We start from the raw sequence: 56805 nt of genomic DNA on the forward strand, positions 1-56805 counted from the left end.
AGCCGAGCGCCATTCCCACGGTAGCCGCCAGCGCCCGTACGAGCGCTGCCAATCCCCCACGTTCTGCGGGATGCAGCCCGCGCACCACCAAGAGCAAGTAGGCGGGCAACATGGCAAACCCACACGGGTTCAGCGCGGCCACCAGCCCAGCTGCGAAGGCCAGACCAACGAGACCCTGGTCCACGACGTCAGGACGCCAGCGCGGCCACCCGGCCGGCAAGGTCTTGTTCGGACATGGCCGACGTCGGGTTGTTGACGAAGGTCGACGAGCCATCCGCGCGGTAGAACACCCACGCCGGTTGCCAGGGAACGTTGTACCGGGCCCAGATCGAGCCGTCGGCGTCATTGAGGTTGGTGAAGTTCAGGCCATACTTGGCGACGAAGCCCTGCATAGCGCCGACGTCGGAGTGCGCCGCGACGCCGACGAAAGTGACATGTGGATTGGCGGCCGCTACGTGACTGACACTGGGCGCCTCGGCATTGCAGAACGGGCACCACGGCGTCCAGAACCACAACACGGCCGGCTTACCCTGCAGGCTGGCCCCGTTGAACGGAGCGCCGCTGAGGGTAGTAGCGGTGAAATTCAGGCGATCATCAGCGGCCATCGCACGCGGCGCACCGGTAACGCCGAGCAACAGGACAACCGCAAACGCGACGGCCACAAAGCCCGCGGCGAATGCTCTGGTCAGGGACAGTAGGCGAAGAATCATGGCAGACCTCGTATTCGGACGTTGGTGCCCTGATCACGTAATACCCCGTGCCGCGGTTCATCACGCTCCAGCTACCCGCCTTCGGCGGCCAGCTGTCCGCAGGCCCGGTCCGATGCGCCCGCGCTCCAGCTACCCGCCTTCGGCGGCCAGCTGTCGGCAGGCCCGGTCCGATGCGCCCGCGCTCCAGCTACCCGCCTTCGGCGGCCAGCTGTCCGCAGGCGGCGCTGATCTCGCGGCCACGAGTGTCGCGGACCGTACACGAAACCCCTTGTGCGCGAACATGTTTGACAAAATCACGCTCCACCGACTTGGGGCTGGCATCCCAGTCACTGCCCGGAGTCGGGTTCAGCGGGATGAGGTTGACATGAACCAGCGGCCCCAGCGCGCGGTGTAGCCGCCGGCCGAGCAGGTCGGCGCGCCAGCGTTGGTCGTTGACGTCCCGAATCAATGCGTATTCCACGGACACCCGACGGCCGGTCACCTCGGCGTAGTAGCGGGCGGCACCAAGAGCCTCGTCGACTTTCCACCGGTTGTTCACCGGGACCAGCGTGTCACGCAGCTCGTCATCGGGCGCATGCAACGACAGCGCCAGCGTCACACCGAGCCGCTCGTCGGCGAGCTTGCGGATCGCCGGGGCCAGACCCACCGTCGACACCGTCACCGAGCGGGCCGAGATGCCGAAACCGCCCGGCGGCGGCTCGGTGATGCGCCGCACCGCGGCCAGCACCCGCGAATAGTTGGCCAGCGGCTCTCCCATGCCCATGAACACGACGTTGGACAGCCGATCACCGAAGTCGTCCCGCATGGCCGCGGCGGCGGCTCGCACCTGCTCGACGATCTCTGCCGTCGACAGATTGCGGGTCAGACCGCCCTGGCCGGTGGCACAGAACGGGCAGGCCATGCCGCAACCGGCCTGCGACGAGATGCACACCGTATTGCGTTGCGGGTAGCGCATCAGCACCGACTCGACGGTGGCCCCATCGACGGCCCGCCACAACGTCTTTCGAGTCTGGCCGGCGTCACAGGTGACGTCGCGCACCGCGGTCAGCAGAGTCGGGAACATCGCCGCGGCGATCACGTCGCGAACGGCCGCAGGCAGGTCGGTCATCTGACCCGGGTCGGCGATCAGCCGGCCGAAGTAATGGTGCGCGAGCTGCTTGGCCCGGAACGCCGGCAGGCCCAGTTCGGCGACAGCGGACGTGCGGCCGGCCGCGTCGAGGTCGGCGAGGTGCCGCGGTGGCATGCCGCGGCGCGGCGCCTCGAAGACCAGCTCACCGACCATGATGTGTCCAGTATTGACCTGCCGGGCGGGCTAGGGCAGGTTAGGGCAGCAGCGTCAGCACTATCCAGGCCGCCACCGCGGACGGGAGGACCCCGTCGAGCCGGTCCATCAGGCCGCCGTGGCCGGGCAGCAGACGCCCCATGTCCTTGATCCCGAGGTCGCGCTTCACCTGCGACTCGACCAGGTCGCCCAGGGTGGTGGTGAGCACGAAAAGTACACCCAGCAGCGCCCCCACCCACGGTGCCTTGCCGGCCAGATAGGTCGCGGTGATGGTTGTCGCGGTGACACCGCAGACCATCGAACCGGCGAATCCCTCCCAGGACTTCTTCGGGCTGATCGCCGGAACCATCGGATGCTTGCCGAACAGCACGCCCACCGCATAACCACCGACATCGGAGGCGATGACCGCGATCATCATGCAGAACACCCATCCGGCGCCGTGGTAGACCAGCAGCGCAGCAAAGGAACCGAACAGCACCACCCACGCGGCCAGAAAAACGGTGGCCGAGGTGTCGCGCAAGTAATTTCCTGGCGACGCTGCCACACCAGGGCGCTTGTCCTGCATGAACAGCCGCCAAATCATGCAGACCACGACCATGGCGCCGAAGCCCGCCAGCACGCCTCGAGCGCCGTAGGGCCAGCTCAGCCAGATTGTCACCTGCCCGCCGACCAGCAACGGGATCACCGGGATCAGATACCCGGCTTCACGTAGTCGCCGCACCACCTCATGGCTGGCGACGGCCATCGCCAGCGCGCAGATTGCGACCCAGCCGCGCGGAGCCAGCAGCAGCGTCGCCACAAGCACCGCGCCGATACCCGAGCCCACCGCGATGGCCGCGGGCAGGTCGCGTCCGGCCCGGGAGGTCTTCTTCGGCCCCTGCGGCGGGCCGTCGGCCGGGGTGCCGGTGCTGGCATCGGTGGTTGCCACGGATCTGTAGGGGCTTGGCTACTGAGCGGTCCTAGACCTCCAGCAGCTCGCCTTCTTTGTGCTTCACCAGTTCATCGATCTGGGCGACGTAGTGGTGGGTGGTTTTGTCGAGGTCCTTTTCCGCGCGACCGACCTCGTCCTCGCCGGCCTCGCCGTCCTTGCGGATACGGTGCAGTTCTTCCATCGCTTTACGACGGATGTTGCGCACCGAAACCCGGGCTTCCTCGCCCTTGTGCTTGGCCTGCCTGACCAGCTCCCGCCGGCGCTCCTCGGTGAGCTGCGGTATCGCCACGCGGATCAGGGTGCCGTCGTTGGTGGGGTTGACTCCGAGGTCGGAGTTGCGAATTGCGGTCTCGATGGCGTGCAGCTGGTTGGCTTCATACGGCTTGATGACGACCAGCCGTGCCTCGGGAACGTTGATGCTAGCCAGCTGGGTGATCGGGGTATTGGTGCCGTAATAGTCGATGACGATCCGGGAGAACATACCCGGGTTGGCGCGCCCGGTCCGGATGGTTGACAGGTCGTCACGGGCCACCGATACGGCCTTCTCCATTTTCTCTTCGGCATCGAAGAGAGCATCATCGATCATCGCGTCTTCCCCTTAGGTGGTGACCAGCGTTCCGATCTTCTCACCAGCGACCGCACGGGCAATATTCCCATCGACCAGCAAGTTGAACACCAGAATCGGCATGCCATTGTCCATACACAAGCTGAATGCGGTGGTATCGGCAACTCGCAGCCCCCGGTCGATCACCTCCCGGTGACTGATCACGGTCAGTAGTTCGGCCGCAGGATTCTCGCGTGGATCCTCGGCGAACACACCGTCGACAGCCTTGGCCATCAAGACCACGTCCGCGCCGATCTCCAGCGCCCGCTGCGCTGCCGTGGTGTCGGTGGAGAAGTAGGGCAGCCCCATGCCGGCGCCAAAGATCACCACCCGCCCCTTCTCCAGGTGACGCACCGCCCGCAACGGCAGATAGGGCTCGGCCACCTGGCCCATGGTGATCGCCGTCTGGACTCGGGTGACGATGCCTTCTTTCTCCAGAAAGTCTTGCAGCGCAAGGCTGTTCATGACGGTACCGAGCATGCCCATGTAGTCCGAACGGGTTCGTTCCATCCCGCGCTGCTGCAACTGCGCGCCGCGGAAGAAGTTGCCGCCACCGATTACGACGGCGACCTGCACCCCACCCCGCACCACCTCGGCGATCTGCCGGGCAACTTGCGCCACCACGTCGGGATCCAGTCCCACTTGGCCGCCGCCGAACATTTCGCCGCCGAGCTTGAGCAACACCCGCTTATACCTCGACGGTGGGTGCAGAACTGCCGAAGCCGGTACGCCGTTGGTGGTTGTCGCCTCCGGCCGGGGAGCCGTCGAGCCGGCGACGTCAGTTTCCGGGGACTCCGCCATAAGACTCCTCGCATGACAGTGCCATCCCGGCGACCACGCGGGACGGCATCTGACATCCTGCCTCATAGCGGTGCCGTGGGGTAGCCGGGGTGGTTCACCTCGCCGGCGGACAGTCGCCGAGGCCGGAGCCCGAACCTCGGAGCCGGTGCAAGTCCCAGAACCGGCCTTAAGACCGGCCTAAGGCGAGGCGTTCAGGCCCCGGGTGGCGGGTCCTTCCAGCAGCGCGCCGTCCGGCGCAAACCGCGACCCGTGCAACGGGCATTCCCAGGCTTGAGTGGCCTGGTTCCAGTTCACGATCCCGCCGAGATGTGGGCACACCGGCGACACCCGATGCTCGACGCCGTCCACCGAACACCTCGCCTGCAGGTGCCACGGCGGCCCGGTGACCACGCCACCGTTGCCGTCACCATCGCCGTCGATGGCATCGGATCGCCGGACGGACGGCGCCAGCCAGCCTTTGGCCAGGTGATAGGCGACCTCGAGGTTGGCGGTGAGAGCCGTGGTGACCCCGCTCAATTCATGCGGGCTCCAGGCCGCGAACGCCCGGGCCCAGTCCATCCGTCCGCCGAGAATGCGCGAGCTGAGCAGCAACGCCGCGGCCACTCCGTTGGTCAGTCCCCACTTGTTGAAGCCGGACGCCACGAGCACCTTTTCGTCACCGGGCAGGATGGGGCCGACATAGGGCAATTGGTCGACGGGCGTGTAGTCCTGAGCCGACCAGCGATGAGTCGCCACCGCGCCCGGATAGTGGCTTCGCACCCAGGACGTCAGCTCCTCGAGTTCGGCCGTGGGACTCTTCCGCCCGACGACGTGGCTGGCTCCGGCCACGATGAGCCGCTCACCGTCGCCTAACGGGGCATAGCGCACGGACCTGGTCGGCGAGCCCGCCGAGATGAACATCGACCGGGTGATCGGGCCCGGGACGTCGAACGCCGTGCAGTAGGACCTGCTGGGTTTGAGGCGGGCGAAGAATCCGCCGCGGTCGAACACGGGCATGCCGGTGGCCAGGATGCAGTGCCCCGCATCGACCTCGGCGTCGCCGTCAGCGCTGCGCACCGCCAACCGGACACGGCCCCGATGATGCGACAGCTTGCGCACCCGGGCACCTTCGACAAGAAGACCGCCACGGTCGGTCAGCTCCCGGATGAAGCTGTCCAGCAACGGCATCGGGTCGATCTGGGCTTGATCGGCCAACCGCACTCCACCGTGGTACGGAAACGGCGCATCGGCCTCGTCGGCCCACTGCGCGCCGACTCGCGCCCGATGACAGGCGGCCAGCACGGCTCGAGCCGACGCGACTTCGCCGGGGTTTTGCGCATAGGTGTAGTCGGCTTCACGTTGCAGCGGCAGCTGGTTGGCGGAGCAGTGCCGCAACAGCCAGTCCTGACCCTCCCGATTGCCCCGCACGTAGTCGGCGGCGAGACCGTCGCCGTGGCGAGCGACGATCTTCGACAGCGTGGTTCCCTGCAGCAGGCTGAGCTTTCCGGTGGTGTTGCCGGTGGTCACCGCGCCCGCGGTGCGGGCTTCCAGCACCAGCACCTCCTTGCCGGCCCGGGCCAACAGCACCGCGCTGACCAGTCCGGTGATACCGGCGCCGACGACCACCACGTCGGCCGATGTCAACTGGCCGTTGAGCCGGTCGGATTGCTCCCGCAGCCGATTGTGGCCGGCCAGCCATGGCGATGTCATTGGTGCCTAGTTGCCCGCTACGAGCACGGCCAAACGGTGTCGGTGATAACACCGCTGCAGCACAGTCCGGCGGTGGCCGTCGTCGGGCCCGGGCGGCACCCTGATTGCCGACGTTTGAGCAGCCAGTGCGGCGGGGAATTCGGCGCGCAGATCGAAACGCAGCCGCGCAGCGCCGACAGGCCAGGCTTGAGGGACCATAGCTTTGAGGGACCATAGCTTGAGGGATGGTGGACCCGGCCCGGGATACGGGCCGGGTTCATCGATTGCCGCCGCCGCATCTCAACCGAGTCGGCGGCGCTCACAGCATTGGAATAATTTCCTTTCCAACGGGTATTCAGGGCTTCGCCGTCAGGCATCTCCCCAGGAGGTGCCTACGAAGCCGGGTGGCGGAACCCTCGCGAAGGGGTTGGGAGACGTCTGTTGGAAGTTCTGCTGATCAGCAACGAAGCCGACTTCCCATCGGCATTGCCGAGGTTGGAATCATTCGCGCGCTCGGTGCGGCGTGCCCCGCTGGACGACCACCACGCATGGCAGCTCGAGGGCGCTGACGTCGCGATAATCGATGCACGCACCGACCTGGCTGCGGCACGCCGGGCATGCCGGCGTGTGACGGCCGGCGCACCCGCCCTTGCGGTGGTGGCCGTTGTCGCGCTAGCCGATTTCATCGATCTTGACGTCGATTGGCATTTCGACGATGTGCTGCTGGAGGCGGCCGACGCGGCCGAACTGCGGGCACGGTTGCGGCTGGCGATCATCCGCCGGCGCAACGCGCTGGAGGGCACCCTCGAATTCGGCGACCTTCTGCTGCACCCCGACAGCTATACGGCGTCGCTGGGTGGCAAAGACCTGGGCCTGACCGCCACCGAATTCAAGTTGCTTGCGTTTCTTGTGCAGCACGCCGGTCGGGCGTTTACCCGGACCCGGTTGATGCACGAAGTGTGGGGCTATGACTGCACCGGTCAGGTCCGTACCGTGGACGTCCACGTCCGACGACTGCGCGCCAAGCTCGGAGCCAAGTACGCAGCGCTGGTGGAAACCGTCCGCAGCGTGGGCTACCGGGCGGCGACGCCACCACAGCCCCGGTGGATTGTCCGCGAGCCGGAGGTGAGTCCGGTGTCTACGGCGGCCCCGGACTCCGTCGCGCAGTAGTTCAGCCGAAAAGCGGCAGGGCGCGCTTGCGGGTCAGGGCGTCCATGCCGCGCTGAATGGTGTCCTCGACTTCGCGGTACTTGTTGTCGACATAGGCGTCGTCGTCGGCGCGGGCGGGGTCGTGGTCCAGGTCGACCGCGGGCATGAACCGGGTCCGGATCTTGGCGGGCAATGGCAGCTGCGGAAGCGCCGCCGGCGCAATGCCCCACGGTAGTGAGATCGCCAGCGGGAACACCTTCAGCCGCAACAGGCGATCGAGCTGCAAGGCCCGGGACAGGCGGTCGCCGCGGATCAGCACCGGCATGGCGTCGGCGCCGCCGACCGTCGCGATCGGCACGATGGGCACCCCGGCCCGAATCGCCATCTTCACGAAGCCTTTCCGCCCGGCGAGGTTGGCCCGGTCACGCTCGGTCCAGGGGCGCAGCGAATCCACCTCACCGCCGGGCCACAACGCCACGTCACGCCCCTCGGCCAGTGCCGTCGCGATGGCGTCCGGGGCCGCGGGAAGGACCCCCATCGACCGGAAATATCGCCCGATTCCCGGAATCGCCATGAGCGCGTCGTGAGCGGTGCCGTGCAACGGGCGCTCCGGTCCGAACCGTCGCCACCATTGCAGACCCACGGTCCACGCGTCCCAGACGAACGGAGCCCCCGAGTGAATGCCGACCAGCAGCACCGGCGGCTCGGGAATGTTCTCCCAACCGTCAATCTCCATCCGGAACCAGTAGTCGACAAGCAAGTTCCACACAAACTTATGGCGGTGCAGAGTGGTCTCATCCTGACCGTCGAGATCCCATTCGCCGGCCCGTTTGGCTACCCAGCCGCTGAGACCACCATCCTGCTTGTCCCGCTTGTCCCCCATCGTCGCCCGCGCCTGATCGGCATGGCGCCGCGCCTGTTGGCGGATTTCTTCGGGCCTGAGATCGCTAGCACTCATGCCGACGGGGTACCCGATTGAGCCGCTGCCGATGCGGGCCGGCCAATTCGATCGGTAACCAAGACCGCCCCACGTCGACATTGACGCGGGGCGGTCGATGACAAGCAGCGGTTAGACGTTGCTGGTCCAGATGAGGACGTCTTGCACTCCGTCGTTGTAGACCACGCCGTTGGGCGGCTGGCCGGTCACGTCGAAGTAGATCAATCCGCTACGTTGGTCACCCTGATTGATCGGCGCCGGATTCAGCCCGTTGGGAACCGGCACCGTGTCGATCACCCGGTAGGTCTGACCGTTGGCCGAGCGGGCGTTGAAGTCAGCGACCACCGGGGTCACGACTCCGCTGACGGATTTGGCGGTGACCTCGGCCTGGTAGAGCTTTCCGTGCGGGGTGTAACCCGGAATGGTCACGTTGCTCGGCTGCAGATTGGCCACCGTGTAGGAAGTGACCATCGGCCCGTCTACCAGCTGTTCGGCCGTACCGAAGCCCTCGATGGTCGGAGGCGCCGCGGTCGCTGTTGCCGCGCCGAAGACACCGGCCGCCGCGATCGCCGCGGCCCCGATACCCGTCTTCATCGCCGTCGTTGTGAACTTCACGCTTATCCCCTCTCGTTCGTGTCGTTCAATGCAGTTGTTCCCTTATTCGGGGCCCTAACCACTCCCAACGAATAACCCCGCTGTCGGGGGCCCAAACCCGGTCGTCGCACCAGTTGCCCCGATCGGCAGGTTTACCTGCACGGACCATCGGGTTTCTTTTTGCCCGACAACATCATTGGCAACACTCATCAACATCTATTAACAGAGGTACCAGGTGCCACTGCGGCGGCCGCATTCCGCCGGAAGACGAAATAGTTGATTAGCCCGCGGTGGCCACGGGTAGCCCGTCTGCAGCCGGGGCTACGCCGCTCACGATAGGGGGAACCTGCGATGGAACGTGGGAACGCCAAGCACAGTCCGCGCGACGACGATGAACTCAAGCATGAATTGAGCGGCACTCTGCAGGGAAATCGATCGAGCAGGAGCGAGGAATGGCGCGATCCGGAGCCACCGGCCGACGACGATCCCGACGTGCCCACGGCCGGTCCGACAAACCGGAAATCCTGAACTGATGATCGTGCGAACTTGTCAGTTTGAACATTTGCGGCGCTTGACAATTGGTCGGCATGAATTACCGGAAAGGACGTTGCCATGAGCTTTGCGGCACAGCAACAAAGCGTGCCCGGAGTGCAGGCCCGGATGAATCCTGTTCCTGATTGCGGCGAGAACAGCTATCGCGGTTCGGGAAAGCTCACCGGTAAGCGCGCGGTCATTACCGGCGGGGACAGCGGCATCGGCCGTGCGGTGGCGATCGCGTATGCGCGAGAAGGCGCCGATGTGCTCATCTCCTACCTCGACGAACACGACGACGCGCGCGACGTCGCACGTTATGTCGAAGAGGCCGGCCGACGCTGCGTCCTGGTTCCGGGGGATCTCGCCGATCCGGCGCACTGCCGCGCGGTGATCGACCGCGCCGTCCAGGAATTCGGCGGCCTCGACATCCTGGTCAACAATGCCGCGTATCAGATGATGCACGACAGCCTCGACGAGATCAGCGACGAGGAGTGGGACTACACCTTTCGGCTCAATATCGGCGCATACTTTCATCTCGCCAAGGCGGCGTTGCCGTACCTGGGCTCCGGGTCCTCGATCATCGGCAGTTCCTCGGTCAACTCCGATACGCCCAACCCCACGCTGGCGCCCTACGCCGCAACCAAGGCGGCGATCGCCAATTTCTCGGCAAGCCTCGCTCAGCTGCTCGGCGACAAAGGGATTCGCGTCAACAGCGTGGCGCCCGGTCCGATATGGACACCGCTGATCCCGGCCACGATGCCCGCCGACAGCGTGGCGTCCTTCGGGGACAACGTGCCGCTGGGGCGCGCCGGCCAACCCGCCGAACTCGCGCCGATCTACGTCCTGCTGGCATCCGATGACGCGAGTTACATTTCCGGCGCCCGGGTAGCCGTCACCGGCGGCCGGCCGATTCTGTAACGGCTTTTACCGGGGCCGTCGATCGTTCGCCGAAGCGACAGGTGTAGCCGGACGATTGCCGGGGTACTGCCCTTGGGGCGGTGGTGAAAGGACGGCGAGCGATCGTGGCCATCGGTACTTCTCACCAGCGGCGGTGGCGCTGGTCTGGCGTGGCTGGCGCGGTAGCCGCCGGACTGATGGCGGCGGCCGGGTGCTCCGCTCCAGGGGTCGCGCTGGAAAGCGCGCCGGCGGTGGAGCTGACCGCGATCGGCGCCCCGGTGCGTGATCCCGTCTGGTCGTATCGCGACCACTCGCTGCTGGGGCTCACCGAAGATCAACGGCTCGCCAAGATCACGGTCACCGGTTCCCCGACCGCCGACACGCGCCTCTCGGAGCCGATGGACGTCGGGCGCAACCTGCAGATCAGTCAGAAGGACGATCGACACGTCTTCGTGCCGCAGCCGCAGCGTGACCGGGTGACGGTCGTCGACATCGAGAGCCTGCAACGCGTCGACGAGTTCGACGCCGGGCCGGCGCCGGCCTACCTCGCCGAAGACGCCGGAATGCGGATGTTGCTGGCGCTGTCGGCGGACCGGTCTTCGGTGACGCCGGTGGATCAGTACGGTTTTCGAAAGTTACCGACCGCCAGCATCTCCGCAGAACCCGCAGACACCATCGACGGCGCCAACCGCGGACGCCAGATCGAGTACCACCTCTACGGACCGTCCGGAATCCGCTACTACAAAGGGCCGTCGTCGCCTCCGGAAGAACGCGGCTCGTTGCACATCGATGTGGCCGTGTCGGCAGGGGACGGAACCGCCGTGACGCGCAGCTACGTCGCCGGGCGCAACGACAGCGTGCTGTACGCGGTCGATTCGCGACGCGGCGGGCACGGCATGGAAGTGCTTGGCTGCGCGCAACTCTCGGCGCCGATTCGCTACCTGGGCACCGACGAAACCCGCATCTACGCCGCGACCGACCGCGACGTGGTGGTGCTGCAAACGGAGAGCTTCACCGGCTACTCGGACGGGGTCATCCCGGTGCTCCGCACGATCGACTATCGGGCAGGTCTTCCGAGCGGTCCGCTCTCTTCCGCGCCACTTTCCGGGATGGCGATCGGACCGAAGCGCGTGTATCTCACCCTGCGCGGTCAGCCGTATCTGGTCAGCGTGGCCAAACCGCACCTCTAGGAAGAAGATACGGACAGTCAGGCCAATGAGTACAGCAGCAGACACACCCCAACCGCTCGGTGTCGACGATGACCTCGAACTGCTCACCGAGCAGATCGAGGCGCTCAAAGAACTCGGCCGCTGCGACCAGGTCGACGACGGCCAGACCTACGACTTCAGCATCCGGTGGGGGGCGGCGCTGGCCGGACGACTGCGCCGGCTGGTGCATTACAGCCGCCTGGGGATACTGAGCGAGGCTGACGAACGCCGCTTCCAAACGGTGTGTGACGAACTGCGCTCGGTGTCGGATCTGATCGAACGGTTCGATCTGGCCCGGCCCCGGTTCACCGACACCCCGAGCCACCCCAGGTGGCGCTAGCCTGTGCCGCCCGGGCGTGGCTGGCGATGGCGCCGATGTCCGAAATGCTTTGGTAGTCGGTCAGGAATTCCTTGGCCGCCAATACAATTCCGGTCCGCCGCCTGGGGCAGGCAGGGTTGCGACACGTCAACGCCACCATGAAGGCGTCGTCGTCTTCATTGAGGAACAGGAAACCCAGATACAGCGCATGCCCGACCTCGAAATCCTTGCCGCCGCATCCCTCACAGTGCCCGCCTTTGACCGCCACCAGCTCTGACACTTGTTGTCGCTCGGCGCTTTTCAAGCTGATCAGCTCCGGCCGTACCGCCATGTCGGTCATGTCAGATCTCCACATCCTTGTCGTAATGGACGTTGTCCTCGCGCCAACCGCCCAGGCCGTGGCCGATGCCGGAGTAGTCGTCGATGAACTCGATCTGGTTGATCCACTTCGCCATTTTGAAACCCACCTGCGTCTCCACCCGCAGCCGCAACGGCGCTCCGTGCTTGATGGGCAGCGGCTTCCCGTTCATCTCGTAGGCCAGCAGCGTCTGCGGCTTGTACGTCAGCTCGAGGTCCATCACCTCGTAGAACTGCCCTACCCCCGCTGCGCTGGGCTCGTCGCGGCCGTTGTCCTGCATGGTCAGAAAGCAGATGTATTTCGCTTGCGGCAGCGGCCGCACATGGTCGGCGAGTGAAGCCAGCGGCAGCCCGCTCCACTCGCCGATGCTCGTCCAGCCCTGGACACAGTTGTGCATGACCCGCTGCGAATGCCGGTCGGCCAGCGCCCGCAACCCGTGCAGATCCAGGGTGACCGGGTTTTCCACCAAGCCGCCGACCCGCAGTCGCCAGTCGACGAAGTTGTGCACCGCCATCACCTTGTATTCGGTGCTCGCCGGCGGTTTACCGTTGACCCGGTGTTCCTTGGAGATCATTCGCTGCGGGTAGTTCTGCCGCGAATTCAACGGCCGCAGCAAGGTTTTGCGGGCTGCGGTGACCACGGCGCCAAGGACGCGACGGACCTGAACGGGCCGGCGCAGACTCCACGCCGTCGCCGCGACGTGGACCGCGACGATGGCCGCAATGATCGCCAACGACCACGTGGTGGCCCAGTTGGTGTTACGAATGGAACCGAAGATCATCAGCGCGGTCAACTCGCCCCAGCCCCAGAAGAACACCATCGACAGGTGAATGACGATGAAGACCAGGAACGCCACCAGTCCCAGGAAGTGCAGGCTGCGCGCCCATTGCCGGCCCCCCCACATCCGTACGTACCACGGAAATGCCGCCTCGATGGCCGGCGACTGCGCGGCACCGGTCAGGATCTGAAACGGCGCCAACAAGAAAATGACGGCGGCATAGGTCAGCTTCTGGATGGCATCGTCGGGTCCGCCGGGTAACAGCGGCGGCAGGTTGAAGCTCAGGTAGGTGACGATGTCGTTGTACGCCTCACGGAAGATCGACCACGAATACGGCCAGTACCGGTGCCACTGGCCGGTGGTGAACAGCAGGATGTAGTACGACAGTCCGACGAGGACCCACCCGATGACCGAGAAGAAGTGCCAATGACGTCCCATGCCCAACTTCTTGTGGCCGGGCAACGCGAAAAGTGAGCTGTAGTCCTCCTCTTCGTCGAGGGTGTCGTACAGCTTGTTGATCGGCATCTCCTTGGTGGTGAACCGCGCCCATTCGGTGCCCGGTGTGCTGTCGTCGTGCCAGTACAACTTGGGATGTGTGGACAGGATCTCGATGCCGCTACGCATCACCAGGGTCAGGAACAGCACGTTGAGCCAATGCTCGATGCGCAGCCACGCCGGGAAGTCGAGGACGGTCATAGTCTGCGTCATTCCTGCCCGATTCAGTCGTGCCAGTTCTGCCGCTGCGGATAAGCCACGTTGATGCCCGATAGGACCGTCGCATGGACGGCGACGAAGCCCGCGGCGAACGCCGCCGCAAGCGTTCCGGGAGCCAGGTCCCAGCGGCCGGTCAGCGACACCAGCCCGGGCAGGCTGGCAAACCGGCTAGCCAGATCGACAAGAAGGAAGACCGCGCACACGAAGCTGCCGAAATACCAGCCGAGGTGCGGCACATACGGTTTGAGCGCCAACGCCATGGCAGCGGCCGCGGTCAGGCAGCCGGCGATCAGCACCGCGGCATAGATCACGAAGTACAGCGGCAGGCCCGGCTGGGTGGCCAGCAGGTAGACATGCACCCCTATCAGGCCGATCAGCAGTGATCCGGCTAACCCGGTGACCGTCCGCGGCAGAGCGAATGCGACGTAGCCGTTCAGCGTCAGCACCGGCGAAGACCACAGTCGCTGCCACGCCTTGAGCCACAGTCGCCCGAGCAGACCAGCCACCGCTGCTAAGTACCCGGCCGAATCGGGCCGCAAACAGGTGGTTTCCACCCATGGCCGCCGAGCGGACGCGAGCCCCAGCGGATCCACACCGGCCGTTGGCTGAAGGCGGAGGCCTCGACAACTGCGCCGTCGTCCGGCCTATGCGCTGGGCGCAGGCGGGGATCGAATCCCATTGGTGGGCAAATCGGTTCATCGACCCAGAGCCGCACCACTCTGGCGCCCGGGGTCAGGGATTCAATGGCGGTCTGACGGGTACCAGTGTCGTCGTCATCGGCGGTGGGGCCGGGGCCAGGCTCTTGCTCGCCGGTGGGTAGGGGGTCGTCGGATATGGGTTGGCCGGATTGGTGGTCGTCGGGTAGGCCGGGGTGGTGGGATATGTGGTCGCCGGGTGGGTCGTGGTCACCGGCGGCTGTGTCGTCGTCACGGTGGTTGCCGGCGGGGTCGTCACCGGCTCGGTCGATTCGATAGTCGACGAAGTGACCGAGGCCGTGTTCGAGGCCGGTGGAGGTACCGGCACCAGCTGGGAGGACTCGACGGGCGGCGTGATGACCCTGGTGTTGTTGACGGGTTTGCTCTTGGCGGCACCGAACTTCACGGCCAGGACAGCGGCTATCACCAGTGCAACGGCCGCCACACCGGTCACGCTGATGAGCACCGACGATCGCCCGTACCAATGCGTGTGTTGGGACGCATCGTCGGAATGGGCGTCGGGCCGTTCAGTGTCGGCCGTCACACTGGCACCCGTATCGCCATAGTCGACGCCGGGTATCGCGGTGTCGCCCGCAGCGGCTTCCTGCGACCAGGCCAGCGCGCGGTACGTCGCGGATTGATCGCCGTCGACGGACGCTTCGCCCGCGGCGGCGCGGCTTGCCCCGACGGCCCATGCCGACGGAACCACCTCCGTAGGGGCCAGCGCCGCGGCCTCGCCTTCCGTTCCGGCGGCGGCCGTCCCGACCGCCGCGTTGCCAACCGCGCCCTGAGGGGGCGCCCCAACGGCGGAAGACCTCATCTGGGCCAGGACGGCGGCGCCGATGGCCGCGTTCAATCTGGGTTGCGCCGTGGTGACAATCGGCACCTGCAGCCGCTCCGAAAGCCGACTGGTGATTAACGGGATGCTCGCGCCCCCACCGACCGTCGCGATGGCGGCCAGCCTGCCTTGTGGAATCTGGTTGCGTTGCAACACTTCCTCGACGCAAGAGATGAATCGTTGCAGCGGGTCGGAGATAAGGTCCTCGAACTCGGCGCGGGTCAGGCGGACATCCTTGCCGATCCCGGGAAGCTCGGCCGGGATGACCGCGACCGTCGCGGCCGACAGTTGTTCCTTGGCACTTCGGCACTGGGCCAGCCGTCGGCTCAGCGGCGCCAGCGGTGCGGTCCCGTCGGCGTCGGCGGCGGCGTCGGCGTCGCGAGCCTCCACTGCCAGATGCCGCAAGATCATCTGGTCAAGCTGGTTTCCCGAGAAGTCGGTGTACCGCTGGGTCGTGGCGATTTGGCGAAAGTTCGACGCCGCATCGGTCAGGGTGACGCTGTTACCGCTGGCGCCGAAGTCGCACAGCACCACGATGCCGTCGGTGGGAAAACCCGGTTTGGCGTACAGCGCCGCCAGCGCGGCGGTGGCGTCGCCGATGAAGGCCGGTTGCACCGCGCCTGGCGCCAAGTCAGGATGGCCCCGCAACGCCTCGCGCAGCGCGCCGACCTGACGCTCGCCCCAATGCGCGGGAACCGCGATGGCAACCGGCGCCCCGTAACCGACGGTGCTTGCCATCGCATCGAGCGCTCCGGCAGTAATAGCCGAGCCAGAGTGGGCCGATCCGTCCGCCGCTATCAACGGCTCCGGGTCTCCGACCCGTTCAACGAATCCGCTCAGCGCAAGCCCTGGCCCGACCGCATTGGGGTTTTCCTCCGGCGTGCCCACCTCGGGTGCGCGCTGGTTGAACAGTGTCAGCACCGAGCTGCGGGTCACCGGGACGCTGCCCGTTCGCGCGGCGACGAGGTTTGCCACCCCGACCGACAAGCCGAGCGGGTCAGTCATCTCCCCCTACATCCTTTCTGTTGGGACCACCGGCCAACCCCTCCTACCGCTGCCGCCACCTGCACCACGAGCGCCCGTCGCGGTAATCCGCGGCACCGCGTCGTCGATGGACACCATGGCCGGGCAGCCGAGTGGTTTCGCGAGCCAACGGTAGGAAGGGACGCGCTAGTCGCCAACCGGTGTTTGGTTCACCGCGTAGGGGGTACCGCACCGACGACCGAATGAAACGGATTTTGGTCATTTGATGGGAGACTGCCGGCGGGGGTGACCGTATGGCTGGGCGCACTGGTGCTGCCAAGAGGGTTGCGTTGCGACCGGATTCGGCCGATCTGCCGGGAAGCTGCCGATGCGGGCGCCATTTCACGTTCGGCGGCGATTTGTGCCTGCGATCCATGGTCGCTTCAGTAGGCTCGCGTGGGCGCCGACTTCGAGCCGGTCGACGCGCTGACTGTGGCCGGCCGGCGGTCCATTTCGCCCGACGATGCCGTGCCGCGTGAAACGCGGTAGAGCGGCTGCCGTCGACGCGGTCCAGACTCCTGCCGGGGAGGATGTCGAGCTCCTCCCCGGTGGGCCCAAGCTGGTCCGATGGGGACCGGGACCGGGTCGCCTGGCCTGTGCCGTGGCCGTGACGTATATGTCGCGCAAGCGCGGCGGGTGAAGGCGGGCAACGGGCCTGGGTGTTACCGGCCGCCATGCCGGCTACCTGCGCGATCGACAGGGCGGCAACAGTTTTCGGCATGACCTAGACGGTCTCCGGCCGTGGTCAGGCAGAACGCAGCCGGCAGCGCGCCACGGGTGTGCCGACGAGCCGGAACTGCTGACTGGTGTCGATCTCGCGGCTCACGCCTTCTTGAAACAAGATGATGATGTCGGACCCGCCGAACTGGAAGTAGCCGAATTCTTCGCCCTTGGACATGTGCTTGCCCGCCACCGAAGTGAGCACCACCGACGAGACGTGCGCCATTCCCACCGGGATCACCGCGACGACACCGATATTGCCGCAGTCGGATTCCGCGGTGTCGATGGTGACCACGCCCCGTGTCTGGGAGAACTCGTATCCACTGCTGGCGCTGTCGCTGGACTGCAATTCGTGGTTCGCGATACCGACCTGCATGAACACTTTGCCGTTGATCCGGAACGATTCCTTGATCACTCCCGCCACCGGCAGGTGGTACCGGTGGTAGGCGTGCACCGGCAGCATGTAATGGACGAAGGTGCCGCGGGCAAAGCTTTCGCTGTAGGCGCTGCCTTCCAAGAGCTGCTTGATGTTGCCGTACTTGCGGTTCTTCACCTTGGTGGCCGGGATATTGGAGTCGGCGTCGATGTCGTAAGCGTGCTGATAACGGCAATCGGCAGGCGAAGTGGCCACCAGATTGCTGGCCGGCTCGGCGATGGGCCGTAGCCCGCCGTTGATTTCGCGCGCGATGAACTGGTTGGCCGTCAGCCAGCCACTGGGGGCGTTCGGCACACCGTCGACCAGAGATTCTTCGATGCGATACTCCGGGGCATTGTCGATGAACGACCGCAACGCTTCCGGACCGAACGACTCCGGCGTATCGAGAAAATCGCCCCACTGCCGGGCGAACTCGGTCATCCACTCCCGGAACGCGTCGGAGTCCTGGGGCGCCTCACCGTCGACCTTCTGGTCGACCAGAAAGTAGAAATGCCCCATCCGATCGCTGACCTCTTGGGCCTGCCGCTGCTCGTTCTTCCAGGCATCGCCATTCGACTCGTGCGGAACCCATCTGAGGTAGCGCTTGAGGTAGTCCTCGTATTGACCGATATCGGTAGGCCATTCCAATGCCGCGAACAGCTCCGGGTTCAGTTCTTCCGCGGCCCACTTGCGCGCGTTCACCAAAGACCGCTCGAGCAGACTTTCCAGACCCTGCTCCTTGTCGAGGGTGTCTCGCAGTTTCTGGATGATGGCGTCCGGTTCGCTCATGTGTCCGTCCTCAAGGTTGCCGTCACCGCCGACCGCCGCGACAACACGCAGGTGATAACGCCTTGAGAGACGGCGTCCTTGGGCCCGCAGGCGACGGTCGTCCCGGGTTGCTTTTCGCATACGGGTACCCCCGCGGCGGCGGGCTAACCCCGCATACCAGCAGCAAACAGCGGGTACTCATGGCCACGAAACGAAGTGGAGCTGGCGATGAGGGACTCCAAGCGCGGTCGACTCCGCGAAAAAGAGTTCGCCACCGGCGTCGGGCAGCGCGCCACACCCTGAGGGAGGCCACGAAAATGACAACCGCAAAGTCGTTCTCCGCACGCGTGGATCATCAGCGCCGCCAGAACATCAAGAAAGCGCGAGCGGAAGCGCAGGCGGGGCCGGCCCGCGCCGAGCCCGACGCCACCCCGATCGGCGACGCGATCCAGGCGATCCATCAGCGCGGCGACATCGCCTTCGGCATCCCGGCCCACCGATCGGGTACCGGCCGGATGCCACCGCTCGCGGCCCGCTGGATGGGTTCCGAGGCGTTTCGCGCCGACGTGGCGATGAACAAGGGCGTCGACAACCGGCACCAGTCCTGGCAGGTGGAGCCGACCGCTATGCAACTATTCGCTCAGGCCGTGGGCGCCGACGAAACCCTGTTCTCCGCCAACGGCAGCACGGAGAACGTCCACGTCGCGATGATGGCGGCGGTACGCCCCGGCGAGACGCTGGTGATGGCCCGCAATGGGCACAAGTCGGCGTTTTCGGCCCTGGTGCTGGCCGGCGCCATGCCTGCCTACGTCGAGCCCGAATACGACCAGCGTTGGCAGGTCGCCCATGGCGTCGACCCGAGCCGGCTCGAGCAAGTGCTGCGGGAGCATCCCGAGGCCGTCGCCGCCATGGCGTTCACCCCGACGTATTACGGCGTCAGCTCCGACGTTCGCCGGCTCGCGGAAGTTGCTCATGCCCACGACATTCCGTTGATCACCGACGACGCCTGGGGACTGGACTACAGCTTCTGCAGCCGCCTGCCGCCCTCGGCGCTGGAGTGCGGCGCCGACTTGTGCATCGGCAGCGTCCACAAGACGCTCAACGGGTTGCTGCAGACCTCGGTGCTCAGCAGGCAGGGCGACCGGATCGATCCGACGCGGCTGTCGCTGGTGTTCGAGCTGGAGCAGTCGACCAGCGCGTCGCCGCTGTTGTTGTCCTCCATCGACGCGGCCCGGCGCGAATTTCAAGAACATGGCGAGCGGCTGCTGGGCGACGCAATCGACTTGGCGCTGCGTGTCAGGTCGGAACTCGCGCGGATGCCGAGGCTGAGCCTCATGGGCGACGAAATACTTGGCAGCCCAGGTGCTTTCGCGTTCGATCCGACCCATGTCACCGTCGACGTCGTCGGGCTGGGTCTGACCGGTTTCCAGGCCGCTGACTGGTTGCGGGAACGCTGCGGCATCCATATGGAACTGGCCGACCACCGCCGGGTGATGGCCTTGATCAGCTACGCCGATACCGATGCCACCGCGCACCGGCTGGTCGACGCCATGGCGGCGTTGGCCGAGGAACACGCCGGCGCCAAGCCCCGCACCGTCGACGATGTACCGGCGTGGTCGGACCTGCGCACCGAGACCGTCATGCTGCCGCGCGACGCCTTCCTGGGCGCCACCGAGATGGTGCCGTGGCAGCAGGCCGCCGGTCGCGTTTCGGCGGAGATGATCTGCCCGTATCCGCCGGGTATTCCGGTGGTTGCGCCGGGCGAGCTACTCACCGATGCGATCGTCGGCTATCTGCAGTGCCAAGCCGCTCAGGGAGCGATGGTCGAAGGCGCCGCCGACGAGTCACTGGCCGAATTGCGGGCGGTGGCAAGCCGATAACGCGCCACGCGACCGCTTCCGTCGGGGCTGACCGGCGGATGTCCTCACGGTGCGGGCAACAGAAATGACGTCGACGTTCGCTGTGAGCGAAACATGAAATCTCTTGCCGGATAGTCGCTTTCTGCGGCTTTCTTGTCGGTGGGTCAGCATAGTGTTTCGGACATGGGGAGTTCGAGTAGTCGAGAGGACGTCGGTGCGGCCTTCGACGCACTCGCGGCGACCATGTCGCGGCTGCAGGAGCTGTCCTTCGATGCGTTGACCACCCCCGAACGGCTGGCCTTGCTCGAACATTGCGAAACCGCACGGCGCCAGCTGCCCAGCATCGAACACGCGCTGATCAATCAACTCGGCGAGCAGGCCAGCGAGGAGCAGTTGGGCGGGCGGCTACCCGCAGCGCTGGCCAACCGGCTGCGCATCACCCGCGCCGAAGCCGGCCGGCGAATCGCTGAGGCCGCCGACCTGGGCCCGCGTCGGGCATTGACCGGTGAGCCGTTGCCCCCACAGTTGACCGCTACCGCGGCCGCCCAACGCGACGGCCAGATCGGCGACGGCCAGGTGCGAGTGATCCGTGATTTCTTTCGCCGGCTGCCGGCGTTTGTCGACATCGAGACCCATGTGAAAGCCGAAGCGCATCTGGCCCGGCTGGCCACCCAGTACCGGCCCGACCAATTGGCCAAACTGGCCGAGCGGCTGATGGATTGCCTGCACCCCGATGGCACCTTCAGCGATGAGGACCGTGCCCGGCGGCGCGGCATCACGCTGGGCAACCAGGACGTCGACGGCATGTCGCGTATCAGCGGCTATCTGACACCCGAGGCGCGGGCGACCCTGGAGGCCGTGTGGGCAAAACTGGCCGCCCCGGGCATGTGCAACCCGGCCGAAGAGAGCCCGTGCGTGGACGGTACGCCGTCGGAGGAAGCCACCCGGCGTGATACCCGCTCGGAAAGTCAGCGCAACCATGACGGTGTGCTGGCCGGCCTGCGTGGGCTGCTGGCCAGCGGAGACCTGGGCCAGCACAACGGATTACCGGCATCGATCATTGTGACCGCCACGCTCAAAGAGCTCGAAGCCGCGGCCGGCAAAGCGATCACCGCGGGCGGCACCTCGTTGCCGATGAGCGATGTCATCCGGTTGGCGCGGCATGCCCACCATTACCTCGCCGTTTTCGACGGTTGCAAGCCGTTGGCGCTGTATCACTCGAAGCGCCTGGCCACACCCGGGCAGCGAATTGTCTTGTAAGCGAAGGATCGTGGCTGCAGCGCGCCAGGCTGTGACGTGCCGGGGTATCGGTGCGAGGTCCACCACGTACGGGAGTGGGCCACCACACATTGCACCGACATCGACCAGCTCACCCTGGCCTGCGGCGCGCACCACAAACTCCTCGACAGCGGCTGGACCACCCGCAACAACATCCGCGGCGACACCGAATGGATCCCACCGGCCCATCTCGACTCGCCTGGTTCAACGGGCCGACCAAGAACGAACACCTACTTTCACCCCGAGAAACTCCTGCGCGACGGCAACGACGAGGACGAGCCCGGGTAGCGCGCGCGGCATGATCGACCCGGGCAACTCTTCGCGGTGACTCCGCGGCGTGCTCAGCCCTTGGACAGGGTGAACTGCGCAACGTCGGTGTAGCCCTCGCGAAACAGCTCGGCGCAACCGGTCAAGTACTTCATGTAGCGGTCGTAGACCTCTTGGGACTGAATCGCGATGGCCTCATCGCGGTGCGCCTCTAGCGCGGCGGCCCAGGTGTCGAGGGTGCGTGCGTAGTGCAGTCGCAACGGCTGGACCAGTTTGACGGCAAAGCCGGCCTGTTGCGCGTGCTCCTCGACGACCCTGGCGCTGGGCAGGTCGCCACCCGGAAAGATCTCGTCCATGATGAACTTCATGAACCGCAGCTTGGTCATGGTGATGGGCAGTCCACGCTCGGCGAACTCCTCATCGCTGGGCTTGATGATGGTGTGCAGCAGCATCATGCCGTCGTGCGGGAGCGCCTGGTAGGCCATCGCGAAGAAGTCGGCGTAGCGGTTACGGCCGAAGTGCTCGAAGGCGCCGATCGAGACGATGCGGTCCACCTTTTCGTCGAACTGCTCCCAGCCGCACAGCAGCACCCGCTTGTTTCGGGCGCTGGGATGCTCGTCGAGCAGTCGCTGCACGTGGGCGTGCTGATTGCGGCTCAGCGTCAGGCCCACGACGTTGACGTCGTAACGCTCGAGGGCTCGGACGATTGTGGCGCCCCAGCCGCAGCCGATGTCCAGTAGCGTCATGCCCGGTTGCAGCCCCAGCTTGCCCAGCGCGAGGTCGATCTTGGCCACCTGCGCCTGCTCGAGGGTCATGTCCTCGCGTTCGAAGTAGGCGCAACTGTAGGTCTGCGTCGGGTCCAGGAACAGTCTGAAGAAGTCGTCGGACAGGTCGTAGTGCGCCTGCACATCGTCGAAATGCGGCTCTAGGCTGTCGTTTTCACCACTCTTGTTGGGCAAAGCTCACCTCTGACGTTGATCCTTGTTCGAGGTCGGCTACGACGACCGGGCTGCCGGGGGCGAATCGGCCTTAGCCGACGCGATCCACGTAGTCGTCTCGTGAGTAAACCACACGATCTCTAGCGGTCTAAGGCTCGATCCGTGGATGGCCCGGTGCCTTGGCACGTCTGCACCCATCTCAGAGCCGTCGGTTCGGGTGAATGTTGGTACTCGCCCCAAGATGGGTAACCAACACAGCGATGGCACAGGGATCCAGCCACAGCACATCGTTGATATCCCGGTGGACGACTCCAACGGCGACCTGGTCCTGGGTGGTGACAGCGGAATCTGCTATACCGCTCTGCGGGAGTCCCGGTTGCCATGTCCGGGCGGGGCGGCATGACCGCCGTCGATTCCTCGCAGGACCATCCGGAGGCCATCACGCTGAGCCTGCACGACGCCTCGCCGCCGGATCTGATGGAGTCGATGGCCAACGATGTCGAGCTCGATTTGGGTTGGGGTCGGCTGATATTCGGCCAAACCTTTGCCGATTCCGCCGCACTGGCCGAGGTGCTGCGGCAGGAGGCCCCCGGACGACACGACATCTGCATCTATGCAAGAGAGCCGCACGTGATCGTCGCCGGAGCACCAAATGAGTTGTTCATCGACCCCAGCCACACCTATCGGCTGCGTTTCGCCGACGATTCGGGGCACCATGATCCGGCGTCCTCTCCGGTGGGCGTGACAGTGCGCACCCCGCACGTCCCCGCCGATGCCGATGCCATGAATCGCGTATTCGTCCGGTGCGCAATGGTTCCGGCGCCGGTCGAGACGATCTGGCACAACCAGCTGCATGCCGACGCGGTGACCTACCTGATCGCCGCGCGCGACGATGACGGCGCGGTGGTAGGGACCGTGACCGGGGTCGATCACCAGGTGCTGTTCGCAGACCCGGAGCGCGGATCGAGTATGTCGACCCTGGCGGTCGACCCGGCCGCCGGGCTGCCCGGAATCGGGGAGGCTCTGACCCGGGCCATGGTTGACCGCTTTCGCGACGCGGGGCGCGCCTACCTGGACCTTTCGGTGGCGCACGACAACGCCGCCGCCATCGCCCTGTATGAGAAGCTCGGTTTTCGTCGCGTCCCGGTGATGGCGATCAAGCGTCGCAACGCCATCAACGAGCCGCTGTTCACGCCACCGCCGGAGACGGTCGATGACCTCAATCCCTACGCGCGGGTGATCGCCGATGAGGCGCTGCGGCGCGGAATCTTCGTCGACGTACTGGATGCCGAGACCGGCGAGATGCGGCTGTCCCACGGCGGGCGCAGCGTGATCACCCGTGAGTCGCTGTCCGAATACACCTCGGCGATTGTCGTGTGCCGGTGCGACGACAAGCGTTTGACGCGACGCCTGGTCAAGGAGGCAGGCATCAACGTTCCTCGAGTGCGCCTGGCCACCTTCGACGGCAACGACTACGCGTTTGTGACCGAAGTCGGCGAGGTCGTCGTCAAACCAACCCGCGGCGAGCAAGGCAACGGCATCACCGCGGGCGTGACTGCCGACAACGGTCCCGACGAGCTGACCGCGGCTTTGACGCGAGCGCGTGAGGAATACCCCGAGGTGATGATTGAGCAGCGAGCACCGGGCGACGACCTACGCTTGGTGGTCATCGACTGCCGGGTGGTTGCCGCCGCGCTGCGGATGCCACCGGAGGTCGTCGGCACGGGCGAGCACACCGTCCGCGACTTGATCGAGGCCGAGAGCCGGCGACGATCAGCCGCCACCGGCGGCGAATCGGACATTCCTTTCGACGACATCACCCGGACCACCGTCGCCAAAGCCGGCTGGCAGCTCGATGATGTTCTGCCCGAAGGCATTCGGCTTCAGGTTCGATCCACCGCCAACCTGCATCAGGGCGGCACGATTCGCGGCGTCACCGACAAAGTGAATCCCGAACTTTGCCGGATCGCGGTCGAGGCCGCCGAGGCGATCGCCATCCCGGTGACCGGAATCGACTTACTCGTGCCCGACGTCACGGGCACCGACTACACCTTCATCGAAGCCAATGAGCGCCCCGGCTTGGCCAACCACGAACCGCAACCCACGGTTGCGACTTTCGTCGACTTCTTGTTCCCCGGCCAGCCCGGGCAACCGCCGGCCTGGACTCCGGAAGAATCACGGCCAGGTTGATCGCCGACCCGGCTTTTCGACGTCGGAGCTGCGCGGTGTCAGAACGGCGCCGGCCCGGCACCTCGACTCCGCCGACGCCGGTTGGACGAGAATGTCTGTGCCGCGGTCGCTTCGGCGCTTGGCCTCGACAACCCCGTCGAGCAGGGTGTGGGCAGGACCGGCCGGCCGAGGCGAAGCCCCCGGAGCCGGGCTCTTGCTGGCCTGCCCGCATAGATCGCGTTGGATCCGCGAGCCGCTATTCGACGCGCGTCCGACTCCTGCGCATTCAATCATGTTTGGCAGCAGAGGGATTCGGGAACTCTCCCCTCGGCGTCGGGCGCCAGTCAGCTACCCCGTCAGTCCATCAGATGTACGCAACGACCCACGCCCACGACGTTGTCTGCTTTGCCGTTCACGACCGTGGCCGAAGTTGTCTGCCTAGCAGCCGCGAGCCCGTGGCATTCGGCACCGCAGGTGGCGCCGACCCGCTAACCTGGAAATGCTAACGGCGCCAACGCAACGGCTGATGAACTGGCATCGACCGACGGGCGGACAACCCCTCGGTCGGTGGCCGACTGAGCGCGCCACTGGGCACGCCCGACTATCCCAGATCTGGGAAGAGCTGTTCGACACGGCAGTCTCCACCGTCATCCGATGAAGGGCCCAATAGTGTGAATTCTGCAAGAAGTCGAGGTGACGTCATCCCGCGCCGAACCGTGCTCAAACTGCCGCTGGTATCGCTGGCGGGTCTCACCCTGGCTCATGTGCCCCGGGCATCCGCGGCTGCAGCAGGGCAGTGGTCACCCGACCGCGCCAACACCTGGTACCAGGCGCAAGAGCGGCTCATCGGCGCGAATTACATCACCTCGAACGCAGTCAATCAGCTCGAGATGTTCCAGGCCGAGACTTTTGCCCCCCAACAAATCGATACCGAGCTGCGCTGGGCGCGGTTGTGCGGGCTCAACAGCGTGCGCGTATTTCTCCACGATCAGCTTTGGGCCCAAGACAATCGGGGCTTTCAGCGCCGTCTCGCGCAGTTCGTCGCCATCGCCGCCCGCCATCACATCAAGCCGCTTTTCGTCTTCTTCGACTCCTGCTGGGATCCGCTTCCCCATCCGGGTCCGCAACCCGAGCCCAGACCCGGGGTGCACAACTCACGTTGGGTGCAAAGCCCAGGCGCTGAGCACCTCGACGACCGCCGCTACCGTCCTGTCCTGCACGACTACGTCACCGGAGTGCTGAGCCAATTCCGCAGCGATGACCGCGTATTGGGTTGGGACCTGTGGAATGAGCCCGACAATCCCGCTCGCCCATATCGTTCCGTAGAACGGGCGGACAAACAGGAACGCGTGGCAGAGCTGCTGCCGGAGGTATTCCAGTGGGCACGCTCAGTGGACCCGAGTCAACCGTTGACGAGCGGCGTGTGGCACGGACGGTGGGCAAATCCGCGGCGTCGCAGCACGATCTGCGCCATTCAATTGGATAACGCCGACGTGGTCAGCTTCCATTGTTATGGAACGCCGGCTGTCTTCGAATCCCGCATCGCTGAGCTATTGCCGCTGCGCCGGCCCATCCTGTGCACCGAATATCTGGCCCGTCCGCTGGGCAGCACCATCGCCGGAATTCTGCCAATTGCCAAGCGCTACAACGTCGCAGCATTCAATTGGGGGCTGGTTGCCGGCAAGACCCAGACCTACCTGCCCTGGGACTCCTGGGATCACCCCTATCCGACCGTCCCCAAAGTGTGGTTCCACGACTTGCTGTATCCCGACGGACGCCCGTACCAGGACGCCGAGATTCGGATCCTGTCAGCAGCCGATCGGATGAACTGACGCGTCACAGCACTTGCAGGCCCAAGGCGGCGCCGAGCAGGGTCACGGCGGCGAACATCCAGGCGACGTAGTCGCCGACATGGCCGGAGTGAGCCGCTTGCAGCGCCGCGATAGCCGGTCGAACCACCGTCGACACCCGTCGTCGCAGCGGCGCGCCGTCGCCGGTTCGCCGCAACGCCAGCATCGCCAGGCAACCGGCGGCCAGCACACCGATGACGGCCAGGCTCACCCCACTCGCCGACCAGCTGTGCGTCGCGCCGGTCGCCGGGCCGGGTACCGTCCGTCCCACAACAGCGGCGACATACCCGGCGGGGTCGACGAACCGTCGTCCGGCGGCGTCGGCGGCCCGGGTAAGACGGGGCACCACCCCGACCGCCACACAGCCCAGCACCAGGACGGCGACCGGGAGGTACATACTCGGCGGCGTCCGGCGCAAGGCCGTGTCCGGTTGCCAGGCAACGCAATACACTGTCAGCGCCATGACCGCGGCCACACTGGCGAACTGGAGTCCCACCAGCCTGTGGTGCGGCAGGCCACGAGAGGACATCACCACACCCGGCACGAAAGCCCCGACCAGCAACAGCAGCACCGCCAGTTCCCCGGCGTTCACCGTTGCACCGCCCTCTCGAGCCGGCTCGGGTACGCCCGTGTGCAATGCACGAGGACCGACCGCTTGTCCGGATCACAATGCAGGACAACGGTTCCCGGTGTCGTTGCGAGGGCCAGTACCGCGGTCGCCCGCCGTGCCGCGGCCACCGGCCGGGTCTCGTCGGGTTAGCGCAAGGTCCTGATGGTCGCGCGGCGGGTGGTGAACCGGTGTGCCCACACGCCAACGGCCTGTGGCGGTACGTTGCGCGCCGCCGTCGCCAACCACCCCAGCCAGACGATCCGGAACTGCCAGCGGCCGGCGTTGGCGCGCCGCGCCGGGGCGCCACGACGGCGACCGGCAGCGTGCACCGCCATCACCGTCAATTCCGCCGGCGTGCGCGCGCTCAGCGTGGCCAGCCAAATACCTGCGGTCAACAGCCACCAGAGACCGGTCTCACCGAGGAACTGGGGCAACCGCTTACTTGCCCCGGACACGGCGATTGTGCTTCTTGATCGCGTCGACCAGCTCCGATTTGGTCATCGTCGACCTGCCGTGCACATCGAGCCGCCGCGCCACGTCGAGTAGGTGTTTCTTGCTGGCGTTGGCGTCGACACCCTCCGCCGAGCGGCCGGTGTTGCGCGGACCACCGCCCTTGGCGAGTTTGTCTGACGGGCCCTTCTTCTTCTTGGGCTCCCAATGGTCGCCGACTTTTTCGAAGCTGTGCTTGAGTGCGGCGTAGGCCACCCGGTGGGCGCGTTGTTCGCTGCCGTACTCCTCGGCGGCGGCATCATGGGCTTTGGCGAAGGTGCGTTGCGCCTTGGCGTTGGAACGCTGCAGCGTGCTGGGCAACTCGCTCTTCTTCGGCTTGCCGCCCTTGGTCGTCTTGGGCATTGGATCTCCTCCTTTTCTCAGCCCTCGGCTGCCTGCTGGGCCGTCGCATAGGCCAGCTGCAGGAAGTCGGCACCGGCCAGCGCGGTGAAGGTGCCCGCGACCAAGCGGGTGAACCTCGGCGCGAAGATCAGCCCGATCACCAGGGCGGTGGCCACCCACATGTCCAGGCAGAAGGGGCAGGTCAGGAGCTCCCCGAGGCTGTGGCGCAGCGCGCTGTCTTCCCGGACTTCCTCGTGCACCTCGGCGGGACCACCGGTCCCGGCGTAGCGGGCGAACGGCGCCCGCAACGGGCTGGTGACCGCATCCTTTGTCAGCGAGCGGGACAACTTGTGGGTACCGACGGTGACGGTGAAAAGGTCCTGCGCCCGCCAGCGCTCCGGCAGCCTTTTACCGGTGGCCGCGGCGACAACGGCGGTAAGCCCGACCACCACACCGTAGATGGCCAGGACCATCAGGTAACCGCCCAGTGGACGGGGATTGTCGCCACGATAGGTGTCGGCTTCCCGCCGTGCCCGCTCGGCCACGCCGCTGCTGACTTCGGTTGCATCGCCCACGATCACTCCTCAACGGTTGGGATCTGGACGTCGATTACCCCGAGTCAGGTCCTGGCAATCCCACCAATGGGTGCCGAAGCGCGCTTTCGGCCGCGCCGATCATCCGAAGGCCGGGATCCACACACTCGCCGGACCGACGAGGGCCCGGCTTGGCTCTGTCCTGGTTGCTCGGCTAGTTGGCGGCGTGGAGCCGCGCCCAGGGACGAGCCTCTTCGAGTTCATAGGCCAGCTCCAACAGCCGGTCTTCCCGCCCCAGGTCGGCTGCCAGCATCATGCCCACTGGCAGCCCGCTCGCGGACTGCGCCATCGGCAGCGAAATCGCCGGCTCCCCGGTGACGTTCTGTAGCGGCGTGAATGCCACCCAATTGGCCATCCGGTCCATGACCTGTTGGTAGTCCGTGGGAGCGAGATAGCCGATGCGCGGCGGCGCATCGGCGAGGGTAGGCGTGAGCACGGCATCGTAGGTGGCGAAGAATCGCGCGGTGTGCCGCCGGACTCCGCGCAGCCGGACGATCGCGGCCGGCAGCAGATGAAAATTGCGGCGGGCTTTACGGGCCAGACCCAGAGTCAAGCTGTCCAGCCGGGTCTGGTCGAACGTCTTGCCGAACGTGAGCCGTCCGGTGCGCACCTGCCCCAGCGCCATCAGACCCCAATACAGGACAAAGTCCTCGGTGAAACTGGACGGCACCGGCGGTTGGTCGACGTGTTCGACATGGTGACCGAGCTCTTCGAGCAACGCGGCCGACTTCAGCGTCAGGTCGCGGACTTCGGGACTGGCCTCCACGTGCACCGAGCGCGTGATCACGGCAATCTTCAGTCGTCGCTTACCCGGGCTGGTCACATCACCCACCGCAGGCAACTTGGGCGGGCGCCAGAGGCGCTCGGCCTCTCGATACAAGGCGGCGGTGTCGCGCACCGAGCGGGTCAGCACCCCGTTGGCGACGATGCGGATCGGCAGCCGCCGCAGCTGCGGGTCCAGTGGCAGCCGGCCGCGCGACGGCTTGAGGCCCACCAGGCCGTTGCAGGAGGCTGGAATGCGGATGGAGCCGCCGCCGTCGTTGGCGTGCGCGATGGGTACCACCCCGGCGGCGACCAACGCTCCCGAGCCCGATGACGAGGCGCCCGCCGTGTAGTCGGTATGCCAAGGGTTGCGGACGGGTCCCAGCCGCGGGTGTTCGGCGGCAGCGCTGAATCCGAACTCCGACATCTGCGTCTTGCCCAGCGCGATGAGGCCGGTGGACAGCAGCACCCGGGTGATCTCACTGTCGGTGCCCGCCCGGCGCGGCGTCCACGCGTCGGTGCCGCGCATCGTCGGCAGCCCGCTGACGTCGACGTTGTCCTTGATATAGCTGGGTACCCCACCAAAAAAGCCGTCGGCCGTCCCGCGCTGGGCCCTGTCGCGCGCCATGTCGAAGGCCTCATACGCCACCGCGTTGAGCTTCGAGTCGACGGCTTCGCTTCGTGCGATCGCAGCCTCGGCCAGCTCGGTGGGGGTCACCTGACCGGACCGGATGGCCTCGGCAAGAGCGACGGCGTCGAGATCGCCCAGGGCGTCGTCACCGAAAGCGTGGATGCGGGTCATCGGCCGCCGCTAAGCCTGGCCTACCTCGAACCGGACGAATCGGGTCACCGTGACCCCGGCTTCGTCCAGCAGAGCCTTGACGGACTTCTTGTTGTCGGACACCGATGGCTGCTCGAGCAGGACGGCGTCCTTGAAGAAACCGGTCAGCCGGCCTTCGACGATCTTGGGCAGGGCCTGCTCGGGTTTGCCCTCGGCCTTCGCGGTCTCCTCGGCGATGCGGCGTTCGGTGGCCACGACGTCTTCGGGCACATCGTCGCGTGACAGGTACCGCGCCTTGAGCGCGGCTATCTGCAGCGTGACGGCATGGGCGGCATCTTTGTCGCCACCCTGGTACTCGACCAGCACACCCACCGCCGGCGGCAGATCGGCCGAACGCCGGTGCAGGTAGGTCTCGACGGTGCCGTCGAAGTTGGCGACGCGGCGCAATTCGAGCTTCTCGCCGATCTTGGCCGACAGTTCGCCGATGGCCTGTTCGACGTTCTTGTCACCCGCTTGAGCCGCCTTGAGCGCGTCGACGTCGGCAGCTTTCGACGACACGGCCGCCGCCACGATCTGATCGGCCAGCGCCTGGAATTCCGCGTTCTTGGCAACGAAGTCGGTCTCGCAATTCAGTTCGATGAGCACGCCCTCCTTGGCCGCGACCAGGCCTTCGGCGGTGGCGCGCTCGGCTCGCTTGCCGACGTCCTTGGCGCCCTTGATCCGGAGCGCCTCGACGGCCTTGTCGAAGTCGCCGTCGGCTTCGGCCAGCGCGTTCTTGCAGTCCAGCATGCCGGAACCGGTGAGCTCGCGAAGCCGCTTGACGTCGGCAGCGGTGAAGTTCGCCAATGATCAGCCTTCCTGTGAGGGATCAGTCGTTGATTCGGTGGAGGTTTCGGCCGTCGGGTCGCCAGCCCCGGCCGTCACCGGAGTTGTTGCCGAGGCCAGCAGCTCCTGCTCCCATTCGGCGAGCGGCTCGACGGCCAGCGAGTCCGCAGCCTCGGGCTTGCCGTCGCCGCGGCCCAGCCCGGCGCGGGCTTGCAGGCCCTCGGCGACCGCGGACGCGATCACCTTGGTCAGCAGCGCGGCCGAACGGATCGCGTCGTCGTTGCCCGGGATCGGGTAGTCGACCTCGTCGGGGTCGCAGTTGGTGTCCAGGATCGCGATCACCGGGATGCCGAGTTTGCGGGCCTCGCCGACGGCGATGTGTTCCTTGTTGGTGTCGACGACCCAGATCGCCGAGGGCACCTTGGCCATGTCCCTGATCCCACCCAGGGACCGCTCCAGCTTGTTCTTCTCCCGGGTCAGGCCGAGGATCTCCTTTTTGGTGCGGCCCTCGAAGCCGCCGGTCTGTTCCATCGCCTCGAGCTCTTTGAGGCGCTGCAGCCGCTTGTGCACCGTGGAGAAGTTGGTGAGCATGCCGCCCAGCCAGCGCTGGTTCACATACGGCATGCCGACGCGCGTGGCTTCGGCGGCGACGGACTCCTGCGCCTGCTTTTTGGTGCCGACGAATAGCACCGAGCCGCCGTGGGCGACGGTTTCTTTGACGAACTCGTACGCCTTGTCGATGAACGTCAGGGTCTGCTGTAGGTCGATGATGTAGATGCCGTTGCGGTCGGTGAAGATGAACCGCTTCATCTTGGGATTCCAGCGACGGGTCTGGTGCCCGAAGTGGGTGCCGCTGTCAAGCAGCTGCTTCATGGTGACTACGGCCATTGCCGGTATTCCTTTGTTGTCGGTTGCTTGCTCGGCATCGGGTGACGCCGGGCCCTGGCGGCTGCTGCGATGCCGGACCCTGTTACGGGACCGCCCGGCATGCGGTGCGAATTCCTGAACAACGGGAGTCGCCGGTGCAGACGCGCGAAGTCAGCCCGCTGATGCGAGCTGCGCCGAGAAGTTTACACCCCGTGGGCTGATGGCTTTCCCCAGCCGGGGAGTACTCCCCAGACCCGTCAGCGGTGGCTGGTACCGCGGTTGGCGTGGCGCTTGACTGAGCCGGTGCGACGGTTGGCGTTGATCGTGTGCTGGACGCTGGCCAGTGCTTGGCCGGCGGTTGCCGACGATTTTCGGCTGGAATGGCCGTTGCGGCCACCTCCCGCCGTGGTACGCGGCTATGACGCGCCCGCGCCGAACTGGCATCCCGGACACCGCGGTGTGGACTTGGCCGCTGCTCCCGGTCAGCCCGTGTACGCGCCCGGCGACGCGACGGTTGTCTTCGCCGGGTTGCTGGCGGGGCGGCCGGTCGTTTCATTGGCTCATCCGGGCGAGTTGCATACCAGCTACGAGCCGGTGCGGGCGACGGTCCGAGCCGGTCAGCTGGTGACGGCGCAGACGGCGCTGGGGACCGTGCTGGCCGGCCATCCCGGCTGCGCTGCGCAGGCATGCCTGCATTGGGGTGCCATGTGGGGGCCGGCTTCGCGTGCCGACTACGTCGACCCGCTGGGTTTGGTGAAATCCACACCGATAAGGCTCAAGCCGCTGACGGGCTGAGTTCTTGGTGCTCGCGGCTAGCGTCAACAATCGCCACGTCGGTACCAGTAGCCACAGGAGTCTCCGACTCCGGCGCGCCCCACCGGACCTAGAGACTGTTGTGACAGGTGTGATGGGCGTGACCCGGGACCGACGTACGGACTGGCGCGCCCGCCTATCCCGAATCGCCGGGCTCGGCCGGAGTGCCCTGCTCCCCACATGCCGCTGCGCGGCGTGCCCGCCGATCCCGAGGAGCCGCCTAGGCGCGGGGATGGGCCTGATCGTGCACCGCCCGCAGCCGGTTTACCGCCACATGGGTATACAGCTGCGTGGTGGCCAGACTGGAATGGCCCAGCAATTCCTGGACAACCCGCAGGTCGGCACCGCCTTCGAGGAGATGAGTGGCTGCACTGTGCCGCAACCCGTGCGGCCCTATGTCAGGCGCGCCGTTCACCGCGCCGACGGTCTGGTGCACCACGGTGCGCGCCTGCCGAACGTCGAGTCGTCGTCCCCGAGCGCCCAGCAGTAGGGCGGGCCCAGACTCGGCCGTGACGAGCGCGGGACGGCCATCGGTCAGCCAGGCTTGCAACGCCTCAGCAGCTGGCCGTCCGTAGGGCACAGTGCGCTGCTTGTTGCCCTTACCGAGCACCCGCACCACCCGATGCCCGGTGTCGACGTCGTCGATGTCCAGGCCGCACAGCTCGCTCACCCGAACTCCGGTGGCATAGAGCAACTCGACGATCAACCTGTCCCGTAAGGCCAGCGGATCACCCTGCAGCGCACCGGATTTCGCGGCCGTCATCGCCGCCAACGCCTGATCCTGACGCAGCACAGCGGGCAACGTGCGGTGGGCTTTCGGAACCTGCAACCGGGCGGCCGGGTCGCCGGTCAACAAGCCACGCCGGACCGCCCATGCCGTGAAGGCCTTGACCGCCGACGTGCGCCGGGCCAGCGTGGTGCGTGCGGCTCCCGCGCCGGCTGCACTGGCCAACCATGCCCGCAGCAGCGGCAGGCTCAGCGTTTCCAGGGCGGACCCGCGGTCGGTCAGAAAGGCGAACAGCGACCGCAGGTCGCCCAGATATGCCCGGCGGGTGTGCGCCGACCGTCCGCATTGCAGCGCCAGGTAGTCGTCGAACTCTTCGAGGATTGCCTCGTCCTTATCCGGCACGCCCCCACCGTCGCAGACCCGGCGCCGCGATTCACTCGACGCGCCGCAGTGTGTCCGGGGTGAGATCTTTGCGCGTCGGGTAACCGTCGACGGCCATGATCAGATCGGCTTCGGCAAGCATCATGCGCAATACGTGCACGATGCCGTCGACTCCGCCCAGCGCCAGACCGTAGGCGTAGGGACGGCCGACGCCGACGGCGGTCGCGCCCATCGCGAGCGCCTTGATGACGTCGGCGCCGCTGCGAATCCCCGAGTCGAACAGCACCGGCAGCCCGTCGGCGGCCTCGACAACGGCCGGCAAACAGTCCAGCGCGGGCAGGCCGCCGTTGGCTTGCCGGCCGCCGTGGTTGGAGCAGTAGATGCCGTCGACGCCGCCGTCTTTGGCGCGCCGGGCGTCGTCGGGATGGCAGATGCCCTTGACGATCAGTGGAAGTTCGGTCAGCGAACGCAGCCAGCTGAGGTCGTCCCACGAAAGCGGCTGTCCGAAGACCTGGGCCCAGCGCAGCACCGCGCCCTGCCGGTCCTCTTCCGGCGGGCGCGGCAGGCTGGCGCGGAAAACCGGGTCGCTGGTGTAGTTGGCCAGGCAGTGACCACGCAGCTGCGGGAAGTTCGCCGTGCTCAGGTCGCGCGGCCGCCAGCCGGTAACCCAGGTGTCGAGCGTGACGACGATGCCCTTGAAACCGGCCGCTTCGGCGCGGCGTACCAGGCTGGCGGCCAACTCGCGGTCGGTCGGCGTATACAGCTGAAAGAACCCGGGGGTATCACCGAACGCGGCGGCGACGTCTTCCATGGGGTCGACCGTGAGCGTCGATGCGACCATCGGTACGCCGGTGCGGGCGGCCGCGCGTGCGGTGGCCAGGTCGCCGTGGCCGTCCTGCGCGCACAACCCGATGACCCCGATCGGCGCCATGAACAGCGGCGAGGGCAAGGTCAGGCCGAACAGTTCGACCGCCAGGTCGCGTGTGGCGGCGCCGACGAACATCCGCGGCACCAAGCCCCAGCGATCGAAGGCCTCGCGGTTAGCACGCTGGGTGCTCTCGTCGCCCGCTCCCCCGGCGACATAGGACCACACCGAGGGCGGTAGTGCCACCGCGGCCTTGGCCTCCAGCGCCGCAAACGCCATCGGCAGCGGCGGCGCCACCCCGGCCAGTCCGTGAAAATAGATTTCGTTCTGGTAGTCACCGAAGTGGGGCCGGTATGCCATGGGACGAGAATGCCAGCCGGCGTTCAGCCGCCGGCTTCGGCCTCAGCCAGTTCCTTCTTCCATTGCCGGAACGTCTCTTCGGTGCGTCCGCGCCGCCAGTAACCGGAGATCGACGACGCCCATTTGGCTTCCACGCCACGCTCTTTGCGGATGTAGGGCCGCAGGTTGTGCATGACGGCTTGCGCCTCACCATGGATGAACACCTGAACCTGACCCGGCAGCCACTGCGCGCTGGTAACCGCCTCGATCAGTGGCGCATGATCACCGGCACGGTCCTCGGGAACCAGATCCGCGCGGCCGCCGCGGTAGACCCAGTGCACATCGACGGACTCCGGCGAAATCAATTCGATCTCGTCGTCGGGGCCGGCCACTTCGATGAATGCCTGGCCAACCGCTTTGGCGGGCAACGCTTCCAGCGCTGCGGCGATGGCTGGGAGCGCGGATTCGTCACCTGCCAGCAGATGCCAGTCGGCGGCCGGGTCGGGTGCGTAGGCGCCGCCCGGCCCCATCAGGTACATCCGCTGTCCGGGTGCAACCGTAGCCGCCCACGGACCGGCCACGCCGTGTTCGCCGTGCACCACGATGTCGATCGCGATTTCGCGCGCCGCGGTGTCGACTCGGCGGACGGTCATGGTGCGTACCGAGGGCTGCTTGGCGCGCGGGAGGCCGGCAAAGCTGTCCAGGGTCAGCGGCCGGGGCAGTTCCGCCACATCGACGTCGTCGGCGACGAATACCAGCTTGACGTAGGAGTCGGTGAAATCGTTGGGAACGAATGTGTCGAAGCCGCTGCCGCCGAGCCGCACCCGGATCAGGTGCGGCGCGAGTTGCCGGGTGCCGACGACGTCGAAGGTGTGCAGTGGTCGACCCGCCACGTATCCTCCTGTCCTGTCCAAACCCGACCCTTTGTCGACTATACGAGCCGGCCTGAGAAACCCGCCCGGGCCCGCTCGGCACGGACGATGCGCCACCGGCCCTCGTCGCGCCGAGCCAGCCCGCCCACCTCGAGGATTGCCAGCTGTCCCAGCACCTGCTCTGGCAGCAGCCCCGACGCGGCGGCGATCTCGTCGACAGTTGCGGCGCCGCGGCCGGGCAACGCTTCGTATACCCGACGTTCGGCCTCGCTCAGGCCGTCGAAAAGGGTGCTGGGCCGCGGCTGTTCGGCGGCCAGCTCACCGATGTGACCGACAAGCTCGACAATGTCGTCGACTCGCATGATCAACTCCGCGCCGTCGCGCAGCAGCACATGGCAGCCGGCCGAAGCCGACGACGTCACCGGCCCCGGGACCGCCCCCACCGCACGGCCCAACGCCCGGGCCCACGCCGCCGTATTGGCCGCACCGCTGCGCAGGCCCGCTTCCACCACCACCGCCGCACCCGCGACGGCGGCCACCAGCCGGTTGCGGGTCAGGAACCGGTAGCGGGCCGGACGCACACCGGGCGGGTATTCGGTGATCAGCAGCCCATGCTCGCCGATGCGGTGTAGCAGCGACGAATGCCCGGCCGGATAAGGGACGTCGATTCCACCCGCCAGCACCGCCACGGTGATGCCGTCGCAATTGAGCGCCGCGCGGTGGGCTGCGCCGTCGATGCCGTACGCGCCGCCGGAGATGACGGCAACGTCACGCTCGGCCAGGCCGGCGGTCAGATCTGCCGCGACGTGCTCGCCGTAGGCAGTCGCGGCCCGGGTTCCGACGATAGCGGCGGCGCGCGGCACCACCTCGTCAAGGCGCGCAGGGCCCCGTGCCCACAACACCATCGGCACACCGCCGTACGGCTTGGCCCGCGCTGCGGAGCCACCGAACGCGGCAAATGCGAGCACCGGCCATTCGTCGTCGTCGGGCGTGATCAGTCGTCCGCCGCGGCGCATGAGCAGTTCGAGGTCTGTCGCGGCCCGGTCGATTCCGCGCCTGGCCTGGGTGTGGCGCGCCAAGTCGCCGTCGACCAGCCCGCGCCGCACCCGATCGGCCGCTTCCAGCGGGCCGACACAGCGCACCAGCGCGGCGAGTTCCGCACAGGGCGGCTCCGCCACCCGGGACAGGTAGGCCCAGGCCCGCAACACGTCGCCCACTGCGGTCATCGCGAGATTCCCGGTTGCCGGAAGCTCAGCGCGGTGGCGACATCCTCGAGGCTCGGCGAGACCCGGCCGGCCAAATCGGCCAAACTCCACGCGACCCGCAATGTCCGATCGACGCCGCGAATGCTCACCAGTCCACGATCCAGGGCCTTGCGCAGTGGCTCCATCGCCGCATTGCCGGGCCGGAACTTGCGCCGCAGCAACGGCCCGCTGACTTCGGCGTTGGTGGCGAAGCCATGCGGTCGCCACCGCTGCGCGGCAGCATCGCGAGCGGACGCCACGCGACGGCGAACCTGTGAGGTCGGCTCCCCGTCGACGGCCGACATCGCCCCCGCCCGCACCGGATGCATCTGCACCCTCAGGTCCACCCGGTCCAGCAACGGTCCGGACAGCTTGCCCAGGTAACGCCTCTTGACGGTGGCCGCGCAGATGCAGTCCGCTGGATCCGCCGGCGCACACGGGCACGGGTTGGCAGCCAGCACGAGTTGGAAGCGGGCCGGGTAGCACGCCACGCCGTCGCGCCGGGCAAGGCGAATCTCGCCGTCCTCCAAGGGAGTTCGCAGTGCCTCCAGCGCGCTGACGCTGATCTCGGCGCACTCGTCCAGGAACAACACGCCGCGGTGGGCGCGGCTCACCGCGCCCGGACGGGCCATCCCCGAACCCCCGCCGACCAGGGCCGCCACGCTGGAACTGTGATGCGGCGCCACGAACGGCGGCCGGGTGATCAACGGCGTGTTCCCGGACAGCAGGCCGGCCACCGAGTGGATCGCGGTGACCTCCAGCGACTCGCTGTCCGACAACGGCGGCAGCAGTCCCGGAAGACGTTGCGCCAGCATGGTTTTGCCCACTCCAGGCGGACCGGTCAACATGACGTGGTGGCCGCCGGCTGCGGCCACCTCGACCGCGAACCGCGCTTGCGATTGGCCCACGACATCGGCCAGATCAGCCGATCGCTCCTCCACAGTGGCTGCCGGCGCGACCCTGTCGCCCAAACCGGCTGAACCGTTCAGCCAGCTCCTCAATTGGCCCAGGCTATGGACACCCCGGACGTCGATACCATCCACCAGGCAGGCTTCAGCAAGGTTGTCCGCCGGAACGACGACGGTCGGCCAGCCGTCGCGCTTGGCGGCCAGCACGGCAGGCAGCACGCCACGCACCGCCCGGACCCGACCGTCCAACGACAACTCCCCCAACAGCACGGTCTTCTCCAGGCGGTGCCACGGATTCTTCCGCTGCGCCGACAGCACCGCGGCCGCCAGGGCCAGGTCGTAGACCGACCCCATCTTCGGCAGCGTCGCAGGCGACAGCGCAAGCGTCAGCCGCGCCAAGGGCCAGCTGTTTCCGCAATTGGTGACAGCGGCACGGACCCGGTCGCGAGACTCCTGCAGGGCCGCGTCGGGCAAACCCACCAGATGAACACCCGGCAGTCCTGACGTGATGTCGGCTTCGATCTCCACAATTTGGCCGTCCAGCGCGCACACCGCCACCGAAAACGCACGTCCCAGCGCCATCAGCCGATCCCCTTCAGGTGGGTGAGCTCCGGTACCCGCCGCCGGCCGATCCGCACGCCGATCACATCGATGCGGACCGCGGCCCAGCGTTGGTCCTGCCCGGCCAACCACAGCCCGGCCAGTCGACGCAGTCGACGAACCTTCGGCTCGGTCACCGCGTGCGCCAACCCGCCATAGCCGTCGCCGGTGCGGGTCTTGACCTCGACAAACACCACCGATCGGGCGCCGGGATCACAGGCGACCACATCGAGTTCGCCGTACCGGCAGCGCCAGTTGCGGTTCAAGATCCGCAACCCCAGACCGGTCAGATGGTCCACGGCCAGTTGCTCACCCAGCGCCCCGAGCTGTGCCCGCGTCAAAGTCCTCTGCGTCGTCATGCCCGTCAATCTGCATGCCTGTCCCGACAGTCAGGGCAGGGCCGGACCCCTGGGCGCCCAAGAACGGCTCAGTTATCCACAGTCGCGCGCTCATCCCCAAGAACGCCGATCACATCCAGCTAAATGATGCGGTCGGGACGGGTATAGACGTTCATCGAGTCCTCCCGCAGGAATGCCACCAGCGTGATCCCGGACTCCTCGGCCAGCGAAACCGCCAGCGACGATGGCGCGGAAACCGCGGCCAACACCGGAATCCCGGCCATCAGCGCCTTCTGGGTCAGCTCGAACGACGCGCGGCCGCTGACCAACAGCGCCGACGCTGCCAGCGGCACCCGGTCCTGCTGCAGTGCCCACCCGATGACCTTGTCGACGGCGTTGTGCCGGCCGATGTCCTCGCGCACGGCAAACATGGTGCCGTCCATGCCGAATAACGCCGCGGCGTGCAGCCCGCCGGTGCTGGCGAACACTTTTTGGGCAGCGCGAAGTCGGCCGGGCATCGCCGTCAGGGTCGTGACGGTGACGGTGGCGGGATCGTCACCCGGTGAGAACTGGCTGAGCAGCCGTACCGCTTCAAGAGACGCCTTGCCGCAAACCCCGCACGACGAGGTGGTGTAGAAGTTGCGGGTGACATCAAGGTCGGGCAGGCCTACCCCGGGCGCCAGCGCCACGTCGAGAACGTTGTAGGTGTTCACTCCATCCGCACCGCGGCCATCGCAGTAACGAACCGTCAGCACATCGGCGCGACCGGCGATCACCCCTTCGGTAAGCAAAAACCCTTGCGCCAGTTCGAAATCCGAGCCGGGGGTGCGCATGGTCACGGTGACCGGCGCATCGTTGACGCGGATCTCCAGCGGCTCCTCGACCACCAGGGTTTCCGGTCGGGTGCTCATTTGATCGGCGGCGAAGCGCTTAACCCGCCGGCGTGCCGTTACGCGTCTCACGGGGCCATTTCAGGTTCCGCTGACGCCGCGGCCGAGCGCGCAAACACGGCCCCAACGTACCCGATCAAGGGTCGGCCGTCGTCCCGGCCAACCGGCGTCAGACGGCGGAAGCCAGCGCCGCCAGGGTCTCCGCCGAGGAGTGCGTCGGGCGCCAACCGAGGTCGCGTTTGGCCTTGGTGGTGTCCATCACCACCGAGGTCCGTGCGACGTGCAGCCATTCGAGCAGGGAAGGGACCAACGGCAATCGCGAAATTGCCGCCGAAGCCGCCGATGCCGCGGCGGCGGGCACCCTTACCGGGCGCCCGCCCAGCGCCTTGGCCACGTCCGTCACCGTCACCGTCCCGTCGGCGGCGATGTTGTATGCCCCCGGCGGTACCGGAGCGGTGGCGGCCAGCGCGATAGCGGCCGCGACGTCGTCGTGGTGCACCAGCTGCAACGGAAAACCGGGATCGGGGATGATCGGCTTCAACATCGGCAGCGCCTTGCTCAGGGCGCGCACCGGGGCCGGCAGCTGGTTGCACGGCATCGCCTCGGCTAGCGCTTGAGCCTCAGGTCCGGCGACGATGCATGGCCGCAGCACGAACACTTGCAGCGACGAGCCCTCGGTGATCTTGGCCAGCTCGGCCTCGCAGGCCGCCTTCTGCTCGGAGTAGTAGTGCTCGGGTGATCCGCGGGTGGGCGTGTCCTCGGTCAGTGGTACCGGGTTGTCGGAGTGGTAGCCGTATGCGGCGACCGAGGACGTATAGACCAGCCGACGTGGCCGCCGCGCGGCAACCGTGGCCTCGAACACGTTACGGGTGCCCTCCAGGTTGACCCGTGCACTCTCCGCGCGTGAACCCATGATGATGAACGCCAGGTGGACTACCACGTCAGCCTGTGCGACCAACGCGTCTACTACGTCGCGATCCAGGATGTCGCCCTGCTGATAAACGGTTTTCGTCCACCCGTGCACCGTCGGGTCGAAGGGGCGGCGCGCCATCCCGACAATCTTCTCCACCGCCGGTTCGCGCTCGAGCGCCGTCACCGCAGAGATGCCGATCTCTCCGGTAGGCCCGGTAACGGCGACGGTAACTCCCATTGACCTTGGATCCCCCGCGGCGCCGCAGCCCAAACGCTTCCATCCGGTCCGACTAATGTGTGCCACACACCGCGGGTGGCTATCCCGCTGGTACAGGCCTACCGCGGGAGACGGACATGAAGCTGATAACTCCGACCGATTCGATGTTCCTGCTCGGCGAATCGCGCGAACATCCGATGCACGTCGGCGCCCTGCAACTCTTCCAGCCGCCCGAGCATGCTGACGAAAACTTCGTGACCGAAGCCTATGAAGCCATGCTCCATTGCACCGAGGTCCAGCCGATGTTCCGCAAGCATCCGGCGTTCTTCAGCGCTGTCACCAACCTCGCGTGGACTTTCGACAAGAACGTCGAACTCGACTACCACTTCCGCCGGTCCGCGCTGCCCCGGCCGGGCCGGGTACGCGAGTTGCTGGAGCTGACCTCGCGGCTGCACGGCAGCCTGCTCGACCGGCACCGGCCGCTGTGGGAGGCACACCTGGTGGAAGGCCTCAACGACGGCCGCTACGCAGTTTACGTCAAGTTCCACCATTCGCTGCAGGACGGCGTGTCGGCGCAGAAGTTGATGCAGCGGGCATTGACCACAGACCCCGACGACGACGAGATCAGGGTGCCGTGGACGCTGCAGCCGCGAGAACGCACCAACACCGGCCGGAAGTCTTCACCGCTTCAGCTGCTCGCCCAGACGGTCGGATCGGCGGCGGCCCTGGCGCCGTCGACGCTGTCATTGGCACGTGCCGGCCTGCTGGAGCAGCAACTCACGCTGCCATTCCGGGCTCCCAAGACCATGTTCAACGTGCGGATCGGCGGAGCGCGGCGGGTCGCCGCACAGTCATGGGCGCTAGATCGAATCAAGGCGGTGAAGAACGCCGCCAATGTGACCGTCAACGACGTCGTGCTGGCCATGTCGGCCGGCGCCCTGCGCGCCTACCTGATCGACCAGCACGCACTGCCCGACACGCCGCTGATCGCCATGGTCCCGGTGAGCCTGCGAAAGGAAGGCGACGCCGAGCGCGGCGGGAACATGGTGGGCACGGTCTTGTGCAACCTCAGCACCCATGTCGAGGACCCGGCGGTGCGCCTATACGCCATCAACCAGTCGATGCGCGACAACAAGGAAGTGTTCAGCCAGCTGCCCCGCGTCCAGCAGCTGGCGCTGTCGGTTTTTCTCACCGGCGGTCTGGTCTTCGGGCTGATTCCCGGCTTCGTTGCCACCGCTCCGCCACCGTTCAACATCGTCATTTCGAATGTGCCGGGTGCCGCCGACCCACTGTATTGGCGGGGCGCACAGCTGGTCGGGAATTATCCGCTGTCCATCGCGCTCGACGGTCAGGCAATGAACATCACGGTCACCAACAACGCCGGTAATCTGGACTTCGGGCTCGTCGGGTGCAGACGCAGTGTGCCACATCTGCAGCGCATGCTGGGCCACCTGGAGGCATCGCTGAAAGAGTTGGAACGTGCTGTCGGAGCCTGAGCACATAACCGTGGCCGGTAGTCTACGGCCAGCACGGCGGGACGGCGATCCCGGCAGCTGAAGTGAGGGAGGGACGTGGCGGGCACACCGAAGCGCAGCTCCCAGGGCTCGACACCGGGCGGGACGATGGCCGATCCGGCCACCGTCTTCTCCGCCCTGGCCGAGATCATCTATCAAGGGGCAAATCCGTCGGAGATCTACGCCGCCATCTGCGTCGCGGCGACCTTGATCGTTCCCGGCTGCGACCACGCCAGCATCCTCGTGAAGACCAATGACCGCTACGTCACGGTCGGCGCCAGCGACCGGCTGGCACAGCGCATCGACGAAATCGAACGGCGCGCCGGCGACGGCCCGTGCATCGACGCGATCGAGGAAGAAACCCCGCAGATCGAAACGGACCTGACCACGCCCAGCCAGTGGCCCAAGTTCGCGGCCGCCCTGGTCGCCGATACGCCGGTGCGCGGTGCCATGGGCTTCCGGCTGCAAATCGACAAACGCAAAGCCGCCGCGCTCAACCTGTTCGCCGATGCCCCCAACCGCTTCGACACCGAATCCGCCGGGCGGGCGGCGGTGCTGGCCTCGTTCGCCAGCGTGGCGGTGAACGCCATCGCGCATGGGGAAGACGCCGCCAGCCTGCGCCGAGGGCTGCTCAGCAACCGCGAAATCGGCAAGGCAGTCGGCATGCTGATGTTGCTGCACGACATGACCGAGGACCACGCGTTCGACGTGCTGCGGCGCCATTCCCAGAGCCTGAATATCAAATTGGCGGACGTGGCGCGCAAGGTCATCGAGAACCGGGGCCAGCTGCCGCCCCACGATCAGTAACCCGCAGTCTTTGTGCCGAGCAGCCGCCCATACCTCTACACGCCGAGCGGGCTTCGGTCGCACCACCGTTATTCAGCGGTTATTCAGGCAACCGCAGCTCGGGCTTCTCGACTTCCTCGATGTTGACATCCTTGAAGGTAACTACCCGCACCTGTTTGACGAACCGAGCGGGTCGATACATATCCCATACCCAGGCGTCGGCCAGTCGCAGCTCGAAATACACCTCGCCGTCGGCGTTACGCGGCACCATCTCCACGCTGTTCGCCAGGTAAAAGCGTCGCTCCGTTTCCACGACATAGCTGAACTGGCCGACGATGTCCTTGTATTCGCGGTACAGCGAGAGCTCCATCTCGGTTTCGTACTTTTCGAGATCCTCTGCACTCATCTGCCACTCATCTGCTCAGACGTCCTTCTTCCAGCCAATATGCTGACTTCCCGGCCCAGGGTCCCGCCGAGCCCTGAGTGCTACACGGCGCGAAACGTCGCCGGGCGGGAACTCGCGTACCATCTTTCCTCACCGGACTTCGCCGCGCTCTGCCGGAGGGTCCGGATCGCACTCGGCCACCACCCGGATGTCCGATCCGTCCGCAGCCCGGCGGACGTTGATAAAGGAGTAACGATGCTCCGGGCAAGGACCCAGCCGGGCCAGCGCGAAGGTGTGTGCGGGCGTGCTGTAGCCCTTATTCTCGGCGAAACCGTATCCCGGGTACTGCGCGTCCGTCGTGACCATCAATCGGTCTCTGCTGACCTTCGCCAGCACGCTGGCCGCGGCAATGCACGCGGCCGCCGCGTCGCCCCCGACCACCGGCAGCGACGGCACCGGCAGCCCGGGCACTCGGAAGCCGTCGCTCAGCACATAACCGGGTCGCACCGCCAACCCGGCCACCGCGCGCCGCATACCTTCGATGTTGGCCGCGTGCACGCCCCGTCGGTCGACCTCGACCGACGGGATGAACACCACGTGGTAGGCCAGGGCATAGCGGCAGATCAATGGAAACAGCTTCTCCCGCGCCTTCTCGGTAAGCTTCTTCGAATCATCCAGGGCGGCAAGGCTTTCCAAGCGATTCGGGCCCAGCACGCACGCTGCCACCACCAGCGGGCCGGCGCAGGCGCCGCGCCCCACCTCGTCCACCCCTGCGACCGGACCCAGCCCGCTGCGGTGCAGTGCGGATTCCAGGGTGCGCAGCCCTGAAGACTTCCGGATCACCGTCCGTGGCGGCCAGGTCGTATTCATAGTCCAGCCATGGCTACTTCCCTTGTTGCGGGTTCACCGACCGCACCACACCCCATCGCGACGGCGGCCACACGATGAAGCGGGCCTTGCCGATCACGTTGGATATCGGCACGGTGCCCGCCATGGGATCCCCGGTGCACATCATCGGACAGTGAGCGCGTGAATCCGCCGAATGGGTCCGGTTGTCGCCCATGACCCACAGTCGCCCGGGCGGAACGGTCACCGGGCCGAACTCGCTGCCAAGGCAGGGGTAGACCGACGGGTCGGCCATCATGGTGGCCGGATCCAGGTACGGCTCCTTGAGAGGTTTGCCGTTGACCGTCAAGCCGGTGTCGGAGCGGCACTGGACCGTTTGCCCACCGACCGCGATGACGCGCTTCACCAGGTCGTTTTCGTCGGGAGGCACGAAACCGATGAACGACAGCGCGTTCTGGGCCCAGCGGGCCAGTGTATTGCTCGAGCGAATCGACTTGTAACCCACGTTCCACGAGGGCGGTCCCCTGAAGACGATGACGTCGCCGGGTTTGGGCGAGCTGAAGCGGTAGGTGAGCTTGTCCACCAGAATGCGGTCACCAACGCAGGTCGAACACCCGTGCAGGGTGGGCTCCATCGATTCCGAAGGAATCAGGTAAGGACGCGCCACGAACGTCAACATGACGTAATAGAGCACCACGGCGATCACCGTCAGGGTGGCAAGTTCCCGCAGCGTCGACTTCTTGGCCGGCTTGGATGCGTCGTTGTCGGCTTCCGTCGACTCGGCCGTGCCGGCTGGGCGGGCGGTCTCGCCGGTGGTGTCAGATTCGCGGCCAGACGGGTTCGATTCCGGCTGACCAGCGCCGGGCTCGCGCTCAGCCGGGGAGTCCGTGGTTTCGGTCACGGGATCAGCGTAGCCAGCACACGCCGTGTCCTTCGCGACTGGCGTGTCGGGACCGCCGCGGTCACCACGGCAGTGCCGGTCAGCGCTTCTCCTTGATCTTGGCCTTCTTGCCGCGAAGCTCGCGCAGGTAGTACAGCTTGGCGCGGCGAACGTCGCCGCGCGTCACCACCTCGATGTGGTCGATGTTCGGCGAATGCACCGGAAAAGTCCGTTCGACGCCGACACCGTAGCTTTCCTTGCGCACCGTGAAAGTCTCGCGGATACCTCCGCCCTGCCGGCGGATCACCACGCCCTTGAACACCTGGATACGCTCCTTGGCGCCCTCGATGACCTTGACGTGCACGTTGATGGTGTCACCCGGGCCGAAGGGCGGGATGTCGTCGCGCAGCGACGCCTTGTCGACGAAGTCCAGCCTGTTCATGGAAAGACACTTCCTCCGGTTCGCGGCCTGGTGAACCGCCGACACGCAGGCGTGAGGCGCTTGTCAAGCCGATGGATACGGGCTTATGGCTGTATGCCGCAGCAACCGAGGATACCCGGCCTGCGCGGACAACTGGTCAATTGTGCCAGACGCTGTCCGTGCCATGAAAATCACAGGAAATCCGGGTGGTTCACGCCCGCCCGCAAGCACCGGCGAATGGTACATATGAACGGGGTCAAACCGCATGAGTCGGACCCGCACTTTTGCGTAATGCCCGGGCACATGGCAATGCGGCCGCCCTACCTGTACGTCTTCGCGATGCCGGAAGATGCAAGAGGATGCTAAAGGAGAAGCATGCGAGCACGGCCGCTTACGATGCTGACCGCTGCCGCGGCGGTGGCATTGGTCGTGGTTGCGGCTTGTGAGGCAAAGGTGCAGGCGAAGGCATACAGCACGGCTGATCACAGCGCGTCCCATTACCCCTCCCAGCCGCAACAGCAGCTCGTCGAGCTGTTGTTGCGGGCGATCGCCCCGCCCGGCGCACCGGATGCGCTGCTGCCCGGCGCCGGGTTGAGCGGAGTGCAGGAACGCATCCAGCAGGCGACCGACGAGGCCGCTGCTAAGGGCGCTACCTTGTCGGTCGCCGTTCTCGATCGCGCGACCCGGCAACTGGTCTCCAACGGCATCACCTCGATCATCGCGACCGCCTCGGTCTCCAAGCTGTTCATCGCCGACCAGCTGCTCCTGCAGGAATCGCAGAGCAAACTCACCCTCACCGCGGACGATCACCAGGCCCTGGACCTCATGCTGCGGTCATCGGACGATGGCGCCGCCGAGAGGTTCTGGAATCAGCTCGGCGGCGACGCCACCATCACCGAAGTCGCCGCCCGGTATGGACTGACGTCGACCATGCCGCCCAGCGATGGGCGCTGGTGGAACACGATCAGTACGTCATCCGATCTGATCCGCTACTACGAAATGCTGCTCGACGGCACGGGTGGACTGCCGCTGGACCGCGCCGGGTTCATCGTGAACGACCTGGCCCGGTCCACCCCGACCGGAGTCGACGGCTACCCCCAGCGGTTCGGCATTCCCGACGGGTTGTACGCGGAGCCGGTCGCGGTCAAACAAGGCTGGATGTGCTGTATCGGGGCGAGCTGGATGCACCTGTCGACCGGTGTCGTGGGCTCTGACCGCCGCTACATCATGGTGATCGAGTCGCTGCAAGCTTCCGACGAGGTCACCGCGCGCGAAACCATCACCCAAGCCGTCATGACGATCTTCCCCAACGGCCGGATCTAATCCGCTCCGCGCTCCGGCGCTGCGCAGCTCGGTGGGGCGCGAGCAGACACACAATCGCATAGATCCGGCTTGTCGCGTACGAGTCTGTGTCTGCTGGGCCGCCTCAGCTCGGTGGGGTCTCAGTCTGGTGGGGCTAATTCCGGTCGCCGCTCGCGAGTGCGCTGTAGCGCGACCTGCCGACGCCAGGCGGCAATGCGGGCGTGGTCACCGGAGAGCAGGACCTCAGGCACGTCCAGACCACGCCAACTCGGTGGCCTGGTGTAGCTGGGGCCCTCCAGCAGCCCGTCCAGACCTGGCGAGTGTGAATCAAGCTGGACGGAATCGGGATTGCCCAGGACTCCGGCCAGCAGCCGCAGCACGGTTTCGATCATGACCACGGCCGCCGACTCGCCACCGGGTAGTACGTAGTCGCCGATCGAGACCTCTGCCACGCGCATCCGCCGGGCGGCATCCTCGACGACTCGCTGGTCGATGCCCTCGTAACGGCCGCAGGCGAACACCAGCTGCTGCTCAGTGCTCCAACGTTGCGCGGTAGCCTGGTCGAACAGCACACCAGCGGGCGTGGGAACTACTAAAAGTGTTTCAGCAGAACATATTTCGTCGAGCGCCGCACCCCATACCGGCGCCTTCATCACCATTCCTGGGCCGCCGCCGTACGGCGTATCGTCCACCGAGCGGTGCACGTCGTGGGTCCACCGCCGTAGGTCGTGCACCTGCAAGTCGACCAGCCCTGACGCAATTGCCTTGCCCGGCAACGACTGCCGCAGCGGGTCCAGGTAGCCGGGGAAGATCGTGACTATGTCGATTTTCATGTCGATACGCCTCTGCTAGCTCAGATCCAGCAAACCGTCGGGCGGATCGATCTGCAGAATGCCGTCCTCCAGCGACACGGAAGTGACGATGGCGCGGACGAACGGCACCAATACCTCGCCCTTTTGGCTGCCAGCCGTACGCCGCACCGCCAACAGCTCGCCGGCAGCGCTGTGCAGCACCTCGGCGACGACGCCGACGTCCTGGCCCGTCGTCGTGCGAACTTGCAGACCTTCCAGCTGGTGGTCGTAGTAGGTGTCGGCCTCCTCGATCGGCGGCAGGTCGTCGGAGTCGATGACGAACAGACTGCCGCGCAGCGCGTCGGCCGCATCACGGTCGGTGACGCCGGCCAAACGCACGAGCAGCCGCGCACCATGGTCGCGCACGCTGTCGATCACATAGCTGCGCTCCTGGCCCGGGTCGCGGGAACTCTTGGCGCGCAACAGCGTTCCGGGGGCGAACCGGGTGTCCGGATCGTCGGTGCGGATTTCGACGACGAGTTCGCCGCTGATGCCGTGCGCCTTCACCACACGCCCGACTACCAGCTCCATGGGTGCTCCATGAGCATGGGCTCAGCTACTGGTCGGTGTCCACCACGTCGACGCGGATGCCCCGGCCGCCGATACCGGCAACCAGCGTGCGCAGCGCGGTCGCGGTACGCCCCCCGCGGCCGATCACCTTGCCCAGGTCGTCGGGATGCACGTGGACTTCGACCGTTCGACCACGACGGCTGGTCACCATGTCCACCCGGACATCGTCGGGGTTGTCCACGATCCCGCGGACCAGGTGTTCGACAGCGTCGACTACCACGGTGCTCATGGCGCCGGTCAACTTTCGGTCGGCTCGGACTGTTCGGCACCCTCGGCGGGCACTTCTGCCTTCTCGGCCGGGGCGCCGGCCTCGGCTTCTTGGGCACCCTTGGCGGCCTTCTTAGCCGGGGACTTCTTCTTCGGTTTGGCGGCCTCGGCGGTGGGACCGCCCTCTGCGGCAGCAAACGCGGCGTTGAACAACTCGAGCTTGCTGGGCTTGGGCGGGGCAACCTTCAGCCGGCCCTCCGCACCCGGAAGTCCCTTGAACTTCTGCCAGTCGCCGGTGATCTTGAGCAGCTTGAGGACGGGTTCCGTGGGCTGAGCACCCACCGAAAGCCAGTACTGGGCGCGCTCGGAGTTGATCTCGATCAGGCTCGGCTCTTCCTTCGGGTGGTACCGGCCGATGACCTCGATCGAGCGGCCGTCGCGGCGGGTGCGAGCGTCGGCGACCGCGATGCGGTACTGAGGGTTACGGATCTTGCCAAGCCGGGTGAGCTTGATCTTCACAGCCATGGTTAAGCGATTTCTCCTGTGTGTGTCACGCTGCAATTCAGCGACTCGGGCGGGACGCCCGAGTCCGGTTTTGCCTCGCGTGTCTGACCGCCGGGCAAGCACTTCGATGGAGGTGGGTCGCGCGCCGGACAGCCGCCTATTGTGCCAGAAGGCGCTGACCCCGGGGAAATCCGTGGCGATCGCAAGCGCGGCTCGGTGTGTCTAGCCGGGCGCAGCGGGTCGCCACGGTCACAGCACCTTCTGGAACACCTTCGATTCGACGCGGCGGGTCATCCGCCAGCCCTCGGGCGTGCGCACGAATTCGTCGTCGTACCACAGCCCGCAGAACAGCACCTGCTGCTGGTCGCCCGGCAGCACCATCGGATTGAAACAGATCACCCGCGACGACGCGGTGTCGGCGTCGATGCGCACCGAGAGGTTGCCGAGCATGTGGGCGTACACGGGAAAATTCGGCAGCACCTCAGCCAGCCACTTCTTCACCTCGGGATAGCGGCCGTCGATACCGCCCAGCGCGCGGTAGTCGATGTACGCGTCAGGAGTGAACACCTTGTCGAGATCGTCGAATCGGCGCAAGTCGATCGCTGTGGAGTAGTCCACCAACAGTTGCTGGATCTCCAACCGGTCAGAAATTTCGGCCAGGCTCAACACGGTTTGATTCAACACCGCCGACCTGACCGATTTTTCAGCCGGTAGCGATCCACCGCGTCATGGAGTCGGCGAAAGTAGAGATCGGTATCGCCGCGGCGGGTGTCCACTTGCGAAAGAACCGCCTGGCGCTGCAGAGAAGTCAACGTGACCGCAGGTCGCGATCACGGTATTTTCCCAGGACGCGCCGTGTTGCCGGGGAGATTATCCAGCCATTACGAAATCAGCGATCGCGGGACTGGCAACGACACTGCTGCTGAGCGGTGTGGCGCTGGCAGCACCTTCAGCCCAGGCCGCTTCCGGTGGATGCCCGAGCACCAAGTCGTACCAACAATGGCGCCCGGGTGACCCCGATCCGGCGGACACTCCCGTGCCCTGGCACGGGAGTGTCCGCTGCGACTACTACTGGGATTCCTAGCTAGGGTGTCCATGACGTTGGCACCGGAGCTTTCTACTCCTGGCGTGACATGCCGTTGCCGTAGGCATCCCCGCTGACGCGCCGGGGCGCCCGCCGCAGTGGGCGTCGCGCAACACTGGACGATAAACTTTGCGCCCATGCGGAAGCTCATGGCTGCGGCCGCAGCGTTGCTTGCGGTCGCCACCGTCAACGCGGCCGCCACCTCCCCGGTCTCAAGGGCAGATACCGACGTCCAGCCTGCCGGCTCGGTACCGATCCCTGACGGTCCGGCCCAGACCTGGATCGTGGCCGATCTGGACAGCGGACAGGTATTGGCCGAACGCGACCAGAATGTCGCCCACCCGCCCGCGAGCACGATCAAGGTGCTGCTGACGTTGGTTGCGCTGGACGAACTCGATCTGAACTCGACCGTCGTCGCCGATGTCGCCGACACCGAGGTCGAATGCAATTGTGTCGGCATCAAGCCGGGCCGCACGTATACCGCGCGGCAGCTGCTCGACGCGCTGCTGCTGGTTTCGGGTAATGACGCCGCCAACACACTGGCACACATGCTGGGCGGCCAGGACGTCACCGTGGCCAAGATGAACGCCAAAGCCGCTGCCCTCGGTGCGGGAAGCACCCATGCGGCCACTCCGTCCGGCTTGGACGGACCCGGCGGCTCCGGCGCCTCGACGGCGCACGACCTCGCCGTCATCTTCCGGGCCGCCATGGCCAATCCGGTGTTTGGCCAGATCACTGCCGAACCCTCGGCGATGTTCCCCGGCGATAACGGTGACCAACCGATCGTCAACCAGGACGAGCTGCTGCAGCGCTATCCGGGCGCGATCGGCGGCAAGACCGGGTTCACCAACGCCGCGCGTAAGACATTCGTCGGTGCCGCTGCCCGAAACGGCCGCCGCCTGGTGATCGCCATGATGTACGGGACGGTCAAACAGGGCGGCCCCACCTATTGGGATCAGGCCGCCAGCCTGTTCGACTGGGGATTTGCCCTCGGCCCGCAAGCCAGCATCGGCGCCCTCTAGCGACCCTTTGTCGCTAGCGACAAAGGGTCGCTAGTACCGCCGGCACCGCGAGAAGACACAAAATCGCCCCTCGCTCAGCGAAAAGGGGCGATTTTGCGTCTGCTCGCGGTCACAAGGCGCCGGTCAGCAGCGCGGTGAGCACCGGGATCCGCCGCTCCTCGATCTCCGGCTGGGGCAGAACCCCCTGCACCACGGCGGCTCCGTCGAACACGTTCGTCAGCAGTGCCACGATGACGGGAAACGTCTCCTCCGGGAAGCTTTCGGCACCGGGCAGCGCCCGGGCCGCATCGTAGATCTTGGCTGAATACTGGCCGAGTTCCTGCTGCAATGTCTCTCTGAGCTTGTCGTCGGTGCGCGCGGCGATCAGCAGTTCGTACAGCACGGCGTTGGTCGGACCGCTGGTGATGTCCCGCAGGATTGCCAGCGCCGATTCCAGCGCCGGCCGGTCGGCCGGTATCTCCGCGACGCGCTTGGTGAAGGCCTCCAGCTGACGGCGCAACACCTCCGAAGCCGTGGCCGCCATGAAGTCGCCCATCGTGTCGAAATGGCGAAACAGTGCGCCTACCGACACCCCGGCCCGCTTGGTGATCACGGCCGCGGACGCCCGAGCGTAGCCGACCTCGATGATGGTGGCGATGCAGGCGTCGAGAAGCCGTCCAACGGTTTCCTCGCGGCGTTGCTGCTGGGTGCGCGCCATCTCAGGCACCGACCCTCATGGCTTGACGCTCACCCGCTCGCAAGTACCGCCCCGACTGCACGGTCTGCCCGTAACCGTCCCGGAACTGACCACCGCGGAACACGACGGCGCCGTTGACCCCGGTTGCGACGACGGTCGCGTCGTTGCGATTGACCATGCGCCGCAAGCCGCCGTAGAAGGAGGCCTCCGCCTCGTGGTATCCGTCCACCGATTCGTCGAGATGGGCCGGGTCGATCACCACGAAGTCAGCGCGGTCGCCCTGGCGCAGCGTGCCGGCGTTGATGCCGAACCACTCGGCCACTTCACCGGTCAGGCGATGCACCGCACGCTGGATGGACAGGAATGGCTTGCCGGCCCGGTCGGCGTCGCGCGTCCGCTTGAGCAACCGCAACGGGAAGTTGTAGAAGGCCATGTTGCGCAGGTGCGCCCCCGCGTCGGAGAAGCCCATGTGGACGCTCGGCTCGGCGGCGAGCTTGTTGAGCTCGTTGGGCCGGTGGTTGGCGACGGTGGTCGTCCAGCGCACGTTGCGTTCGCCGTTGTCCACCAGCACGTCGAGAAACGCGTCGAGCGGATGCAGTCCACGTTCGTCGGCGATCGCCCCAAAGCTCTTGCCGATCAACGATTTATCGGGGCACTCGACGATCACCGCGTCATGGAAGTCGCGGTGCCACAACGTGGGTCCGAGCTTGATGCGGTCGAACTCGCGCCGGAACCGCCGGCGGTAGGACTCGTCGGCCAGCAATTCGTTGCGTTCCAGTTGCTCACGCAGATGCAGCGCCGCCGTGCCGGCGCCGAACTCTTCGAAGACCGGCAGATCGATTCCGTCGGAGTACAGCTCGAACGGGACCGGCAGATGCTGGAAGCGCACGCTGGCGCCCAGCAGCTTGTTGAGGACGCGGGTGCCGAGGCCGAAGGTGTGCACGGCCAGCGGCATCGACTTGGCGTCGGCCGACACCAGCATGCTCATCCGAACTCCCTTGCGGCGATTGAGGATTCGGCTGCTGGCTAAGAAGAACAGCAGGCCGGTCGCCGGCCTGTCGAGGTCGGGTGCGCTCTGCAGGATCCGGCCGCGCCTGCGCAACACCGAGATGAGCTTGCGCCGCTCACGCCAGGTCGCGAAGGTGGACGGCAGCGCGCGGGACCGGAAACGGTCGCCGTCGAGCTTGTCGATCGCCGCGTCCATCCCGGACATGCCGAGCATTCCGGCGTCAAGCGCCTCGTCGAGCAACGTCGCCATCGTCTCCAGTTCGGCATCGGTGGGCCGAACGGTGGCATCGGTGGCGCGGTCAAGCCCGAGCACCGCCGTCCGCAAATCCGAATGGCCAAGCAGCGAGCCCACATTCGGGCCCAGCGGCAGGCTGTCGATGGCCTTGATGTATTCGGCTGCCGTGGACCACGTCCGGTTGGCGTCCAGGGCACGGTAGACGAACTCGCGCGGCACCGCTTCGACGCGGCTGAAAAGGTCGGCGGCGTCCTCGGAGTTGGCGTACACCGTCGACAGCGAACAGTTGCCCAGCAGCACCGTGGTGACGCCGTGGCGCACCGATTCGCGCAGTCCGGGATCGAGCAGCACCTCGGCGTCGTAATGGGTGTGCACGTCGATGGATCCGGGCACCACCCACTTCCCCGCCGCGTCGATCACCTCCGGGCAGCCGGTTTCGTCCAGCGGCTTGTGGGACACCGTGGCCACTATTCCGTCACGGATGCCCAGGCTTCGGGTTTGCGGCGCGGCGCAGGTGCCGTCGAACCACAGTCCGTCGCGAATGATTACGTCGTAGCTCACAGTTCCTCCGGGTCGTCGAGTTGCTACGAACCTAACATAGATAGTGATCACTCGCAATCTTTTCTGGGTGCGCGATTCTCCCGCCCAAGCGGCGGCCGTAAGTCTCAGCGGCCCGGGCCGGACGGCGGCGTGGTCGGCGTCGTGGTCGCGGGTGGGTTTTCGGGAATGGTCACCGGATCCGGCACGTTGACCGCGGGCGGCAGATCACCGCCGCGGCTGGCCACCGCAGGGATGCGGATGACCGCTCCCTGTTGACCGCATTCGTTGCTGTGCACGGTGACCACCATCTCGCCCACCAGATCCCCGACCGGTTGTGGCCGCAACGACAGCACCTGGGTGGTGGCCTGGGTGCTGGCCGCGCCGTTAGGACCGATGCACCCGAACTGCACCGCCTCGGGCCGGGACTTCCACTGGCCTTGGCCGAACTCCAATACCAGCGGGCGAACACTCGACTTTGCCTGCGCGTGGTCGTTGTCGTCGAGCATGGTGGCCGCGGCCAGACATCCCGTCGGCGTGCACGAAGACCGGATCGCCCACCACGTGTTGACGTCCGGAGGCTGCGGACTCGGGGTGTAGTCGTAGGTCTGCTTCGAGCGTTGGAGCTCGATTTGGTAGGTGCCGTCAAGGGGGGCCGGCGGGGCGGCCGGGTCACCGGTCGCCGGCATGCTGGATGCAGCGGATGAACTGGTCTGCGGACCGGCAGCCTGAGGATGGTCGCTGGTCGTCTTGCGGCCGATCGCGATGCCGACGGCGAGCAGGCCGACGAGCAGGACGACGACGGCCGAGCCGAGCAGGGTCCCCCGCCGTCTGCGCCTGCCTGGTTCTTGCGCTGATCGGGAGAACGCGTCGAGGCGCCGGGCCAGCGCCGCGGCCGCCGACTGCAGCGGGGTGGCGCGCCGTTGCCGTGTCACCGGTTCGGGGGCCGGCGGTGGGGTCTGTGGTGCTGCTGGGCTCTGCGGCCAGTCGTAGACCGGGTAGTCGACGACATAGGCGGGTTCGGCAACGGCGGCGGCCGGCCAGGCCGTCGCTGCATCTAATACCTCGGGGCGCTGGTCGACCGGCATGATCCCGACCTGCTCGTTGAGCGCATCGGCGAATTCCCGGCAGCTCCCGAAACGGCCGGCGGGATCGGCGCTGAGCGCCCTGGACAAGGCCGCATCGAGTCGCGCCAAGTCCGGGCGCAGGTCGCTGAGTCTGGCCGGTGCGTCGACCGGTGATGTGCCGGTGAACAGCTGAAGAGCCGTAGCCGCCAGGGCATACTGGTCGGCACGCCCGTCGGCCTCGGCCCCCGCCGCCTGAGCCGGCGCGGGCTGCGCTATCCCGAAGTCGCTCAACAGAATCCGCGGCTCACCCGGCCCCGGGCTGGTCACCAGGATGTTGGCGGGCTTGACGTCACCATGCAACAGCCCACGCTGATGGGCGTAGTCGAGAGCGGCGGCGGTGGCGCTGACCATGGCGAGCACCTCGCCGACCGGTAACACCGCCGGAAACCGCTCGCGCATCAGCTGCTCGGCGCTGATGCCGTCGATGTAGTCCATCGCGATCCACAGTCGGCCTTCGAACTCGCCGCGGTCGTGGACCTCGACGATGTTCGGGTGATAGAGGTTCGCGGCGACGGCGGTCTCCCGGTGGAATCGCCGGCGGAACTCGGGGTCCGACGACAGGGCGGGCGAGAGAACCTTCAGCGCCGCCCACTGCGCCGAGCGCGGGTCCTCGACGAGATAGACCTCGCCCGTCGGGCCCGACCCCAGCGGTCGCACGATTGTGTAGGCGGCAAAGGTCGCGCCGCCGGCCAACGCCATTCCGCGATGGTAACCGCCGCCGCGACAGCTCGCCCGGCAAGCGTCAGGCTAACAGTCGGTTAACACTTGGCCCGAAACGCCTTGCCGCGCAGGATTATCACATCGGGCTGGCCCAGCACACCGGGTCCCTGTCGCGGGTCTTCGACGTAACACAACAGGTCAGCCGATGCGCCGTGGTCCAGGCTGGGCCGGCCCAACCAGCGCCGAGCGTCCCAGCACGCCGCGCCCAATGCATCGGTCGGGCTCATCCCGATCTTCGTGAGTGCCTCGACCTCGTCGGCAATACGTCCATGCCGGACCGTGCTGCCGGCATCGCTACCGGCATACACCGCAACTCCGGCCTCCCGCGCCGCGGCGACCCGTGGATAGGTGCGCGTATAGAGGTCGCGCATGTGGGCGGCGTAGGTCGGATAGCGAGTCGCCGAATCCGCGATACCCGGGAAGTTCTCGACGTTGATCAGCGTGGGCACCAATGCGGTGCGGTGTTCGAGCATCAGCGCGATGGTGTCGTCGGTCAGCCCCGTGCCGTGCTCGATACAGTCGATTCCGGCGTCGATCAGCCCCGGCAGTGCATCCTCGCCGAAGACGTGCGCGGTGACCCGGGCCCCGTGCGCGTGCGCGGCGTCGATGGCGGCCTTGAGAACGTCATCGGACCACAGCGGGGCGAGATCGCCGACTTGGCGGTCGATCCAGTCGCCGACCAGCTTGACCCAACCGTCGCCGCGGCGGGCCTGCTCGGCCACTGCGGCCGGCAGCTGCGATTCGTCCTCGAGATCGACAGCGAAACCAGGGATGTAGCGCTTGGGCCTGGCCAGATGCCTGCCGGCGCGAATGATGCGAGGCAGGTCGTGGCGGTCGTCAAGACTGCGGGTATCGGTCGGTGAGCCGCAATCGCGCAGCAGCAGCGCGCCCACGTCACGTTCGGTCTCAGCCTGGGCCGCCGCCGCGTCCAGCGCGATGGCGCCGTGCTGTCCGAGCCCAACGTGGCAGTGCGCGTCCACCAGCCCCGGCAGGATCCAGCCGGCCCCAGAAGCACCGAAGACGGTGTCGGCGCGGGCGACGGGCTCGGTGCTGATGCGACCGTCGACGATCCACAGGTCGATCGGGTTCTCGTCGGGCAGCGCCAGGCCTCGCACGTGCAGGGGCACGGCGCGGCTACTTCTTGCCGGGGTTGCCCGGGAACTTGAGCTTGGAAAGGTCGAAGTCGGCCAGCCCGGGCGGCAGCTCGTCGAGGCCTTCAGGCATGTGCGACAGGTCCGGGAATCCTGCCGGCATATCCGGCACACCCGGCATACCCGGCATACCTGGCATGCCGAAGGGGCTCTTGACCTTCGGCGGTGTCGGCCCGCGGGCGCCCTTCTTGCCCTTCTTGCCGGCCTTTCCGCGGGCAGCCTTGGATTTGCGCGTCGCGGACTTGCGGCCCAGACCGGGGATACCCATGCCGCCGAGCATTGAGGACATCATCTTGCGGG

The 56805-nt window shown here is 66.6% G+C and carries 54 protein-coding genes and 3 pseudogenes (2 of these 57 cut by a window edge); 13 read left to right on the top strand and 44 right to left on the bottom strand.

The features are described 5' to 3' along the window. The 7 genes from CDN38_RS04495 to CDN38_RS04525 form a co-directional block, all read right to left on the bottom strand. Positions 1-184 carry the beginning of a cytochrome c biogenesis CcdA family protein gene (locus CDN38_RS04495; RefSeq protein WP_075513782.1) on the bottom strand. Its footprint begins 683 nt before the window's first position, so only the first 184 of its 867 coding nucleotides appear in the window; it begins with the start codon at positions 182-184; its stop codon lies beyond the left edge, outside the window. Between the two features lie 4 nt (positions 185-188). Beyond that, positions 189-710 carry a disulfide bond-forming protein DsbE gene (dsbE, locus tag CDN38_RS04500; protein WP_075513734.1) on the bottom strand — a complete coding sequence of 174 codons (522 nt, stop codon included), beginning with the start codon at positions 708-710 and terminating at the stop codon, positions 189-191. Between the two features lie 187 nt (positions 711-897). Then, positions 898-1992, bottom strand: coding sequence for a dual-specificity RNA methyltransferase RlmN (rlmN, locus tag CDN38_RS04505; protein ID WP_075513733.1), 1095 nt, complete (start codon positions 1990-1992; stop codon positions 898-900). Positions 1993-2032: 40 nt separating this feature from the next. Further along, the gene (locus tag CDN38_RS04510) at positions 2033-2920 is read right to left on the bottom strand and encodes a phosphatidate cytidylyltransferase (RefSeq protein WP_075513732.1); all 888 of its coding nucleotides are present in this window, start codon (positions 2918-2920) and stop codon (positions 2033-2035) included. 31 nt (positions 2921-2951) lie between these two features. Then, positions 2952-3509: a ribosome recycling factor gene (frr, locus tag CDN38_RS04515; RefSeq protein WP_075513731.1), complete on the bottom strand. Its 558-nt coding sequence runs from the start codon at positions 3507-3509 to the stop codon at positions 2952-2954. 12 nt (positions 3510-3521) lie between these two features. After that, the gene (gene pyrH / locus CDN38_RS04520; RefSeq protein ID WP_075513730.1) at positions 3522-4328 is read right to left on the bottom strand and encodes a UMP kinase; all 807 of its coding nucleotides are present in this window, start codon (positions 4326-4328) and stop codon (positions 3522-3524) included. 177 nt (positions 4329-4505) lie between these two features. Beyond that, positions 4506-6017, bottom strand: coding sequence for an FAD-dependent oxidoreductase (locus tag CDN38_RS04525; RefSeq protein WP_075513729.1), 1512 nt, complete (start codon positions 6015-6017; stop codon positions 4506-4508). 420 nt (positions 6018-6437) lie between these two features. Here CDN38_RS04525 and CDN38_RS04530 point away from each other — a divergent pair, with 420 nt between their 5' ends. Next, the gene (locus CDN38_RS04530; RefSeq protein WP_075513728.1) at positions 6438-7166 is read left to right on the top strand and encodes a winged helix-turn-helix domain-containing protein; all 729 of its coding nucleotides are present in this window, start codon (positions 6438-6440) and stop codon (positions 7164-7166) included. Between the two features lies 1 nt (position 7167). Here the strand turns inward: CDN38_RS04530 and CDN38_RS04535 are convergent, their stop codons facing one another. Continuing rightward, on the bottom strand, positions 7168-8103 hold the full coding sequence (locus tag CDN38_RS04535; RefSeq protein ID WP_075513781.1) for a lysophospholipid acyltransferase family protein: 936 nt from the start codon (positions 8101-8103) through the stop codon (positions 7168-7170). 111 nt (positions 8104-8214) lie between these two features. Next, complete coding sequence (locus CDN38_RS04540) at positions 8215-8676, bottom strand: MPT63 family protein (RefSeq protein WP_180276406.1); 462 nt, start codon at positions 8674-8676, stop codon at positions 8215-8217. Positions 8677-9288: 612 nt separating this feature from the next. Here CDN38_RS04540 and CDN38_RS04545 point away from each other — a divergent pair. From CDN38_RS04545 to CDN38_RS04555, 3 genes are all read left to right on the top strand, one after another. Continuing rightward, complete coding sequence (locus CDN38_RS04545) at positions 9289-10128, top strand: SDR family oxidoreductase (protein ID WP_075513726.1); 840 nt, start codon at positions 9289-9291, stop codon at positions 10126-10128. 176 nt (positions 10129-10304) lie between these two features. After that, a complete protein-coding gene (locus tag CDN38_RS04550) occupies positions 10305-11297 on the top strand; it encodes a YncE family protein (protein ID WP_180276407.1) in 993 nt (330 codons plus the stop codon). A gap of 25 nt (positions 11298-11322) precedes the next feature. Continuing rightward, on the top strand, positions 11323-11655 hold the full coding sequence (locus tag CDN38_RS04555) for a hypothetical protein (RefSeq protein WP_075513725.1): 333 nt from the start codon (positions 11323-11325) through the stop codon (positions 11653-11655). On the opposite strand, the gene CDN38_RS04560 is transcribed toward CDN38_RS04555, so the two are convergent. From CDN38_RS04560 to CDN38_RS04580, 5 genes are all read right to left on the bottom strand, one after another. Further along, positions 11621-11989, bottom strand: a complete 369-nt coding sequence (locus CDN38_RS04560; RefSeq protein ID WP_408632995.1) for a hypothetical protein — start codon at positions 11987-11989, stop codon at positions 11621-11623. The genes CDN38_RS04555 and CDN38_RS04560 overlap by 35 nt on opposite strands. Further along, positions 11976-13466 (bottom strand): molybdopterin-dependent oxidoreductase, encoded by a 1491-nt coding sequence (locus tag CDN38_RS04565; RefSeq protein ID WP_075513723.1) that lies wholly within the window; start codon positions 13464-13466, stop codon positions 11976-11978. The genes CDN38_RS04560 and CDN38_RS04565 overlap by 14 nt, the downstream gene beginning before the upstream one ends. A 23-nt stretch (positions 13467-13489) precedes the next feature. After that, the gene (locus CDN38_RS04570) at positions 13490-13990 is read right to left on the bottom strand and encodes an oxidoreductase (protein ID WP_075513779.1); all 501 of its coding nucleotides are present in this window, start codon (positions 13988-13990) and stop codon (positions 13490-13492) included. A 226-nt stretch (positions 13991-14216) separates the two neighbouring features. Further along, positions 14217-16022 carry an Hsp70 family protein gene (locus CDN38_RS04575; protein ID WP_099318811.1) on the bottom strand — a complete coding sequence of 602 codons (1806 nt, stop codon included), beginning with the start codon at positions 16020-16022 and terminating at the stop codon, positions 14217-14219. A gap of 763 nt (positions 16023-16785) precedes the next feature. Beyond that, a complete protein-coding gene (locus tag CDN38_RS04580) occupies positions 16786-17964 on the bottom strand; it encodes a phosphatidylserine decarboxylase (protein ID WP_075513721.1) in 1179 nt (392 codons plus the stop codon). Between the two features lie 296 nt (positions 17965-18260). Here CDN38_RS04580 and CDN38_RS04585 point away from each other — a divergent pair, with 296 nt between their 5' ends. Then, positions 18261-19823 carry an aminotransferase class I/II-fold pyridoxal phosphate-dependent enzyme gene (locus tag CDN38_RS04585; protein WP_161951722.1) on the top strand — a complete coding sequence of 521 codons (1563 nt, stop codon included), beginning with the start codon at positions 18261-18263 and terminating at the stop codon, positions 19821-19823. Positions 19824-19985: 162 nt separating this feature from the next. Beyond that, a pseudogene (locus tag CDN38_RS04590) lies at positions 19986-21368 on the top strand (HNH endonuclease signature motif containing protein). Between the two features lie 53 nt (positions 21369-21421). Here CDN38_RS04590 and CDN38_RS04595 read toward each other — a convergent pair. Beyond that, a complete protein-coding gene (locus tag CDN38_RS04595) occupies positions 21422-22306 on the bottom strand; it encodes a cyclopropane mycolic acid synthase family methyltransferase (protein WP_075513720.1) in 885 nt (294 codons plus the stop codon). Positions 22307-22684: 378 nt separating this feature from the next. On the opposite strand from CDN38_RS04595, the gene ngg reads away from it, so the two are divergent. Beyond that, positions 22685-24475 (top strand): N-acetylglutaminylglutamine synthetase, encoded by a 1791-nt coding sequence (ngg, locus tag CDN38_RS04600; protein ID WP_075513719.1) that lies wholly within the window; start codon positions 22685-22687, stop codon positions 24473-24475. Between the two features lie 680 nt (positions 24476-25155). Then, complete coding sequence (locus CDN38_RS04605) at positions 25156-26286, top strand: glycoside hydrolase 5 family protein (RefSeq protein WP_075513777.1); 1131 nt, start codon at positions 25156-25158, stop codon at positions 26284-26286. Between the two features lie 4 nt (positions 26287-26290). Here the strand turns inward: CDN38_RS04605 and CDN38_RS04610 are convergent, their stop codons facing one another. From CDN38_RS04610 to rpsB, 7 genes are all read right to left on the bottom strand, one after another. Continuing rightward, positions 26291-26896, bottom strand: coding sequence for a hypothetical protein (locus CDN38_RS04610; RefSeq protein ID WP_075513718.1), 606 nt, complete (start codon positions 26894-26896; stop codon positions 26291-26293). Positions 26897-27060: 164 nt separating this feature from the next. Further along, the gene (locus CDN38_RS04615; RefSeq protein ID WP_142361240.1) at positions 27061-27369 is read right to left on the bottom strand and encodes a hypothetical protein; all 309 of its coding nucleotides are present in this window, start codon (positions 27367-27369) and stop codon (positions 27061-27063) included. Then, complete coding sequence (locus CDN38_RS04620; protein WP_075513716.1) at positions 27353-27766, bottom strand: ChaB family protein; 414 nt, start codon at positions 27764-27766, stop codon at positions 27353-27355. Before CDN38_RS04620 ends, CDN38_RS04615 begins: the two co-directional genes overlap by 17 nt. Positions 27767-27783: 17 nt before the next feature. Continuing rightward, the gene (locus CDN38_RS04625; RefSeq protein ID WP_075513776.1) at positions 27784-28320 is read right to left on the bottom strand and encodes a DUF1360 domain-containing protein; all 537 of its coding nucleotides are present in this window, start codon (positions 28318-28320) and stop codon (positions 27784-27786) included. 172 nt (positions 28321-28492) lie between these two features. Further along, positions 28493-29902 (bottom strand): amidase, encoded by a 1410-nt coding sequence (locus tag CDN38_RS04630; RefSeq protein WP_075513715.1) that lies wholly within the window; start codon positions 29900-29902, stop codon positions 28493-28495. A gap of 9 nt (positions 29903-29911) precedes the next feature. After that, positions 29912-30727 carry a translation elongation factor Ts gene (gene tsf, locus CDN38_RS04635; RefSeq protein WP_075513714.1) on the bottom strand — a complete coding sequence of 272 codons (816 nt, stop codon included), beginning with the start codon at positions 30725-30727 and terminating at the stop codon, positions 29912-29914. A gap of 3 nt (positions 30728-30730) precedes the next feature. Continuing rightward, complete coding sequence (gene rpsB / locus CDN38_RS04640) at positions 30731-31594, bottom strand: 30S ribosomal protein S2 (protein ID WP_075513713.1); 864 nt, start codon at positions 31592-31594, stop codon at positions 30731-30733. Between the two features lie 246 nt (positions 31595-31840). Here rpsB and CDN38_RS04650 point away from each other — a divergent pair. Then, positions 31841-32362: pseudogene (locus CDN38_RS04650) on the top strand (M23 family metallopeptidase); the annotation flags it as partial. A 244-nt stretch (positions 32363-32606) separates the two neighbouring features. Here the strand turns inward: CDN38_RS04650 and CDN38_RS04655 are convergent. The 8 genes from CDN38_RS04655 to CDN38_RS04690 form a co-directional block, all read right to left on the bottom strand. Continuing rightward, positions 32607-33515 carry a tyrosine recombinase XerC gene (locus tag CDN38_RS04655; protein ID WP_075513711.1) on the bottom strand — a complete coding sequence of 303 codons (909 nt, stop codon included), beginning with the start codon at positions 33513-33515 and terminating at the stop codon, positions 32607-32609. 31 nt (positions 33516-33546) lie between these two features. Continuing rightward, entirely contained in the window at positions 33547-34719 is a 1173-nt protein-coding gene (locus tag CDN38_RS04660; RefSeq protein ID WP_099318812.1) for an alpha-hydroxy-acid oxidizing protein, read from the bottom strand. Between the two features lie 23 nt (positions 34720-34742). Beyond that, on the bottom strand, positions 34743-35591 hold the full coding sequence (locus CDN38_RS04665) for a siderophore-interacting protein (RefSeq protein ID WP_075513709.1): 849 nt from the start codon (positions 35589-35591) through the stop codon (positions 34743-34745). Between the two features lie 38 nt (positions 35592-35629). Beyond that, the gene (gene dprA / locus CDN38_RS04670; RefSeq protein WP_075513708.1) at positions 35630-36796 is read right to left on the bottom strand and encodes a DNA-processing protein DprA; all 1167 of its coding nucleotides are present in this window, start codon (positions 36794-36796) and stop codon (positions 35630-35632) included. Next, positions 36793-38304, bottom strand: coding sequence for a YifB family Mg chelatase-like AAA ATPase (locus CDN38_RS04675; protein ID WP_099318813.1), 1512 nt, complete (start codon positions 38302-38304; stop codon positions 36793-36795). Before CDN38_RS04675 ends, dprA begins: the two co-directional genes overlap by 4 nt. Then, positions 38304-38681 (bottom strand): YraN family protein, encoded by a 378-nt coding sequence (locus tag CDN38_RS04680; protein WP_036409719.1) that lies wholly within the window; start codon positions 38679-38681, stop codon positions 38304-38306. Before CDN38_RS04680 ends, CDN38_RS04675 begins: the two co-directional genes overlap by 1 nt. A 119-nt stretch (positions 38682-38800) precedes the next feature. Continuing rightward, positions 38801-39622, bottom strand: coding sequence for a formate dehydrogenase accessory sulfurtransferase FdhD (gene fdhD, locus CDN38_RS04685; protein WP_075513706.1), 822 nt, complete (start codon positions 39620-39622; stop codon positions 38801-38803). A 97-nt stretch (positions 39623-39719) separates the two neighbouring features. Further along, complete coding sequence (locus CDN38_RS04690) at positions 39720-40700, bottom strand: NAD-dependent epimerase/dehydratase family protein (protein ID WP_075513705.1); 981 nt, start codon at positions 40698-40700, stop codon at positions 39720-39722. 116 nt (positions 40701-40816) lie between these two features. Between CDN38_RS04690 and CDN38_RS04695 the strand changes: the two genes are divergently transcribed. Together CDN38_RS04695 and CDN38_RS04700 are read left to right on the top strand one after the other, a co-directional pair. Beyond that, positions 40817-42175 carry a WS/DGAT/MGAT family O-acyltransferase gene (locus CDN38_RS04695; protein ID WP_075513704.1) on the top strand — a complete coding sequence of 453 codons (1359 nt, stop codon included), beginning with the start codon at positions 40817-40819 and terminating at the stop codon, positions 42173-42175. Between the two features lie 126 nt (positions 42176-42301). Next, positions 42302-43000, top strand: coding sequence for a GAF and ANTAR domain-containing protein (locus tag CDN38_RS04700; RefSeq protein WP_075513703.1), 699 nt, complete (start codon positions 42302-42304; stop codon positions 42998-43000). A 79-nt stretch (positions 43001-43079) separates the two neighbouring features. Here the strand turns inward: CDN38_RS04700 and CDN38_RS04705 are convergent, their stop codons facing one another. The 4 genes and pseudogenes from CDN38_RS04705 to rplS all read right to left on the bottom strand — a co-directional run bounded on the left by CDN38_RS04705 (position 43080) and on the right by rplS (position 45532). After that, on the bottom strand, positions 43080-43385 hold the full coding sequence (locus CDN38_RS04705) for a DUF2469 domain-containing protein (RefSeq protein ID WP_012393608.1): 306 nt from the start codon (positions 43383-43385) through the stop codon (positions 43080-43082). An 80-nt stretch (positions 43386-43465) separates the two neighbouring features. Further along, positions 43466-44234: pseudogene (locus CDN38_RS04710) on the bottom strand (ribonuclease HII). Positions 44235-44247: 13 nt separating this feature from the next. Beyond that, complete coding sequence (gene lepB / locus CDN38_RS04715) at positions 44248-45111, bottom strand: signal peptidase I (protein ID WP_099318815.1); 864 nt, start codon at positions 45109-45111, stop codon at positions 44248-44250. A 79-nt stretch (positions 45112-45190) separates the two neighbouring features. After that, positions 45191-45532, bottom strand: a complete 342-nt coding sequence (gene rplS / locus CDN38_RS04720) for a 50S ribosomal protein L19 (protein WP_099318816.1) — start codon at positions 45530-45532, stop codon at positions 45191-45193. Positions 45533-45886: 354 nt separating this feature from the next. Here rplS and CDN38_RS04725 point away from each other — a divergent pair, with 354 nt between their 5' ends. After that, the gene (locus CDN38_RS04725; RefSeq protein ID WP_099318817.1) at positions 45887-46834 is read left to right on the top strand and encodes a serine hydrolase; all 948 of its coding nucleotides are present in this window, start codon (positions 45887-45889) and stop codon (positions 46832-46834) included. Positions 46835-46953: 119 nt separating this feature from the next. On the opposite strand, the gene trmD is transcribed toward CDN38_RS04725, so the two are convergent. From trmD to CDN38_RS04750, 5 genes are all read right to left on the bottom strand, one after another. After that, the gene (gene trmD, locus CDN38_RS04730) at positions 46954-47646 is read right to left on the bottom strand and encodes a tRNA (guanosine(37)-N1)-methyltransferase TrmD (protein WP_099318818.1); all 693 of its coding nucleotides are present in this window, start codon (positions 47644-47646) and stop codon (positions 46954-46956) included. Positions 47647-47661: 15 nt separating this feature from the next. Beyond that, positions 47662-48195 (bottom strand): ribosome maturation factor RimM, encoded by a 534-nt coding sequence (gene rimM / locus CDN38_RS04735; protein ID WP_099318819.1) that lies wholly within the window; start codon positions 48193-48195, stop codon positions 47662-47664. 25 nt (positions 48196-48220) lie between these two features. Then, a complete protein-coding gene (locus CDN38_RS04740; protein ID WP_003878715.1) occupies positions 48221-48463 on the bottom strand; it encodes an RNA-binding protein in 243 nt (80 codons plus the stop codon). A gap of 8 nt (positions 48464-48471) precedes the next feature. Beyond that, a complete protein-coding gene (gene rpsP, locus CDN38_RS04745) occupies positions 48472-48966 on the bottom strand; it encodes a 30S ribosomal protein S16 (RefSeq protein ID WP_099318820.1) in 495 nt (164 codons plus the stop codon). Between the two features lie 228 nt (positions 48967-49194). Beyond that, positions 49195-49614, bottom strand: a complete 420-nt coding sequence (locus CDN38_RS04750) for a nuclear transport factor 2 family protein (protein WP_075513775.1) — start codon at positions 49612-49614, stop codon at positions 49195-49197. A 552-nt stretch (positions 49615-50166) separates the two neighbouring features. Between CDN38_RS04750 and CDN38_RS04755 the strand changes: the two genes are divergently transcribed. Continuing rightward, complete coding sequence (locus CDN38_RS04755) at positions 50167-51051, top strand: D-alanyl-D-alanine carboxypeptidase family protein (RefSeq protein ID WP_075513696.1); 885 nt, start codon at positions 50167-50169, stop codon at positions 51049-51051. Positions 51052-51160: 109 nt separating this feature from the next. On the opposite strand, the gene CDN38_RS04760 is transcribed toward CDN38_RS04755, so the two are convergent. The 5 genes from CDN38_RS04760 to ffh form a co-directional block, all read right to left on the bottom strand. Next, on the bottom strand, positions 51161-51748 hold the full coding sequence (locus tag CDN38_RS04760; protein ID WP_075513695.1) for a TetR/AcrR family transcriptional regulator: 588 nt from the start codon (positions 51746-51748) through the stop codon (positions 51161-51163). Between the two features lies 1 nt (position 51749). Next, positions 51750-53573, bottom strand: a complete 1824-nt coding sequence (locus CDN38_RS04765) for an N-acyl-D-amino-acid deacylase family protein (protein ID WP_180276408.1) — start codon at positions 53571-53573, stop codon at positions 51750-51752. Positions 53574-53635: 62 nt separating this feature from the next. Further along, complete coding sequence (locus CDN38_RS04770; RefSeq protein ID WP_075513693.1) at positions 53636-55333, bottom strand: serine/threonine-protein kinase; 1698 nt, start codon at positions 55331-55333, stop codon at positions 53636-53638. Between the two features lie 59 nt (positions 55334-55392). Further along, complete coding sequence (locus tag CDN38_RS04775) at positions 55393-56481, bottom strand: metal-dependent hydrolase family protein (protein WP_075513692.1); 1089 nt, start codon at positions 56479-56481, stop codon at positions 55393-55395. 7 nt (positions 56482-56488) lie between these two features. After that, positions 56489-56805: the final stretch of a signal recognition particle protein gene (ffh, locus tag CDN38_RS04780; RefSeq protein WP_075513691.1), read on the bottom strand. The gene runs 1279 nt beyond the window's last position; only the last 317 of its 1596 coding nucleotides appear in the window; its start codon lies beyond the right edge, outside the window; it ends in the stop codon at positions 56489-56491.

It is taken from the genome of Mycobacterium ostraviense (genome assembly GCF_002705925.1).
In the GTDB taxonomy this organism is placed as follows: domain Bacteria; phylum Actinomycetota; class Actinomycetes; order Mycobacteriales; family Mycobacteriaceae; genus Mycobacterium; species Mycobacterium ostraviense.

What these genes read in the sequence shown, in the direction of transcription:
- pyrH (WP_075513730.1), bottom strand. Translation starts at nt 4,328, where the DNA reads ATGGCGGAGTCCCCGGAAACTGACGTCGCCGGCTCGACGGCTCCCCGG.
- CDN38_RS04755 (WP_075513696.1), top strand. Translation starts at nt 50,167, where the DNA reads ATGCGGAAGCTCATGGCTGCGGCCGCAGCGTTGCTTGCGGTCGCCACC.
- CDN38_RS04760 (WP_075513695.1), bottom strand. Translation starts at nt 51,748, where the DNA reads ATGGCGCGCACCCAGCAGCAACGCCGCGAGGAAACCGTTGGACGGCTT.
- frr (WP_075513731.1), bottom strand. Translation starts at nt 3,509, where the DNA reads ATGATCGATGATGCTCTCTTCGATGCCGAAGAGAAAATGGAGAAGGCC.
- CDN38_RS04550 (WP_180276407.1), top strand. Translation starts at nt 10,305, where the DNA reads ATGGCGGCGGCCGGGTGCTCCGCTCCAGGGGTCGCGCTGGAAAGCGCG.
- CDN38_RS04740 (WP_003878715.1), bottom strand. Translation starts at nt 48,463, where the DNA reads ATGAGCACCGTGGTAGTCGACGCTGTCGAACACCTGGTCCGCGGGATC.
- rpsP (WP_099318820.1), bottom strand. Translation starts at nt 48,966, where the DNA reads ATGGCTGTGAAGATCAAGCTCACCCGGCTTGGCAAGATCCGTAACCCT.
- rpsB (WP_075513713.1), bottom strand. Translation starts at nt 31,594, where the DNA reads ATGGCCGTAGTCACCATGAAGCAGCTGCTTGACAGCGGCACCCACTTC.
- CDN38_RS04540 (WP_180276406.1), bottom strand. Translation starts at nt 8,676, where the DNA reads ATGAAGACGGGTATCGGGGCCGCGGCGATCGCGGCGGCCGGTGTCTTC.
- ngg (WP_075513719.1), top strand. Translation starts at nt 22,685, where the DNA reads ATGACCGCCGTCGATTCCTCGCAGGACCATCCGGAGGCCATCACGCTG.
- CDN38_RS04580 (WP_075513721.1), bottom strand. Translation starts at nt 17,964, where the DNA reads ATGAGCGAACCGGACGCCATCATCCAGAAACTGCGAGACACCCTCGAC.
- dsbE (WP_075513734.1), bottom strand. Translation starts at nt 710, where the DNA reads ATGATTCTTCGCCTACTGTCCCTGACCAGAGCATTCGCCGCGGGCTTT.
- CDN38_RS04680 (WP_036409719.1), bottom strand. Translation starts at nt 38,681, where the DNA reads ATGACGACGCAGAGGACTTTGACGCGGGCACAGCTCGGGGCGCTGGGT.
- CDN38_RS04585 (WP_161951722.1), top strand. Translation starts at nt 18,261, where the DNA reads ATGACAACCGCAAAGTCGTTCTCCGCACGCGTGGATCATCAGCGCCGC.
- CDN38_RS04770 (WP_075513693.1), bottom strand. Translation starts at nt 55,333, where the DNA reads ATGGCGTTGGCCGGCGGCGCGACCTTTGCCGCCTACACAATCGTGCGA.
- rplS (WP_099318816.1), bottom strand. Translation starts at nt 45,532, where the DNA reads ATGAACAGGCTGGACTTCGTCGACAAGGCGTCGCTGCGCGACGACATC.
- CDN38_RS04620 (WP_075513716.1), bottom strand. Translation starts at nt 27,766, where the DNA reads ATGCCCAAGACGACCAAGGGCGGCAAGCCGAAGAAGAGCGAGTTGCCC.
- CDN38_RS04560 (WP_408632995.1), bottom strand. Translation starts at nt 11,989, where the DNA reads ATGTGGAGATCTGACATGACCGACATGGCGGTACGGCCGGAGCTGATC.
- CDN38_RS04535 (WP_075513781.1), bottom strand. Translation starts at nt 8,103, where the DNA reads ATGAGTGCTAGCGATCTCAGGCCCGAAGAAATCCGCCAACAGGCGCGG.
- CDN38_RS04565 (WP_075513723.1), bottom strand. Translation starts at nt 13,466, where the DNA reads ATGACCGTCCTCGACTTCCCGGCGTGGCTGCGCATCGAGCATTGGCTC.
- CDN38_RS04700 (WP_075513703.1), top strand. Translation starts at nt 42,302, where the DNA reads ATGGCCGATCCGGCCACCGTCTTCTCCGCCCTGGCCGAGATCATCTAT.
- CDN38_RS04630 (WP_075513715.1), bottom strand. Translation starts at nt 29,902, where the DNA reads ATGACCCGCATCCACGCTTTCGGTGACGACGCCCTGGGCGATCTCGAC.
- CDN38_RS04725 (WP_099318817.1), top strand. Translation starts at nt 45,887, where the DNA reads ATGCGAGCACGGCCGCTTACGATGCTGACCGCTGCCGCGGCGGTGGCA.
- CDN38_RS04545 (WP_075513726.1), top strand. Translation starts at nt 9,289, where the DNA reads ATGAGCTTTGCGGCACAGCAACAAAGCGTGCCCGGAGTGCAGGCCCGG.
- CDN38_RS04705 (WP_012393608.1), bottom strand. Translation starts at nt 43,385, where the DNA reads ATGAGTGCAGAGGATCTCGAAAAGTACGAAACCGAGATGGAGCTCTCG.
- CDN38_RS04690 (WP_075513705.1), bottom strand. Translation starts at nt 40,700, where the DNA reads ATGGGAGTTACCGTCGCCGTTACCGGGCCTACCGGAGAGATCGGCATC.
- CDN38_RS04675 (WP_099318813.1), bottom strand. Translation starts at nt 38,304, where the DNA reads ATGGCGCTGGGACGTGCGTTTTCGGTGGCGGTGTGCGCGCTGGACGGC.
- CDN38_RS04555 (WP_075513725.1), top strand. Translation starts at nt 11,323, where the DNA reads ATGAGTACAGCAGCAGACACACCCCAACCGCTCGGTGTCGACGATGAC.
- dprA (WP_075513708.1), bottom strand. Translation starts at nt 36,796, where the DNA reads ATGACCGCAGTGGGCGACGTGTTGCGGGCCTGGGCCTACCTGTCCCGG.
- CDN38_RS04695 (WP_075513704.1), top strand. Translation starts at nt 40,817, where the DNA reads ATGAAGCTGATAACTCCGACCGATTCGATGTTCCTGCTCGGCGAATCG.
- trmD (WP_099318818.1), bottom strand. Translation starts at nt 47,646, where the DNA reads ATGAAAATCGACATAGTCACGATCTTCCCCGGCTACCTGGACCCGCTG.
- CDN38_RS04525 (WP_075513729.1), bottom strand. Translation starts at nt 6,017, where the DNA reads ATGACATCGCCATGGCTGGCCGGCCACAATCGGCTGCGGGAGCAATCC.
- rimM (WP_099318819.1), bottom strand. Translation starts at nt 48,195, where the DNA reads ATGGAGCTGGTAGTCGGGCGTGTGGTGAAGGCGCACGGCATCAGCGGC.
- rlmN (WP_075513733.1), bottom strand. Translation starts at nt 1,992, where the DNA reads ATGGTCGGTGAGCTGGTCTTCGAGGCGCCGCGCCGCGGCATGCCACCG.
- CDN38_RS04575 (WP_099318811.1), bottom strand. Translation starts at nt 16,022, where the DNA reads ATGACTGACCCGCTCGGCTTGTCGGTCGGGGTGGCAAACCTCGTCGCC.
- CDN38_RS04660 (WP_099318812.1), bottom strand. Translation starts at nt 34,719, where the DNA reads ATGGCATACCGGCCCCACTTCGGTGACTACCAGAACGAAATCTATTTT.